Origin of the sequence: Streptomyces albicerus (genome assembly GCF_008905045.1) — a bacterium.
GTDB lineage: Bacteria > Actinomycetota > Actinomycetes > Streptomycetales > Streptomycetaceae > Streptomyces > Streptomyces albicerus.
The window spans coordinates 1-56,895 of the sequence record NZ_VWMY01000029.1 but is presented as its reverse complement, the minus strand read 5'-3'; the positions used below and the strand labels follow the sequence as shown (position 1 = coordinate 56,895).

Annotated in this window: 49 protein-coding genes and 6 pseudogenes (1 of these 55 only partly in view); 37 read left to right on the top strand and 18 right to left on the bottom strand. The window is 70.1% G+C overall.

The genetic code is table 11. The annotated features are described in order from the left end of the window. Window positions 1-216: the 5' portion of a winged helix-turn-helix transcriptional regulator gene (locus GAS53_RS26230; protein WP_151480166.1), read on the bottom strand. It extends 417 nt beyond the left edge of the window; the window shows 216 of its 633 coding nt (coding positions 1-216); its start codon is at window positions 214-216; its stop codon lies off the left edge, out of view. 86 nt (window positions 217-302) lie between these two features. Between GAS53_RS26230 and GAS53_RS26225 the strand changes: the two genes are divergently transcribed. The 3 genes from GAS53_RS26225 to GAS53_RS26215 all read left to right on the top strand — a co-directional run bounded on the left by GAS53_RS26225 (window position 303) and on the right by GAS53_RS26215 (window position 2,952). Further along, entirely contained in the window at window positions 303-1,511 is a 1,209-nt protein-coding gene (locus GAS53_RS26225) for a pyridoxal phosphate-dependent aminotransferase (protein ID WP_151480165.1), read from the top strand. Between the two features lie 229 nt (window positions 1,512-1,740). After that, window positions 1,741-2,409 (top strand): hypothetical protein, encoded by a 669-nt coding sequence (locus GAS53_RS26220; protein WP_151480164.1) that lies wholly within the window; start codon window positions 1,741-1,743, stop codon window positions 2,407-2,409. A gap of 120 nt (window positions 2,410-2,529) precedes the next feature. Then, a complete protein-coding gene (locus tag GAS53_RS26215; RefSeq protein ID WP_151480163.1) occupies window positions 2,530-2,952 on the top strand; it encodes an acyl-CoA thioesterase in 423 nt (140 codons plus the stop codon). Here the strand turns inward: GAS53_RS26215 and GAS53_RS56530 are convergent. Then, window positions 2,873-3,118: pseudogene (locus GAS53_RS56530) on the bottom strand (ATP-binding protein); the annotation flags it as partial. The gene GAS53_RS26215 and the pseudogene GAS53_RS56530 sit on opposite strands and share 80 nt — an antisense overlap. Before the next feature lie 158 nt (window positions 3,119-3,276). Then, a pseudogene (locus GAS53_RS26205) lies at window positions 3,277-4,498 on the bottom strand (RNA-guided endonuclease InsQ/TnpB family protein). Between the two features lie 25 nt (window positions 4,499-4,523). On the opposite strand from GAS53_RS26205, the pseudogene tnpA reads away from it, so the two are divergent. Both tnpA and GAS53_RS26195 read left to right on the top strand, forming a co-directional pair. Next, window positions 4,524-4,909, top strand: a pseudogene (tnpA, locus tag GAS53_RS26200) (IS200/IS605 family transposase). A 229-nt stretch (window positions 4,910-5,138) separates the two neighbouring features. Continuing rightward, window positions 5,139-6,059, top strand: coding sequence for an oxidoreductase (locus GAS53_RS26195; protein WP_151480162.1), 921 nt, complete (start codon window positions 5,139-5,141; stop codon window positions 6,057-6,059). 33 nt (window positions 6,060-6,092) lie between these two features. On the opposite strand, the gene GAS53_RS26190 is transcribed toward GAS53_RS26195, so the two are convergent. The 3 genes from GAS53_RS26190 to GAS53_RS26180 all read right to left on the bottom strand — a co-directional run bounded on the left by GAS53_RS26190 (window position 6,093) and on the right by GAS53_RS26180 (window position 9,817). Then, complete coding sequence (locus GAS53_RS26190; protein ID WP_151480234.1) at window positions 6,093-7,316, bottom strand: FAD-dependent monooxygenase; 1,224 nt, start codon at window positions 7,314-7,316, stop codon at window positions 6,093-6,095. An 8-nt stretch (window positions 7,317-7,324) separates the two neighbouring features. Further along, entirely contained in the window at window positions 7,325-8,728 is a 1,404-nt protein-coding gene (locus GAS53_RS26185) for an MFS transporter (RefSeq protein ID WP_151480161.1), read from the bottom strand. Window positions 8,729-8,944: 216 nt separating this feature from the next. After that, a complete protein-coding gene (locus tag GAS53_RS26180; RefSeq protein WP_404829288.1) occupies window positions 8,945-9,817 on the bottom strand; it encodes an SDR family NAD(P)-dependent oxidoreductase in 873 nt (290 codons plus the stop codon). 96 nt (window positions 9,818-9,913) lie between these two features. Between GAS53_RS26180 and GAS53_RS26175 the strand changes: the two genes are divergently transcribed. The 3 genes from GAS53_RS26175 (at window position 9,914) to GAS53_RS26165 (ending at window position 14,077) form a co-directional block, all read left to right on the top strand. Further along, a complete protein-coding gene (locus GAS53_RS26175) occupies window positions 9,914-10,711 on the top strand; it encodes an AraC family transcriptional regulator (RefSeq protein ID WP_151480159.1) in 798 nt (265 codons plus the stop codon). A gap of 149 nt (window positions 10,712-10,860) precedes the next feature. After that, the gene (locus GAS53_RS26170; protein WP_151480158.1) at window positions 10,861-13,074 is read left to right on the top strand and encodes an alpha-N-acetylglucosaminidase; all 2,214 of its coding nucleotides are present in this window, start codon (window positions 10,861-10,863) and stop codon (window positions 13,072-13,074) included. Between the two features lie 187 nt (window positions 13,075-13,261). Continuing rightward, a complete protein-coding gene (locus GAS53_RS26165) occupies window positions 13,262-14,077 on the top strand; it encodes a chitosanase (protein ID WP_151480157.1) in 816 nt (271 codons plus the stop codon). A 57-nt stretch (window positions 14,078-14,134) separates the two neighbouring features. On the opposite strand, the gene GAS53_RS26160 is transcribed toward GAS53_RS26165, so the two are convergent. The 7 genes from GAS53_RS26160 to GAS53_RS26130 form a co-directional block, all read right to left on the bottom strand. Beyond that, window positions 14,135-15,469, bottom strand: a complete 1,335-nt coding sequence (locus GAS53_RS26160; protein ID WP_263974163.1) for a nucleobase:cation symporter-2 family protein — start codon at window positions 15,467-15,469, stop codon at window positions 14,135-14,137. Window positions 15,470-15,785: 316 nt separating this feature from the next. Next, window positions 15,786-17,171, bottom strand: coding sequence for an 8-oxoguanine deaminase (locus GAS53_RS26155; RefSeq protein WP_151480155.1), 1,386 nt, complete (start codon window positions 17,169-17,171; stop codon window positions 15,786-15,788). A gap of 102 nt (window positions 17,172-17,273) precedes the next feature. Further along, complete coding sequence (gene pucL / locus GAS53_RS26150) at window positions 17,274-18,197, bottom strand: factor-independent urate hydroxylase (protein WP_151480154.1); 924 nt, start codon at window positions 18,195-18,197, stop codon at window positions 17,274-17,276. A gap of 5 nt (window positions 18,198-18,202) precedes the next feature. Beyond that, the gene (gene uraH / locus GAS53_RS26145; RefSeq protein WP_151480153.1) at window positions 18,203-18,592 is read right to left on the bottom strand and encodes a hydroxyisourate hydrolase; all 390 of its coding nucleotides are present in this window, start codon (window positions 18,590-18,592) and stop codon (window positions 18,203-18,205) included. Next, complete coding sequence (gene uraD, locus GAS53_RS26140; protein WP_151480152.1) at window positions 18,589-19,107, bottom strand: 2-oxo-4-hydroxy-4-carboxy-5-ureidoimidazoline decarboxylase; 519 nt, start codon at window positions 19,105-19,107, stop codon at window positions 18,589-18,591. The genes uraH and uraD overlap by 4 nt, the downstream gene beginning before the upstream one ends. Window positions 19,108-19,311: 204 nt before the next feature. Further along, complete coding sequence (locus GAS53_RS26135; protein WP_151480151.1) at window positions 19,312-19,680, bottom strand: helix-turn-helix domain-containing protein; 369 nt, start codon at window positions 19,678-19,680, stop codon at window positions 19,312-19,314. Further along, on the bottom strand, window positions 19,677-19,928 hold the full coding sequence (locus GAS53_RS26130) for a hypothetical protein (protein WP_151480150.1): 252 nt from the start codon (window positions 19,926-19,928) through the stop codon (window positions 19,677-19,679). Before GAS53_RS26130 ends, GAS53_RS26135 begins: the two co-directional genes overlap by 4 nt. Before the next feature lie 223 nt (window positions 19,929-20,151). Between GAS53_RS26130 and GAS53_RS26125 the strand changes: the two genes are divergently transcribed. The 18 genes from GAS53_RS26125 to GAS53_RS26040 all read left to right on the top strand — a co-directional run bounded on the left by GAS53_RS26125 (window position 20,152) and on the right by GAS53_RS26040 (window position 38,515). Further along, window positions 20,152-21,225 carry a lytic transglycosylase domain-containing protein gene (locus GAS53_RS26125; RefSeq protein ID WP_151480149.1) on the top strand — a complete coding sequence of 358 codons (1,074 nt, stop codon included), beginning with the start codon at window positions 20,152-20,154 and terminating at the stop codon, window positions 21,223-21,225. A gap of 52 nt (window positions 21,226-21,277) precedes the next feature. Further along, window positions 21,278-22,324 (top strand): sigma-70 family RNA polymerase sigma factor, encoded by a 1,047-nt coding sequence (locus GAS53_RS26120; protein WP_151480148.1) that lies wholly within the window; start codon window positions 21,278-21,280, stop codon window positions 22,322-22,324. A gap of 106 nt (window positions 22,325-22,430) precedes the next feature. Then, window positions 22,431-23,375 (top strand): ABC transporter ATP-binding protein, encoded by a 945-nt coding sequence (locus GAS53_RS26115; RefSeq protein ID WP_151480147.1) that lies wholly within the window; start codon window positions 22,431-22,433, stop codon window positions 23,373-23,375. Further along, on the top strand, window positions 23,372-24,142 hold the full coding sequence (locus GAS53_RS26110) for an MlaE family ABC transporter permease (protein ID WP_151480146.1): 771 nt from the start codon (window positions 23,372-23,374) through the stop codon (window positions 24,140-24,142). Before GAS53_RS26115 ends, GAS53_RS26110 begins: the two co-directional genes overlap by 4 nt. A gap of 3 nt (window positions 24,143-24,145) precedes the next feature. After that, window positions 24,146-24,961, top strand: coding sequence for an MlaE family ABC transporter permease (locus tag GAS53_RS26105; protein WP_151480145.1), 816 nt, complete (start codon window positions 24,146-24,148; stop codon window positions 24,959-24,961). A gap of 5 nt (window positions 24,962-24,966) precedes the next feature. Further along, on the top strand, window positions 24,967-26,202 hold the full coding sequence (locus tag GAS53_RS26100) for an MCE family protein (protein ID WP_151480233.1): 1,236 nt from the start codon (window positions 24,967-24,969) through the stop codon (window positions 26,200-26,202). Then, a complete protein-coding gene (locus GAS53_RS26095) occupies window positions 26,199-27,236 on the top strand; it encodes an MCE family protein (RefSeq protein ID WP_151480144.1) in 1,038 nt (345 codons plus the stop codon). Before GAS53_RS26100 ends, GAS53_RS26095 begins: the two co-directional genes overlap by 4 nt. Then, window positions 27,233-28,369 carry an MCE family protein gene (locus GAS53_RS26090; RefSeq protein WP_151480143.1) on the top strand — a complete coding sequence of 379 codons (1,137 nt, stop codon included), beginning with the start codon at window positions 27,233-27,235 and terminating at the stop codon, window positions 28,367-28,369. Before GAS53_RS26095 ends, GAS53_RS26090 begins: the two co-directional genes overlap by 4 nt. Further along, window positions 28,366-29,520 (top strand): MCE family protein, encoded by a 1,155-nt coding sequence (locus GAS53_RS26085; protein ID WP_192583283.1) that lies wholly within the window; start codon window positions 28,366-28,368, stop codon window positions 29,518-29,520. Before GAS53_RS26090 ends, GAS53_RS26085 begins: the two co-directional genes overlap by 4 nt. Next, window positions 29,517-30,800 (top strand): MCE family protein, encoded by a 1,284-nt coding sequence (locus GAS53_RS26080; RefSeq protein WP_151480142.1) that lies wholly within the window; start codon window positions 29,517-29,519, stop codon window positions 30,798-30,800. Before GAS53_RS26085 ends, GAS53_RS26080 begins: the two co-directional genes overlap by 4 nt. After that, window positions 30,797-32,074, top strand: a complete 1,278-nt coding sequence (locus GAS53_RS26075; RefSeq protein ID WP_151480141.1) for an MCE family protein — start codon at window positions 30,797-30,799, stop codon at window positions 32,072-32,074. The genes GAS53_RS26080 and GAS53_RS26075 overlap by 4 nt, the downstream gene beginning before the upstream one ends. Before the next feature lie 14 nt (window positions 32,075-32,088). Next, window positions 32,089-32,598, top strand: coding sequence for a hypothetical protein (locus tag GAS53_RS26070; RefSeq protein ID WP_151480140.1), 510 nt, complete (start codon window positions 32,089-32,091; stop codon window positions 32,596-32,598). Window positions 32,599-32,635: 37 nt separating this feature from the next. Beyond that, entirely contained in the window at window positions 32,636-33,463 is an 828-nt protein-coding gene (locus GAS53_RS26065) for a hypothetical protein (RefSeq protein WP_151480139.1), read from the top strand. 220 nt (window positions 33,464-33,683) lie between these two features. After that, complete coding sequence (locus tag GAS53_RS26060; RefSeq protein WP_192583282.1) at window positions 33,684-34,541, top strand: TIM barrel protein; 858 nt, start codon at window positions 33,684-33,686, stop codon at window positions 34,539-34,541. A 29-nt stretch (window positions 34,542-34,570) separates the two neighbouring features. Continuing rightward, window positions 34,571-35,461 carry a 2-hydroxy-3-oxopropionate reductase gene (locus tag GAS53_RS26055; RefSeq protein ID WP_151480138.1) on the top strand — a complete coding sequence of 297 codons (891 nt, stop codon included), beginning with the start codon at window positions 34,571-34,573 and terminating at the stop codon, window positions 35,459-35,461. A gap of 233 nt (window positions 35,462-35,694) precedes the next feature. Continuing rightward, entirely contained in the window at window positions 35,695-37,152 is a 1,458-nt protein-coding gene (locus tag GAS53_RS26050; protein ID WP_151480137.1) for a catalase, read from the top strand. Window positions 37,153-37,456: 304 nt separating this feature from the next. After that, on the top strand, window positions 37,457-37,684 hold the full coding sequence (locus GAS53_RS26045; protein WP_151480136.1) for a hypothetical protein: 228 nt from the start codon (window positions 37,457-37,459) through the stop codon (window positions 37,682-37,684). Window positions 37,685-37,873: 189 nt separating this feature from the next. After that, complete coding sequence (locus GAS53_RS26040; protein ID WP_151480135.1) at window positions 37,874-38,515, top strand: TIGR04222 domain-containing membrane protein; 642 nt, start codon at window positions 37,874-37,876, stop codon at window positions 38,513-38,515. 116 nt (window positions 38,516-38,631) lie between these two features. On the opposite strand, the gene gcl is transcribed toward GAS53_RS26040, so the two are convergent. Beyond that, window positions 38,632-40,416, bottom strand: coding sequence for a glyoxylate carboligase (gcl, locus tag GAS53_RS26035; RefSeq protein ID WP_151480134.1), 1,785 nt, complete (start codon window positions 40,414-40,416; stop codon window positions 38,632-38,634). 269 nt (window positions 40,417-40,685) lie between these two features. On the opposite strand from gcl, the pseudogene GAS53_RS58810 reads away from it, so the two are divergent. The 3 genes and pseudogenes from GAS53_RS58810 to GAS53_RS26020 all read left to right on the top strand — a co-directional run. After that, window positions 40,686-40,976, top strand: a pseudogene (locus tag GAS53_RS58810) (hypothetical protein); the annotation flags it as partial. A gap of 99 nt (window positions 40,977-41,075) precedes the next feature. Continuing rightward, window positions 41,076-41,906: an ICP22 family protein gene (locus tag GAS53_RS58420; RefSeq protein WP_404829293.1), complete on the top strand. Its 831-nt coding sequence runs from the start codon at window positions 41,076-41,078 to the stop codon at window positions 41,904-41,906. A 41-nt stretch (window positions 41,907-41,947) separates the two neighbouring features. Continuing rightward, on the top strand, window positions 41,948-42,457 hold the full coding sequence (locus GAS53_RS26020; protein ID WP_151480133.1) for a GNAT family N-acetyltransferase: 510 nt from the start codon (window positions 41,948-41,950) through the stop codon (window positions 42,455-42,457). 128 nt (window positions 42,458-42,585) lie between these two features. Here GAS53_RS26020 and GAS53_RS26015 read toward each other — a convergent pair whose 3' ends face one another. Next, window positions 42,586-44,181, bottom strand: coding sequence for an AMP-binding protein (locus tag GAS53_RS26015; RefSeq protein WP_151480230.1), 1,596 nt, complete (start codon window positions 44,179-44,181; stop codon window positions 42,586-42,588). A gap of 5 nt (window positions 44,182-44,186) precedes the next feature. Beyond that, on the bottom strand, window positions 44,187-45,872 hold the full coding sequence (locus GAS53_RS26010; protein ID WP_151480132.1) for an AMP-binding protein: 1,686 nt from the start codon (window positions 45,870-45,872) through the stop codon (window positions 44,187-44,189). Between the two features lie 235 nt (window positions 45,873-46,107). On the opposite strand from GAS53_RS26010, the gene GAS53_RS26005 reads away from it, so the two are divergent. The 4 genes from GAS53_RS26005 to GAS53_RS25990 all read left to right on the top strand — a co-directional run bounded on the left by GAS53_RS26005 (window position 46,108) and on the right by GAS53_RS25990 (window position 51,917). Next, a complete protein-coding gene (locus GAS53_RS26005; protein WP_151480131.1) occupies window positions 46,108-46,962 on the top strand; it encodes a helix-turn-helix transcriptional regulator in 855 nt (284 codons plus the stop codon). Between the two features lie 187 nt (window positions 46,963-47,149). After that, a complete protein-coding gene (locus tag GAS53_RS26000) occupies window positions 47,150-50,017 on the top strand; it encodes an ATP-binding protein (RefSeq protein ID WP_225859089.1) in 2,868 nt (955 codons plus the stop codon). 222 nt (window positions 50,018-50,239) lie between these two features. Beyond that, on the top strand, window positions 50,240-51,031 hold the full coding sequence (locus GAS53_RS25995) for a S1 family serine peptidase (protein ID WP_151480129.1): 792 nt from the start codon (window positions 50,240-50,242) through the stop codon (window positions 51,029-51,031). Between the two features lie 238 nt (window positions 51,032-51,269). After that, window positions 51,270-51,917, top strand: a complete 648-nt coding sequence (locus tag GAS53_RS25990) for a LysE family translocator (RefSeq protein ID WP_151480128.1) — start codon at window positions 51,270-51,272, stop codon at window positions 51,915-51,917. A gap of 112 nt (window positions 51,918-52,029) precedes the next feature. Here the strand turns inward: GAS53_RS25990 and GAS53_RS25985 are convergent, their stop codons facing one another. After that, window positions 52,030-53,145 (bottom strand): winged helix DNA-binding domain-containing protein, encoded by a 1,116-nt coding sequence (locus GAS53_RS25985; protein WP_151480127.1) that lies wholly within the window; start codon window positions 53,143-53,145, stop codon window positions 52,030-52,032. A 166-nt stretch (window positions 53,146-53,311) separates the two neighbouring features. On the opposite strand from GAS53_RS25985, the gene GAS53_RS25980 reads away from it, so the two are divergent. Next, the gene (locus GAS53_RS25980; RefSeq protein ID WP_192583280.1) at window positions 53,312-54,478 is read left to right on the top strand and encodes a magnesium and cobalt transport protein CorA; all 1,167 of its coding nucleotides are present in this window, start codon (window positions 53,312-53,314) and stop codon (window positions 54,476-54,478) included. Window positions 54,479-54,565: 87 nt separating this feature from the next. Here the strand turns inward: GAS53_RS25980 and GAS53_RS25975 are convergent. Continuing rightward, window positions 54,566-54,836: pseudogene (locus GAS53_RS25975) on the bottom strand (Asp23/Gls24 family envelope stress response protein); the annotation flags it as partial. A gap of 497 nt (window positions 54,837-55,333) precedes the next feature. On the opposite strand from GAS53_RS25975, the gene GAS53_RS25970 reads away from it, so the two are divergent. From GAS53_RS25970 to GAS53_RS25960, 3 genes and pseudogenes are all read left to right on the top strand, one after another. Then, the gene (locus tag GAS53_RS25970) at window positions 55,334-55,759 is read left to right on the top strand and encodes an STAS domain-containing protein (RefSeq protein WP_151480126.1); all 426 of its coding nucleotides are present in this window, start codon (window positions 55,334-55,336) and stop codon (window positions 55,757-55,759) included. 56 nt (window positions 55,760-55,815) lie between these two features. Next, the gene (locus tag GAS53_RS55315; RefSeq protein ID WP_225859088.1) at window positions 55,816-56,364 is read left to right on the top strand and encodes a hypothetical protein; all 549 of its coding nucleotides are present in this window, start codon (window positions 55,816-55,818) and stop codon (window positions 56,362-56,364) included. Between the two features lie 53 nt (window positions 56,365-56,417). Beyond that, window positions 56,418-56,895 (top strand): annotated as a pseudogene (locus GAS53_RS25960) (ANTAR domain-containing protein); the annotation flags it as partial.

Genomic DNA, 56,895 nt, shown 5'->3' with positions numbered 1-56,895 from the left:
CAGCCTGCGCCGGGTCGTCAGGCCGTCCCGTTCCATGTCCTTGAGCCGGGAGGCGAGGACGTCCGTGCTCACGCCGGGCAGGTCCGTGTGCAGGTCGGTGTAGCGGCGCGGACCGGCCAGCAGCTCGCGGACGATCAGGAGGGTCCAGCGGTCACCGAGGACATCGAGGGCCCGGGCAGCGGAACAGTACTGGTCGTAGCTTCGGCGAGGTGACATGCGACGCAGTCTAGACAACTTGTTGGACTTTCCAAGCGGCTACTTGGTAAAACCAAGCAACACCACAACCTGGAGGTGCGCACCGCATGGAGTTCCGGCAGTCGAGCAAGCTCAGCGAGGTCTGTTACGAGATCCGGGGCCCGGTGATCGAGCACGCGAACGCCCTGGAAGAGGCAGGCCACAGCGTGCTGCGTCTCAACACCGGCAACCCCGCGCTCTTCGGCTTCGAGGCACCGGAGGAGATCCTCCAGGACATGATCCGGATGCTGCCCCAGGCGCACGGCTACACGGACTCGCGTGGCATCCTCTCGGCCCGCCGGGCGGTGGCTCAGCGCTACCAGGACCGGGGGCTCGAAGTCGGCGTGGACGACGTCTTCCTGGGCAACGGCGTCTCCGAACTCGTATCGATGGCGGTGCAGGCGCTCGTCGAGGACGGCGACGAAGTCCTCATCCCCGCCCCGGACTTCCCGCTCTGGACGGCGGTGACGACGCTGGCCGGAGGCAAGGCGGTTCACTACCTCTGCGACGAACAGGCCGACTGGTACCCGGACCTGGACGACATGGCGTCGAAGATCACGGACCGTACGAAGGCCGTCGTCATCATCAACCCGAACAACCCCACCGGCGCGGTCTATCCGAAGGAGATCGTCGAGGGCATCCTCGATCTCGCCCGCCGGCACGGCCTGATGGTGTTCGCGGACGAGATCTACGACCAGATCCTGTACGACGACGCCGTGCACCACTCGGCCGCCGCGCTCGCCCCCGACCTGGTGGTCCTCACCTTCTGCGGCCTCTCGAAGACGTACCGCGTGGCGGGCTTCCGCTCCGGCTGGCTGGTCGTCACGGGCCCGCGCCAGCACGCGAAGAACTACCTTGAGGGCCTCACCATGCTGGCCTCCATGCGGCTGTGCGCCAACGCCCCGGCCCAGTACGCCATCCAGGCCGCGCTCGGCGGCCGCCAGTCCATCCACGAACTCACCGCGCCCGGCGGCCGGTTGCGCGAACAGCGCGACCGGGCCTGGGAGAAGCTGAACGAGATCCCCGGCGTCTCGTGCGTGAAGCCGAAGGGCGCGCTGTACGCGTTCCCGCGTATCGACCCCTCGGTGCACAAGATCCACGACGACGAGAAGTTCGTCCTGGACCTGCTGCTCCGCGAGAAGATCCAGGTCGTCCAGGGCACCGGCTTCAACTGGCCCCGCCCCGACCACTTCCGCATCCTCACCCTCCCCCACACCGACGACCTGGACGCGGCGATCAGCCGGATCGGGCGGTTCCTGAGCGGCTATCGGCAGTAGGTGCGGGGCCTGGTTCAACCACCACCGCGGTTACGCGACGTGAACTGGAGCGGTGGGCTCGTGACCTGTGACGGTCCACGGGCGTCGGGCGGAGCATGCGCGTCCGGTTGCGGCCGGGTGGGATGTCAGACCCGGGTCGTAGTCTTCGAATGGGCCCACTGATCGACCGGATCATCGACCGTCATCGCGTGTGGCCCGCCGACCGACCGATCTCGGGAAGGAGCGCGCCGTGACACGACCGCCGACCGCCGCACAGCGGCGCGTCATCGACGCCGCCGATCCCGTGACCGGGCGACTGAGGGGTACGGAGAGCCAGCTCGCGGCGCTGGTGAAGCGCGGGCTCGCGTTCCGGCATCCACGCCCGCCGCATGATCACTTCCTGACGCCGGCCGGGCATCGAATACGGGAAGAGGCGCCTGCTGAGGCATCCACGGAGGCGGGCCCTGCCGGTGTTTCCGCCGCCGCGGAGGCCACTGCCGCCCAGGCGTCCGCCGCCCCCGGCGTATTCGCCGCGCGCGTCGGCGGCGAGGAGGCCGCCGACGCCGGTCCGTCGCGCGTACGTGAAGTGCACAGCGCCTGGCAGGGGCTGCTGGAGCTGCGGCGGATGACCAATCCGCACGGTGTCATGGACCGTCCGTGCGCGTGGGAGCGTACGCATCTGGTGCAGGCCGCCGCGCTCGCCCTCGAAGCGGCGGGGCACCGGCCGGCGGGGGCGGACACGGACGGGTACCGGGTGCGTGCGACGCCCCAGCCGGAGGCCGTCGCCGTGCGCGAGCCGGACGCCGGGGCGCTGCGGGAGTGCGCGGCGACACTGGAGAAGGCGGGATGGCAGGTCAGCGAGCATGCGGAGCCGCGTACCGGGGCGCGCTATCTGCTGGCCTCGCCCCGACGGGTGTGACAACCCGGAATGCCACACGGAAATGCGGCACGGATTTCCTTACGACATTCAATAGTTGACTTCCGTGAGCAACCGCTCAGTACGCTTGCGCCCATCCTGATCGCCGTAGAAGGGGAAATCGTGGCTGAACCGTTTGCCGTCCCGGTGACCGTGCGCGGGTACGAGACCGATGTCCAGGGACACGTGAACCAGGCCGTGTACGTGAACTACGCGGAGCATGCCCGCTGGTCGTTACTGCAGGCCGCCGGGATCAGCCAGGCCGGTCTGGTGGCCAAGGGCGTGGGCCCGGTGGCGCTGGAGACGACCATCCGCTACAAGCGGGAGCTGCTGGCGGGTGACGAGGTCGAGGTGACCTGCGCCTTCGACTGGGGCGAGGGCAAGACGTTCCGGATCGAGCAGACGATCCGCAAGACCGACGGCACGGTCGCCGCCGAGATCACGGCGGTCGGCGGCCTGATGGACCTCAGGGAGCGGAAACTGGTCGGAGATCCGAAGGAGTACTTCCGCGCGCTGGCCTCCGATCCGGGGCTGTTCGGTCTCTGACCCGGCCGGCCGGAAGGGTGACGGTGACCGTGAGTCCGCCGCCCTCGCGGGGGTGGGCGGAGACCTCGCCGTCATGGGCGCCGGCGATGGAGCGGACGATGGACAGGCCGAGTCCGGCGCCCTTCGCGGTGACCAGCCGGTCGACGCCGAGTCGGCGGAACGGCTCCGCCGGAGGCGCTGGCCGCGCCCTAGCTGCCACGCTGACGGGAGACGCGGGAGACCGCCCGGGCGTGCGGGGCGACTTCAGCTCGGAGAGGGCGACGATTGACTTGCTCCTCGGGCTGAAGCCCGAGGATTCTGGCCTTCTCGTCCGTTGCTGCGCCGCTACGCGGCACAGGTTTCGGGCGGGGATCCGTGCCTTCCTGTTTCTGCGCGCTGTGCCGGGACGAGTCCTGGTCTTACCGGCGCTCCGCAGGCTGATGCCGCCAGTCCAGCGGCCGTCTTGACGTTGATCGCGGCGTTGTGGTCCCGGTCGTGGAGGGTGCCGCAGGCGGTGCAGGTCCATTGCCGGACGTGCAGGGGCTTGGGTCCGTCCTTGGTTCCGCAGGCCGAGCAGGTCTGGGATGTCGGCTCGAACCGGCCGATCTTGACCAGGGTCCGGCCGTACCGGGCGGCCTTGTACTCCAGCATGTGGACGAATGCCGACCATCCGGCGTCGTGGACACTCTTGGCCAGCCTGGTGCGCGCCAGTCCGTTGACCGCCAGTTCTTCCACGCCGATCGCTTGGTTGTCGCGGATCAGCTGGGTGGAGAGCTGGTGGTGGAATTCGTGGCGCGCGTCGGCCACCTTGGCGTGGGCGCGGGCGACCTTGAGGCGGGCCTTCTCGCGGTTCTTGGATCCCTTCTGCTTGCGGGACAGCTCCCGCTGTGCCTTCTTGAGTTTCTTCTCCGCGCGGCGCAGGAACCGCGGGGATTCGATCTTCGTGCCGTCGGACAGGACGGCGAAGTGGGCGACGCCCAGGTCGATGCCGACGGCTTGGCCGGTGTCGGGCATGCGGGTGGCGTCGGCGGCGGGGTCGGTGTCGAGGACGAAGGAGGCGAAATACCGCCCGGCCGCGTCCTTGATCACAGTGACCGAGGAGGGCTGTGCGGGCAGGGTGCGTGACCACCTCACCTTCACCGCGCCGGTCTTGGGAAGGTTCAGCCTCCCGGAATTGGTGATCGACCAGCGGGCATTGGCCGTGAAGCGGATCGACTGCCGTGTGTCCTTGCGGGACTTGAACCGGGGCGCACCGGTCTTGGCGCCCTTGCGCTCGCCCCGAGGGAGGCGAAGAAGTTCTTGTAGGCGGCCTCCGCGTCGCGCAGGGACTGCTGGAGCACCACCGAGGAGACCTCGCCCAGCCAGGCCCGTGCAGCGGTCTGCTTCGCGGCGGTGATCAGCGTTTTGGACAACTCTCCGGCCGTCGGGAATGCCGGCCCGCTGTGCGGGCGTCCTCGCGGGCGCGCACCGCGTCGTTGAATACGACGCGGGCGCACCCGAACGCCTTGGCCAGGGCGGTGCGTTGGCCGGAATCCGGGTACAGGCGGAAGCTGTACCGAAGTTGCATGACGGCCACGATACCTACGTGGGTGATGGGCGAGATGCACAAGATTAGAACCGGTCGGCAATGTGTTTCCGTGATGCATGTCCCTTTGGACTTCGTGACCGAGTTCAGGCACAGCGTGGTCACCGATGCTCATCTGACGCGCATGGAGCAGATCATGCGGTCGGTGTGTGCGGATTTCGAGTGCGAACCGGTTGAGTTCAACGGCGAGGACCACCACGTCCACCTCCTGGTGACCTTCTCGCCCAAGGTCGCCGTCACCAAGCTCGTCAACTCCCTGAATTCCCCGACCTGGTACGGCACTACTGGCGCGCCAACAAGCTCTGGTCCGGTTCCTATTTCTCCGGAGCCGTCGGCGGCGCCCCACTCTCCGTGGTCAAGCAGTTCATCGAACAGCAGAGCCGGCCCGTGTGAGCATCGTCCGGCTCCGCCGGGCCAGCCCTCGCGACGCTCCCCGTCACGGGTGGGCAACACACCATCCGGCTCCGCCGGACAAGAATCCGCGACGCTCCGCGTCACAGCCATCAGATTCGCTTCACTACCGGGCTGAAGTCCGATGCACTGCGAATGAATCCCGGTAGCGTCGGGTTCGCCCCGAGCCGCGAGGCGTGCGGGCGCCGGCGTACGGCGAAGGAGTCGCGACATGACCAGGTGGACGGCGGCAGACATCCCCGACCAGCGCGGGCGCACGGTGATCGTCACCGGCGCGAACAGCGGACTCGGCGCGGAGGCGACCCGCGTGCTGGCCGAGGCCGGCGCGAAGGTGATCATGGCGTGCCGCAACGTGGACGCAGCGCGGGCGGTGGCTGACGCGATCGACTCAGCCATCGCAGACACCGCAGGCAGCGCAGACACCGCAGGCACCGCAGGCACCGAGGTGCGCCAACTCGACCTGGCCGATCTGGCGTCGGTGCGGGCTTTCGCCGAGGGCCTCGACGGCGAGGTCGACGTGCTGATCAACAACGCGGGAGTCATGGGGATGCCGAAGGGCACGACGGCGGACGGTTTCGAGCGGCACATCGGTACCAACCACCTCGGGCCGTTCGCGCTGACCGGCCTGCTGATCAACCGCGTGCGCGACCGCGTCGTCACCGTCTCCAGCGGCCTGCACCGGCTCGGCCGCATCCGCGACGACCTGAACTGGGAGCGCCGCCGCTACCAACGGTGGCTGGCCTACGCGCAGTCCAAGCTGGCCAACCTGCTGTTCGCCTACGAGCTCCAGCGCCGGCTGTCCGGGGCGGGTCGGCACACCCTGTCGGTGGCGGCGCACCCCGGCGTCGCCGCCACCGAGGGGCAGCGCCGGGACACCTCACTGCAGGGCAAGTTCCTGGCCGGCGGGCCCGCTCAGAGCCCCGAGATGGGCGCGCTGTCACTGCTGTACGCGGCGACCGCGCCCGGCGTCCAGGGCGGCGCGTGCATCGGGCCGGACGGCTTCCTGCAGCGCAACGGCCACCCGACTCTGGTCCGCTCCAGCCGCACCTCCCGCGACACCACACTCGCCGCCCGGCTGTGGGAGCAGTCCGAACAACTCACCGGCATCCGCTACACCGTCGAACCGCTCTGAGAACCCATCGGTGACCCAGCCTGAGGGATCAGGTCACGGCATCGGGGCGAACTCGGGCAGCCTAAGGGCTGAATGCGCCGGTCGTGCTGTCGCGGAGGGCATGGTGACGAGGTCACGCAGCATGGAGTTGCGTTGCTCCAGGGCCCGCACCGTGGTGGGGAAGAGCGTGGCCGCACCGGTGTCGACCAGTGCCTGATTCATGGCTACGAACTCGCGAACCTCGCGTTCGTAGGCGGCGAAGGCCGCAGTGTGGTCCCGGTCCGTGGCCAGGGCGTTGGCAAGCATGTAGGCACCGACCAGCGCAAGGCTTGAGCCTTGTCCGGTAAGGAACGAGGGTGCGTACGCGGCGTCGCCGACGAGCGCGACGCGGCCGCTGGACCAGTGGGGCATGCGGATCTGACCGGCCGTGTCGAAGAACAGGTCATCCGCGTCGCGCATGGCGTCGACCATGCCAGGGACCTCCCATCCCGCGCCTGCGAAGGTCGTGGCGACCAGGTCCCGCTGGGCGTCGCGGTTCCGGAGGGCATCGAACGGCGGTTCAGGTTGGTAAAAGTTCAGGAAGGCGTGAAGCTCGTCGTTGTCCCCGACGGCGTAGAGGGCCGCGGCTTTCCCCGGGGTGTTCCACAACATGAGCTCGCGGGAGAGCCCGAAGGTGTTCGGCATGGTGAAAATGGCGAAGCAGTAGCCGAGGTAGCGGTGGAACTGTTCTTCGGGGCCGAACAGGGACTCCCGGGTTTGTGAGTGCATACCGTCGGCGCCGACTACCAGGTCGAACGTGCGCCGTTGCCCACTGTGAAAAGTAACGTCGACCCCTTGTTCGGATTGGTCGAGGGTGTCGATGGAGTCGTCGAAGACGAATTCCACGTCGTCGCGAACTATCGCGTAGAGGATCGTGGCCAGATCCCCACGACGCACCTCGAGATCCTGTCCCTCGACACTGCCGGCAACGGCGCTCGGGGTGACCGAGGCCAACTTGCTGCCATCGGCGTTGAGGAAAGTGCAGCGAAGCGAGTCGATGTGCGCGTCCCGCAGTTGTGACAGTATCCCCATCCGCCGGACCACCTCTATCGCGGTACCGCGGATGTCGATCGGGTAACCACCGGCGCGCAGTGCGCCTGCCTTCTCCACCACGGTGACCGCGAATCCGGACCGGTGCAGCCAGTACGCCAGCGCGGGGCCGGAGATACTGGCCCCGGAGATCAGAACATTGCGCTTCGCGGTAGTACTCACGTCCATCGACAGACCGATAGGTGTCATACCTGGTGTCATACCTGGACTCCTTTTTTCTTTGTGAGACGGACAACGAGCAGTGACAATGCGGCGACGAGGCCGGCGACGGCGAACCCTGTGACGAAGGCCGATTCGGTCGGCAGGCCCGTCATCGGGTCGGCCCCGGCGTCGAGGATCGCGGCGCCGATCTGGGCGCCCAGGGCGACGCCGACCACGCGTGTCACCACGAGCATGCTGGTGGCGATGCCGGTGTCCCCGGTCTCGACGGCGGTGGCGTTGTTGGCAAGCAACGCCGTGCTGGCGATGCCCGCGGCGAGCCCGGTCAGCACCTTCGCGAGGACGAGCTGCCATTCCGCGGTGTGCTGGGACGCCAGGGCGATCAGTGTGACCGCCGTGACGACGGAGCCCCCGATGACCAGGGCACGCGGATTGAAACGCCGCGCCGCGATCCCGCCGACCGAATCGCTTAACGACCCGGCGATGGCGCCGGGCAGCAGGAACAGTCCGATGTCGGTGGTGCTGGCTCCGAAGCCGTACCCGTCGCCCGGTATCCCGAACAGCTGCGGGAGCAGGAGGCTCACCATCCCGGAACTGATGGTGATGATGAAGGTGAGCACGCACGCATTCCACATGGCAGGCTTCGCCAGCATTCGCAGATCGACCATCGGCGAGGCTGCCCGGCGCTCGACGGCGACCCATCCGGTCGCGAGGGCAGCCACGAGCACCGTGACGGCAACGACCGCAAGTGGCGGCATGCCGGAACCCGTCACCTTCACGAGCCCGAGCATGAACGTGAGCAACGTGGCGCTCAGTAGAACCACGCCGGGCCAGTCGATCCTGTGGTCCGATGGGACTGGCGGATCCTGCGGCATCAGCCGAGCCACGACCAACGTCGTCACGATGATCGCGATCGTCGGTATCCCGAACATCCAATGCCAGGACAGGTTTTCCGAGATCGGCCCGGGAATCACCGTTCCCACCATGCCGCCGCCCGTGAACAGCCCCATGACCAGCCCGATCGCCAGATGTGACTCTCGTGGCGAGAGGTGTTTGCGCACCAGGATGAACGAGAGGGGCAGCGCACCCACCATGGCGCCCTGAAATACCTGACCGAGCAACAACACCGGCAGGTTCGGCGCCAGGCCGGCCAACAGACCACCGGCCGAGACCACGGCCATCAGCCACATCAGCACCCGCTTCCCGCCGTAGCGGTCGCCGAGTTTGCCTGCGACGGGTGCGACGACCGCGCCGGTGACGAGGAAAGCGTTGCCGATCAATGCCCCTTCGCCAGAACTGACCCCCAGCTCACGTTGCAGCTGCGGGAGCGCAGGGTCCACCACTGTCTGCAGGGTGCCGAGGGCCAGTGCCAAGATGCCGAGGGCACCGATCGACAGTCTCCCGATGCGCACCGGGGAAACCACAGCTTCGGATGTCGCCACCTGTTGATCACTCCAGACACCGCCAGGGAAGGGGAATGCGCGAGATTCACGCGCCTCCCACACTTCCCTCCGGCGCCCCGCGGGGCATCGTCCCCCGCTGCCGTCTTCCCCTGGTGCATCCGGACCAGCCACTCACGTGTCCTGCTGCCCACGCACCAGACCGACTTGGGCCTCAGCGGGGCTCGGCCTGCCCCGCCTCCGCCCCCGCCCCGCCCGTCAGACCTCGCCGAAGGCCGCCTTGTGGTCCTCGACCCACTCCCGGTAGGTACGCGGCGGTCGGCCCAGCACCTGCCGTACGCCCTCCGTGACGACGGCGTTGCCGCCCATGCGTACGTACGCGCTGCCGGCCATGACGCCCTCCACGTACGCCGCGTCCATGCCCCACTCGGTCATCCGGGTGCGGGACTCCTCCGGGGTGAGGTCCTGGGTGTCGACGGGGCGGCCGAGGACCTCGGCGAGGACGGCCGCCTGGTCGGGGACGCTGAGCACCTCGGGGCCGGTCAGCGTGTAGGTGTGGCTTGCGTGCCGCGCGGAGAGCAGGGCCTCCACGGCGACCTCGGAGACGTCACGCGGGTCGATGACGCCCTGGAGACCGTCGCCGGTCATGTTCGGTACGGGCTCGCCCGCGCGGATGGCTTCGGCCCAGCTCAGGGTGTTCGAGGCGAAGGACGAGGGGCGTAGGACCGTCCACTCCAACTCGCTTTCCCTGACGGCCTGTTCGCCCGGGAGATGCCAGGAGCCGACCCTGCCGACGGCGGGGTCGCCGGTGCCGATCGCGGACAGCTTCACGATGCGGCGCACGCCCGCCGCGCGGGCCTGCCCGACCAGGGCCCGGTCGCGGTCCGCGTCGTCCGGACCCAGGACGCCGACCAGGAAGACGGCGGCGGCGCCGGACATCGCGGCGTCCACGGAAGCGGGGTCGAGGTAGTCCCCTCGTGCCACCTCCACCTCCACCTCCGCCCCCGTCCCGTCAGGCACCCGGGCCCGCGACGGATCGCGGGTCAGAGCGCGGACCTTCTCGCCACGCCGCGCGAGCTGTCGTACGACTTCACTGCCGATGGTGCCCGTGGCACCGGTTACCAGGATCATGGGCACCACCGTGCCCAGCGGGGAGACGGGGTCTCTAGGAAATTCCGGCACGGTTCGGGCGGCCGTGCGGCTGTCCGGCGCGTTTACGGTGGACGGGTGACGAACGTCCTTGCCGAGCGCACTCTTCCCACCCCTGACGCGTTGCGACCCTGGATCGCCGGGATCGGCATCGGGTCGGTCGACGGTGAGTCGCGTGAGCCGTTCACCCATGTGCCGGACACCGCAACGAAGTTGGTCGTCCGGGTGGAGTCGGACGGTCGCCGCACCACGCTCGTCGTCGGGCCTCGCACCCGGGCCTCTTACCACGCGAGCAAGCGGGTCGTGTCCTGTGTGCAGGTGCGGCTCGGGCCGGGTACGGCGCGGCCGTTGCTCGGTGTCGCGGCGGTCGATCTGGTGGGCCGGGTCGTACGGCTGGGGGACCTTCCTGACGCCTCTGCCCGGCGACTCGCGGACGAGTTGCGGTGGTTGGAGGCCGAGGACGCGGTGAGTCATCTGGCGGAGGTGCTGCCGGACCGGTTGTCCGCCGCCACGGATCGGTCGCGGCGTGAGCTGTTGCGGGCCGCCGTGGAGGCGCTCTCGACGGGCGCGGACCATGTCCCCTCGCAGGTGCAGGACTTGGCGCGGCGGCTCGCCGTCAGCGAGCGGCAGTTGCGCAATCTCTTCGCCGAGGGGGTCGGTGTCTCGCCCAAGCACTACGCCCGCATCGGGCGTGTGCGCCATGTGCTCACCCATGCCGCCACCACGTCCTGGGCCCAGCTCGCGGCTGCCACCGGCTACTACGACCAGTCCCACATGACCTCTGACTTCCGCACCCTGATGGGCGTCCCGCCCACGTCCTTCTTCACCGGCCGCCTCCCGAACGCCCAGCCTTGCCAGTCCCTCAGCCGGGCCTGAGGCCGGGGGCGGAACCCCTTGAACCCACCCACCCGCCGCCCGTTCACGGCAGGTTCTCCCCCTTGTGGCTCTACGGCCGCACTCCGGTCCCCCCGCAGCGGGTATCCCTCCCCACGGCACCCCCACCCCGCGAAACCGGAGACCCACCCATGCCGCTCGCCCGTCGCGCGTTCCTCACCGCGGTCGCCGGTTCAGTCGGTACCGTCGCCTGTTCACACACACCCGCACCCGCGGACGACACCCCGGCCAAGGAGGCTCCCGTGAACCAGGCGGCAACGGCGGCGGCGACCCGGGCGGCCCGGCGGCTCCTCCCCCGCCACTGGCGGCAGGTGCGGTTCGAGACGACGGGCGCGGCGGATACGTTCCGGGTGTCCGGCGACACCGGACGCATCACCATCGCAGGCGGCACCCCGGCCACCCAACTCACCGGCCTCCGCTGGTACTTGAAGCACGTCACGCACGCCAACATCAGCTGGGCAGGTGAACAGCTCAACCTCCCAAAGGAGTTGCCCGGCCCGGACGGCACGGTCACCCGGCAGGCCACCGTCCCGCACCGCTTCGCCCTCAACGACACGAACGACGGCTACACGGGCGCGTACAACGACTGGACGTACTGGGAGCGCGAGCTCGACGTCCTGGCGCTGCACGGCTACAACGAGGTGCTGGTGTACACGGGCGCGGACGCGCTCTACCACCGGCTGTTCCGGGCGTTCGGATACTCGGACGAGGAACTGCGGCAGTGGATCGCGGGGCCCGCCCACCAGCCGTGGTGGCTGATGCAGAATCTCGCCGCCTTCCCGGACCCGGTGTCACGGCAACTCCTCGACGCACGGGCCGCACTGGGGCGCCGTATCACCGACCGGGTACGGGAGTTGGGCATGACGCCCGTGTTCCCGGGCTACTTCGGCACGGTCCCCCCGGGCTTCGCCGACCGGAACGAAGGCGCGCGCACCGTCCCGCAGGGCACCTGGATGGGACTCCCGCGCCCCGACTGGCTGGACCCGCGCACCGAGCACTTCGCACGCGTCGCGGCCGCTTTCTACCGCTTCCAGGACGAGCTGTTCGGCGGCCCTTCGACGCTCTACAAGATGGACCTGCTCCACGAGGGCGGCGACCCCGGCGACGTCCCGGTCGCCGAGGCGGCGAAGGGCGTCGAGAAGGCGCTGCTCACCGCGCACCCGGACGCGATCTGGGTCATCCTCGGCTGGCAGCGCAATCCGCCGAGGGCGATCGTCGACGCCGTCGACAAGTCCCACATGCTCGTCGTCGACGGCCTCTCCGACCGCTTCCCCAAGGTCACCGACCGCGAGGCCGACTGGGGCGACACCCCGTACGCCTTCGGCTCCATCTGGAACTTCGGCGGCCACACGACCCTGGGCGCCAACACACCCGACTGGGCAGCGCTGTTCAACCAGTGGCGCACCAAGCAGGGCAGCACCCTGCGCGGAGTCGCCCTGCTCCCCGAGGCGGCCGACAACAACCCCGCCGCCTTCGACCTCTTCTCCGAACTGGCTTGGGAAGAGGGTGAGTTGGACCTCTTTCAGTGGTTCAAGGACTGGGCGCACTCCCGCTACGGCGCCCGCGATCCGCATGCCGAGGCCGCCTGGGACATCCTGCGCCGCACCGCGTACGGCACGACGCGCGCCGACTCGTGGAGCGAGGGCGCGGACGGACTGTTCGGCGCGCGTCCCTCGCTCACGGTGAAGACGGCCGCCAAGTGGTCACCCAAGCAACTCCGTTACAGCGCAGAAGAGTTCGAGCCCGCGCTCGGCGAACTCCTGGAGGTGCGTACGAGCCTCCGGAACTCCTCCGCGTACCGTCGCGACCTCCTCGACGTGGCCCGCCAGGCCGTCTCGAACCGCAGCCGCGTCCTACTCCCCCGCATCAAGAAGGCGTACGACGCGGGGGACGCCGCCGACTTCGGCCGGCTGACCGGCGACTGGCTCGCCCTGATGGACGTACTGGAGACCCTGCTCGCCACCGACTCACAGCATCTGCTGGGGCGTTGGGTGGCGGATGCGCGGGCCTGGGGCGCGGACGAGGCGGAGCGGGACCGGCTGGCGTACGACAATCTGTCGCTGCTGACCGTGTGGGGCACCCGGCAGGGCGCGGACGCGGGACTGCGCGACTACGCCAACCGCGAGTGGGCGGGCCTGGTCGGCGGGCTCTACCGGCTCCGCTGGTCGACGTACTTCGACGAACTGCGGGCGGCGATGGAGGAAGGGCGAAAGCCAGGCGCCATCGACTGGTTCGCGATGGAGGACCGCTGGACGCGCCGGCCCGGGAAGCTCGCGACCCGGCCCACCGGTGACACGTACGAAGCCGCCGTGCGCGTACGAAAGCTGCTGACCGCGACCCGGTAACCGGTCCACCTGTCCAGCGGTCGACCTGTTCAGCGGTCCGCCGGTCCGCCGGTCCGCCGGTCCAGCAAGCCCCAACAGCCGCTGTTCTCACCTCACCCCTCCTTGGCGGGTATACGTCGCTCCCATTCTCTGGTAGGAAACTTTCCTAACAGTACGGAACGACGACTCCCACCCCACTGGAGGTCCCGTGCACACCCCCCACATACGCTCCTCGCGTCGAACACTTCTCGCCGCGATCGGAGCTTCACTGGTGGCAGGTCCCGTCATCGCCACCCGGTCCGCGAGCGCCGCGCCCGCCGGCCTCGACGACCCGGCGAAGAAGGAGATCGCCATGAAGCTGGTCTCCAGCGCGGAGAACTCCTCGCTGGACTGGAAGGCGCAGTACAAGTACATCGAGGACATCCGCGACGGCCGCGGCTACACCGCCGGGATCATCGGATTCTGCTCCGGCACGGGCGACATGCTCGACCTCGTCGAGCTGTACACGCGGCGCAGGCCCGGCAACGCACTGGCCGAGTACCTGCCCGCGCTGCGTCGCGTCGACGGCACCGACTCGCACGAAGGGCTCGATCCCGGCTATCCGGACGCCTGGCGCCGGGCGGCCCAGGACCAGGTCTTCCGACAGGCCCAGAACGACGAGCGGGACCGTGTCTACTTCGAACCCGCGGTACGGCGGGGCAAGGCCGACGGCATCGGCGTGCTCGGCCAGTTCGCGTACTACGACGCCATCGTCATGCACGGCGACGGCGGCGACCGCACGAGCTTCGGCAGCATCCGCGGGCGGGCCCTCGGCCGGGCCAGGCCCCCGGCGCACGGCGGCGACGAGGTCACGTATCTGCACGCCTTCCTCGACGCCCGGGTGTGGGCGATGAAGCAGGAGGAGGCCCACGAGGACACCAGCCGCGTGGACACCGCCCAGCGTGTCTTCCTCAACAACCGCAACCTGAACCTGAACCCGCCCCTGGACTGGAAGGTGTACGGGGACAGCTACCACATCGGCTGACGGAACTGCCAAGGGCGCGGCACACACCAAGTGCCGCGCCCTGCCCGTACGGGAGGCTCAGTGGGCCGAAGCCGCCTTGCGAGCCGCAGCCGGCTCCATCGGTGCCGTCACCTCGTCGTCGGCCTCGCGGGCCCCGCCCAGGTGATTGAAGACGAGGTTCAGGACGACGGCCGCCACGCACCCCGTCGAGATCCCCGAGTCCAGGATGATCTTCGCGGTCTCCGGGAACGCGTGGTAGAACTCCGGCGCCGTGATCGGGATGATGCCCACGGCCAGCGAGACCGCCACGATCAGGACGTTGTTGTCCTTCTCCAGGCCCGCCTTGACCAGGGTCTGGATGCCGCTCGCGGCGACCGAGCCGAACAGCACCACGCCCGCGCCGCCGAGCACGGGGCGGGGCACCACGGCGATCAGTGACGCCGCCATCGGGCACAGACCCATCAGGACCAGGAAGCCGCCGCCCGTGGCGACGACGTACCGGCTGCGGATCTTCGTCATGGCCACCAGGCCGATGTTCTGGGCGAAGGCGCTGCACATGAAGCCGTTGAAGAGCGGGCTGACGGCCGAGCCGAGGGTGTCGGCGCGCAGGCCCGCCGCGATGGTCTTCTCGTCGGCCGGGCGCTCGACGATCTCGCCCAACGCCAGCATGTCCGCGGTCGATTCGGTCATCGAGACCACCATCACCACGCACAGGGACAGGATCGCGGCGAGCTGGAACTGCGGCGCGCCGAAGTGGAACGGGGTGGGGAAACCGATGACGGCCGCATCGGCGACCGGGCCGAAGTCGGTGGCGCCGAAGGGGATGGCGACGAGCGTGCCGGCGACCAGGCCGAGCAGGACGGCGATCTGTTTGACGAAGCCGCGGGTGAAGCGGCGCAGGAGCAGGACGATGACGAGGGTCGCGCCCGCCAGGCCCAGGTTGGTCGTCGAACCGTAGTCGTCCGCCGTGGGGTTGGGGCCCTGTGCCCAGCCGAAGGCGACCGGCATCAGTGATATGCCGATGAGTGTGATGACGGTGCCGGTGACGACGGGCGGGAAGAAGCGGACCGCCTTGCTGAAGAACGGGGCGGCGAAGAAGCCGAGTACGCCCGCGACGATGACCGCGCCGAAGATGACGGGCAGCGCGTCGCTCTTGTCGTCGGTGGAGTTGACGACCGCGATCATCGGGGCGACACCGGCGAAGGTGACACCGTTGACGAACGGCAGCCGCGCGCCGATCTTCCAGAAACCGAGGGTCTGCAGGAAGGTGGCGAGGCCCGCGGTGAACAGGCAGGCGCCGGTGAGGAAGGTCAGTTCGGTCGCGGAGAGTCCCACGGCCGCGCCGACGATCAGAGGCGGGGCGACCACACCCGCGTACATGGCGGCCACGTGCTGCAGACCGCTGGTCGCCATCTTCAGGGCGGGGAGTCTCTCGTCAACTGGGTGCTTCTGAGCGCCAGTCGGACTGGCGTCCGTCTGGCTGGGCGTGGGCTGGGCGGCCACTGCGGCTCCTCCGGTCGGTTGCACGTCGGCGTTGACGTGGGTGTCAGGGAGGTGGGGCGCGGTCGTGCGGGACCGGGACGATGCCCGTCACAGGGGACGTGGCGGGAGACCGTTCCGGGGCGCGCGCACATCCATGCGCGCGCCCCGGAGACGGTCGCCGTGGACCCCGCTCGGGTCCATGGCCACCGGCCGAGGGCCGTCCCCCTCAGCCGGAGATCTTTACAGGTCAGGCCTGCGCGGCGATGCGCGCGAGGCGCTGGGCCTCGTCCCGCGTGGAGCGGGCGATGGCGTCCTCGTCGACGTGCAGCAGGCGGCCGTTCTCGACGATCTGCTCGCCGCCCACGAACGAGGCGGTGACCGGCGCCGCGGCGCCGAAGACGAGGGCGGTGACCGGATCGGCGATCGACGCGTGGGCCAGGGTGTCCAGCTTCCACAGCACCAGGTCGGCGAGCTTGCCCGGTTCGAGGGAGCCGATCTCGCCTGCGCGGCCCAGGACTTGGGCACCGCCGTACGTACCGAGCCGCAGCGCCTGACGGGCATTCAGGGCGGCCTCGCGGTGGGCGCCGAGGCGGTTGATGAGCAGGGCGTTGCGCAGTTCGGTGTGCAGTTCGCCGGACTCGTTCGACGCCGTGCCGTCGACACCGAGGCCGACCGGGACGCCGGCCGCCAGCATGTCGGGGACGCGCGCGATCCCGGCCGCCAGACGGGCGTTGGACGAAGGACAGTGGGCCACCCCCGTCTTCGTACGGGCGAAGGCGGCGATGTCGGAGTCGTTCATGTGGACGCAGTGCGCCATCCACACGTCCTCGCCGAGCCAGCCCGTCGACTCGAAGTAGTCGGTCGGGCCCATCCCGAACAGTTCCTTGCAGAACTGCTCCTCCTCGACCGTCTCCGACCCGTGCGTGTGGAGGCGGACGCCCTTCCGCCGTGCCAACTCCGCGCCCTGCTTGAGCAGTTCGGTCGACACGGAGAACGGCGAGCAGGGGGCCACGGCCACCTGTGTCATGGCGCCGAAGGACGCGTCGTGGTGCTCGTCGACGGTCGCCTCGGTGGCGGCCAGTGCTCCTTCGAGGGTCTCGACCGCGAAGTCCGGCGGCAGCCCGCCGTCCTTCTCGCTGCGGTCCATGGAACCGCGGGCGAGGGTGAAGCGGACGCCCATCTCGCGCGCGGCCCGGATGATCGAGCCCGACAGGTCGCCGGAGCCCTGCGGGAAGACGTAGTGGTGGTCCATCGCGGTGGTGACTCCGCCGCGGGCCATCATGCCGAGGGAGCCCTGGGCGGCCGCGTACGTCATCCGCTCGTCGATGCGCGCCCACGTCGGGTAGAGGGCGACGAGCCAGTTGAAGAGGTTGTGGTCCGTGGCGAGGCCGCGGGTGATCCACTGGTAGAAGTGGTGGTGGGTGTTGACCAGCCCCGGGGTCACGAGGTGGCCGGTCGCGTCGATACGGCGTACGACGTTCTCCAGGCCCTCCGGGGCCCTGCCCGCTCCGAGTGACTCGATGCGGTTGTCCGCCAGGACCAGGTGACCCGACGTGTACTCCGTGTCGCCCGCGTCCACCGTCGCGATCGCGCAGTTCTCGATGACGATGCGCCGGGCTGCCGATGCTGCCATGGTTCGTCCTTTGCGTTCTTCGGATCGGGCACGGCAGGACCCTGGGAGGTTTGAGTGCCGCGGCCCGCCCGGGCGGGCCGCGGGTGCCGAGAGAGGTGAGGGTCAGAGGTTGGTGAGGTCCACCGGTATGTGCGCCTCGCACCCGTCCCTGAGGATCGTGGCCTCGATCAGGCCGTACGGGCGGTCGGCGGCGAAGTACACCTCATTCTCGTTCTTGAGGCCGAACGGCTCCAGGTCGACGAGGAAGTGGTGCTTGTTCGGCAGCGAGAAGCGGACCTCGTCTATCTCGCTGCGGTTGTTGATGATCCGCGAGCCCATTTGGTACAGGGTCTGCTGGAGCGACAGCGAGTACGTCTCCGCGAAGGCCTGGAGCATGTGCTTCTTCACCTGCTCGTAGGACTTCTCCCAGTTGGGCATCTTCTGCTCGTCGTCGGTCCAGTTGAACCGCCAGCGGCCGGAGACCTGGGTGGCCAGGATGCGGTCGTACGCCTCGGGGAGCGTCGTGTACTTGTCCTTGACGTAGCCCCAGAACTCGGAGTTCGTCGAGTTCATCACGACGAGGTCCTTGAGGCCGGAAATGACCTCCCACCGCTCACCGTCGTAGGTGATCTGGGTGACCCGGGTCTCCTGGCCCTGCCGCACGAAGGAGTGCTTGACCTCGTCGGCGCCGATGAACTTGGAGTTCGCGTCGGAGGCCTCGATCCGCTCCCAGGCGTACTCCTCGATGCGGATGCGCGCCGTCTCGATCGGCTCCTGACTCGTCACGAAGTGCCGGGCGAGGTGGATGCCGAACTGCTCGGCGGACTCGATGCCGTGCTCCTTGGCGAAGGCGTACACCGTGTTCTTGGTGGTGTCCGTCGGCAGAACGTTCGCGTTCGAGCCGGAGTAGTGGACCTCGTCCATGTCGCCGCTCAGCGACACGGAGACGTTCAGGTCCTTGATGTGGTGGGTGGCGCCGTCCCGCGTGATCTTTACGACTCGGTTCTCGGCCTTGCCGTACTGGTTCTGTCCCAGAATCGTGGGCATGTCTGCTAGCTCCCTCGGTATACGGAGTAGCCGAACGGGTTGAGCAGCAGCGGTACGTGATAGTGCTCCCCGGGGCTGACGGCGAAGGTGATCGCCACCTCGGGGAAAAACGCGCCGCTGTCCCGATTCGCGGGGGCGTCCTGCTGCGCATCGGCTTGCTTCTTCTCGAAATACGGTTCGACGGCGAAGTCGAGCCGTACGTGTGTGGTTCCCTCCGGCAGGGCCGGAAGATCCTTGCACCGCCCGTCCGCGTCGGTCGCGGAGCCGCCGAGCGCCCGCCAGTCCGCTTCGCGGCCGGCGCGGGCGGCGAGGTGGACGGCGACACCGTCGGCGGGGCGGCCGACGCTGGTGTCCAGGATGTGCGTGGACACGGAAGCGGTGGTGCTGGTGCTCATTCTGGTGCGTCCTCTTCGACAAGTCGGGCGAGCCGGATGCGGTTGATCTTGCCCAGTTCGATGCGCACGATCTCGCGCTCCTGCTCGGGCGCGTTGCCGATCCGCTCCTTGACCGCGTCGCGCATCTGCTCGCCGGTGCGGCCGGTCGCGCAGATCAGAAAGACATGGCCGAACTTCTCCTGGTACGCCAGGTTCAGTTCGAGCATCTCCTCCTTGAGCTGCTCGGAGGCGCCGGCCATACCGCGCTGCTCGCGCGAGGAGGTCGGGTCCCCGGGCTTCGGGCGCCCGATCGGCGGGTGCCCTGCCATCGCCTCCGCCAGGTCCGCGGTGGTCAGATCGGCCATGGCGGCGTCGCTCTCGGCGAAGAGGTGGTCGGCGGTGGCGTACGGACGCCGGGCGAGCAGCCTGTGCGCCCATGTCGCCGAGGCACACACGTCATGGAGGGCGGCATAGGCCGCGTGCTCCTCCAGGGCGTTGAACCGGGCGAGGCCGCCAGGTGTCGTACTCGAAGTCACGGGAAGCCTCCGTGGCCTTGTGCTGGACGGGCTGCGGCCAGCTAACGCCCTTCGAAACACCACGTCAACACTTTGTTGAAAAATCGGGGTAACGAATCCGGGGAACGGAAACCGCCGCCCGGATGCCGGACGGCGGTGGGTGGCGGCGGTGCGGGTCAGTCGCCCTTCGCCGCGTTTTCCCTGGTCAGGGGCTTTTGCAGGCCTTCAGGAGTCCTTCTCGCGGTTCAGGTAGTTGTAGACGGTGAACCGGCTCACGCCGAGAGCGCTCGCCACGGTCTCCACGCCGTGCCGCACGGAGAAGGCTCCGCGGGCCTCGAGTATCCGTACGACCTCCTGCTTGGCCTTGCGGTCCAGCTCGGCCAGGGGCTTGCCGCGCTTGCGCTCCAGGGCGGCCAGGATGTGGTCCAGCGAGTCGGCGAGCTGGGGCAGGCGTACGGCGACGACGTCGGCGCCCTCCCAGGAGAGCACGACGTCATCGGGGCCGGCCGCGTCGGGCGGGAGCATCTCGCCGCCCATGGCGTCGACCAGGGGCTTGACGGCCGTGACGAAGGGGTCGTCCCCGGTACCGGTCACCGATCCCCCTCCCCGATCACGTTGACCTGCAGCGAGACCCGGGTGGCGCCCGCTTCCAGGGCCTTGCGCAGCAGCGCGTCGACGGCGGTGAGCACCGAGTCCGCGCCGCCTTCGGCGGTGTTGCCGAACGGGCCGACGTCCACGGCGTCCAGCTCGGCCGCCTCGATGACCTCGCGGGCCACCAGCGCGTGCGGCGGTGCCTCTTCGAGATCGAAGGGCTCGGTCGTGAACTCAACTCTCAATCGCACTGTGCCCCCAAAATACCGTCCTGACCTGCACTTACAGTTTCACGGCGACGGAGCCGGTCCGTCCGCCACAGGGTGACCCTAGCCAACACGAGGCGCTCCACCGTGCGCGAGGCCACAACGAGGACCTGCGTGGTGCAGGACGAAATCACCGCGCCGGGCGACGGACCGGCGGCCCCGCCGCGTAGAGCAGGCGACGGAGTCCGTACAGGGAGGGGACGGCAACATGGCGGGGCACAGACTCAGAGGCGCCAAGGGTACGGCGATCGCTGCGGCGGCCATGGCGGCGCTGACCGCGTCACAGGCACCGGGGGCGGTATCGGCACGGGCGGCCGCGCCCGCGGAGAAGGCACCCGTCACGCACGGGCCGAGCGTGTCGGGCGACACTCCGTACCGCACCCGGCTCCCGCCGCTGCGGACCCGGGAACGCGAGAGCGAGGCGCCGGTGGTGGCCGGCGCCCTGCCCGCGAGCGTCTTCGCCGCGTACCGGGAGGCGGAGTCCGAGCTCGCGCGCAGCGCCCCCGGCTGCCATCTGCGCTGGCAACTGCTCGCCGCCATCGGCCAGGTGGAGTCCGGGCAGGCGCGCGGCGGGCGGGTGTCCGCGGACGGTACGACCCCGGCGCCGATCCTCGGGCCGCGGCTGGACGGCAACGGCTTCGCCGTCATCCGGGACAGCGACGGCGGAGCGTACGACGGGGACTCGGTGTACGACCGCGCGGTCGGCCCGATGCAGTTCATCCCGTCGACCTGGGCGACCTGGGGCGCTGACGGGAACGGCGACGGGCGTGCCGACCCGAACAACGTCTTCGACGCGGCGCTCGCCGCCGGGCGTTATCTGTGCGCGGGGAGGGACCTCTCCGATCCCGGCGACCTGGATCGGGCGATCCTCGGCTACAACCGCTCGCGGGCCTATCTCCGGACGGTCAGGGCGTGGTTCGCGTACTTCCTGGAAGGGCACCGGGTGGTGCCGGACCACTCGGCGGAGTCCGCCCCGCCGCGCCCGAAGCGGTCGGAGCCTTCCCGGTCCGGGGCCACGCCCGAGCCCGCACCGACGTCACCGGGCCGCCCGGGCCGCCCGGGCCACGGTGGATCCCGCTCGTCCAGCCCCTCCCCCGCCCCCAGTGCCTCGCGTCCGGCGGGCGGGGCCGAGGAGTCGGAGGAGCCCGTGATCCCGCTGCCCGGCCCGGACGTCGACCTGCCCGGCGACGCGGTGCTGCCCGGCACCGGTCCGCTGACCGGCGGCAACGATGAGAACTCGATGAGCCCCAGCCCCTCCACAACCGCGACTACCGGGCGGTAATGTCGCCCCCCGCCGGGCGGCAGAGGCCCGGCGAGAGCGCGAAGGGGCCCACATGGCGACCGACATGCCTGCGGAGATACAGGCCGCCCACGACCGTTGGCAGCGCATGTGGGGCCACCGCGAGCAACTGCTCAAGGTGGCCCGCCGCCGGTCGATGAGCCCGGAGGACGCCGAGGACGCCGTGCACGAGGCGATGCTGCGCGCCGCGGAACGCCCGGATCTCGACGACGAGCGGCTCGGCGCCTGGCTGACGACGGTCACGATGCGGCTGTGCGTCGACCGGTACCGGCAGGTCAACCGCGAGGCCGAGGTGCGCAGCAGCCCGACGCTGATCGCGCCAGGACCGGTGCCGGTGGAGGAGGCGGTGTGCGACCGGGCCGAGGCGAAGTGGCTGGCCGTACGCAGCGGGGAGCTGCCGGCCCGCCAGGCGGAGGCGCTCCGGCTGAAGTCCGAGGACCTGGACGTCGGTCAGGTCGCCGTGCGGATGGGGCTGAGCTACCGGACGGTCGAGTCGCTGCTGGCCCGGGCCCGCAGGACGCTGCGCAATTCGCTGGCCGGGACGCTGGGGCTCGCCCTGTTCCTGGTCGGGCGGGGCCGGCCGCGTACAGGCGGCAACGCGCAGGCCGTGGTGGTGGCCTCGACGGCGGCGACCCTGGCAGTGGCGGGACTCGTCCTGCCGTACGCGCACGACTGGGGCGGACAGGGTGCGGCTCCCCGCCCCTCCGTGTCGCAGGTCCCGGAGGCTCTCGGGCCCGACGGCGGCGACCGGGCGGGGTCCCGGGAGGCACGCGAGCCCTCGGCCATGTCGGCGCCTGACGGCCGGGAGGCGACGCAGTCGGCCGGCGGTCTGCCGCTCGTGCCGCTGTCCCTGCCCTCCCTGCCGGAAGCCCCGCTGTCTCCGCTGCCGACGCTGGCGGCCCCGCAGGTGCCTCAGGTACCGCAGGTGCCGGACGTCCCTGAGGTCCCGGAGCTGCCGGACTCCCCGGAGCTGCCGGCCACCCCGCGCGTGCCGGTCAAGTCCGCCGTCCCGACGGGGCCGGACGCTCCCGACGTGTCGTCCGCCCCGGTCGGCGTACCCACCCTGAGCGCACTCCCGTAAGACGCCGGTACCCGTCCGAAAAAAATCCTCCTCCGCCGCGACGGACGCCCCGCCCCTCCCCGTAGAGCAGATGTCGGAGCTGTTCCGCGGCTGAAGGGTGAACCGGATGGGTGTCGAGATCTGCGTGGAAGGGCTGACCAAGTCCTTCGGCCACCAGGTCATCTGGCAGGACGTGTCGCTGACGCTGCCCGCCGGGGAGGTCTCGGTCATGCTCGGCCCCTCGGGCACGGGCAAGTCGGTGTTCCTCAAGACGCTCGTCGGGCTGCTGAAGCCGGACCGGGGCTCGGTCCGGATCGCGGGCCGGGACATCACCAAGCTCCGTGAGCACGATCTGTACGAGGTGCGGAAGCTGTTCGGTGTGCTGTTCCAGGACGGCGCGCTGTTCGGCTCGATGAGTCTGTACGACAACATCGCCTTCCCGCTGCGTGAGCACACCCGCAAGTCCGAGAGCGAGATCCGGCGGATCGTGCTCGAGAAGATGGACATGGTCGGGCTGATCGGCTCCGAGGAGAAACTGCCCGGCGAGATATCCGGCGGGATGCGCAAACGGGCGGGCCTGGCCCGGGCACTGGTGCTCGATCCGGAGATCATCCTCTTCGACGAGCCGGACTCGGGCCTCGACCCGGTGCGCGTCGCCTACCTCAACCAGCTCATCGTCGACCTCAACGCCCAGATCGACGCGACCTTCCTGATCGTCACGCACGACATCGCCTCGGCCCGGCAGGTGCCGGACAACATCGGGCTCCTCTTCCGGCGGGAGCTGGTCATGTTCGGCCCCCGCGAGAAGCTGCTGACCAGCGACGAACCCGTCGTACGGCAGTTCCTCAACGGCCGGATGCAGGGGCCGATCGGCATGGCGGAGGAGAAGGACGCCGCCCAGGTGGAGCAGGAGCTGGCGCGGCTCGGCGACGGCGCGGACCCGAAGACACCCGGCAGTCAGGATCTGACTCCCCGCCTGCTGCCGGGCCCAGGCATCATCCGCCCGCCCCGCTGGGAGGCGATCGCCCGGCGCGAGGCCGAGCTGCACCGCAAGGAGGTGGCCGACGCATGAGCCTGTCGCCGACCGGAGCGCTGAGGCATACGGGCAGCCTCTTCGCGATGGCCCTGGACGTCCTGCGGACCATGCCCCGACGGCCCTTCCAGGCAAGGGAGTTCATCCAGCAGGCCTGGTTCATCGCGAGCGTCACGATCCTGCCGACAGCCCTCGTCTCGATCCCCTTCGGGGCGGTCATCGCGCTGCAGATCGGGAGCCTGACACGGCAGTTGGGCGCCCAGTCCTTCTCGGGCGCCGCCTCGGTGCTCGCCGTGCTGCGCGAGGCCTCGCCGATCGTCACCGCGCTGCTGATCGCGGGCGCGGGCGGCACGGCGATCTGTGCGGACCTCGGAGCCCGCAAGATCCGCGAGGAGATCGACGCGATGCAGGTGCTCGGCATCGACCCGATCCACCGCCTCGTGGTGCCCCGGGTGCTGGCGTCGATGGTGGTCGCGGTGCTGCTCAACGGCCTGGTGTCGGTGGTCGGCGTCGCGGGCGGCTACTTCTTCAACGTCATCCTCCAAAACGGCACGCCCGGCGCGTACTTGGCGTCCTTCACCACCCTCGCGCAGCTCTCCGACCTGTGGGCGGCCGAGCTGAAGGCGCTGGTGTTCGGCGCGATCGCCGCGATTGTCGCCTCGTACAAGGGACTCACGGCGAAGGGCGGGCCGAAGGGCGTGGGCGACGCGGTGAACCAGTCGGTGGTGATCACCTTCATGTTGCTGTTCCTGACGAACTTCGTGATGACCGCGGTGTACTTCCAAGTCGTTCCGCAGAGGGGCTAGTCGATGCGACCTCTCGACCGCCCGCTTCGTTCACTCGAAGAGCTGGGCACCCAACTCGCCTTCTACGGACGCTCGTTGGCCTGGACCGGCCGTACCCTGCGCCGCTACAAGAAGGAGATCCTGCGGCTCCTCGCCGAGGTGAGCTTCGGCCGGGGCGCCCTCGCCGTCGTCGGCGGCACGGTCGGCGTCATCGCCTTCCTGTCGTTCTTCACCGGCACGGAGGTGGGACTTCAGGGGTACGCGGCCCTCAACCAGCTCGGCACGTCCAACTTCGTGGCGTTTCTGTCGGCGTACTTCAACACCCGGGAGATCGCCCCGCTGGTGGCGGGGCTCGCGCTGTCCGCGACGGTGGGGGCGGGGTTCACCGCCCAGCTGGGCGCGATGCGGATCAGCGAGGAGACCGACGCGCTGGAGGTGATGGGCGTCCCCTCGCTGCCGTTCCTGGTGACGACCCGGATGATCGCCGGTTTCGTCGCCGTGATCCCGCTGTACGTGATCGGGCTGCTGTCCTCGTACTTCGCCGCCCGGACCATCACCACCGGCTACTACGGGCAGTCGGCGGGCACCTACGACCACTACTTCCAGCAGTATCTGCCGCCGGTCGACGTGCTGTGGTCCTTCGGCAAGGTGATCGTCTTCGCCGTCGTGATCATCCTGGTGCACTGCTACTACGGCTATCACGCGAGCGGCGGACCGGCGGGCGTCGGGGTCGCGGTGGGCCGCGCCGTGCGGACCTCGATCGTCGCGATCAACGTCCTGGACTTCTTCCTCAGCCTGGCGATCTGGGGCGCCAGCACGACCGTACGGATCGCGGGGTGAGCGCCGTGGGAGTACTGCGACTGCGGCTTTACGGGGTCGTGTTCATCGCCGTGCTTGCGCTGCTGTTGTCGCTCGCCGTGGCCGTGTACCAGCAGGCGTTCACCTCCGTCGTACGCGTCACCCTGGAGGCCGACAGCCTCGGCAACCAGCTCGATCCACGCGCCGACGTCAAGCTGCGCGGGCTGCTGGTCGGGGAGGTGCGCTCGGTGCGGGCCGACGGCGAGAAGGCCACGCTCGACATCGCCCTCAAGCCGGAGCACGTCGCGCACATCCCCGCCGACGTGCACGCACGGCTGCTGCCCAAGACGCTGTTCGGCGAGAAGTACGTCGACCTGGTGGCGCCCGGCGGCTCCGTCGGCAGACACATCCGCGCCGGGGACGTCATCACCCAGGACCGCACCAGGGTCGGCATCGAGCTGCAGCAGCTGATGAACGATCTGCTGCCGCTGCTGCGCACGGTGAAGCCCGGCGAACTCAACGCCACGCTCTCGGCGTTCGCCACCGCGCTCGACGGCCGCGGTGACCGGATCGGTGACAACCTCACCCGCGTCGAGGACTACCTGCGCCGGCTCAACCCGCACATGCCGTCCCTCCAGGAGGACATCGCACGGTTCGCCGATGTCGCCGAGGTGTACGGCGACGCGGCACCCGACCTGATGAAGATCCTGCGCAACACGGTCACCACCAGCCGCACCCTCGTCGAGGAGCAGGACCGGCTGGCCGCCGCGCTCACCACGACCGCCACCGTCGCGGGCACCGCGGAGGACTTCCTGGACGAGAACGGAGACCGGCTGATCACCCTCGGCCGGGTCTCCCGCCCCACGCTGGACCTCTTCGCCCGCTACTCCCCCGAGTACCCATGCCTCCTCGAGGGCCTGGTCAGACAGGAGGAGGCGTCGGAAGAGGCGTTCAGGGGCGGCGAGATGCGCATCACCCTCGAGGTCGTCCGCCAGCGGCCCGCGTACGAACCCGGTGAGGAGCCCCGCTATGGCGAGCGGTCCGGGCCCGACTGCCGTGGGCTCCCGAACCCCCGGGTGCCCGCACCCGACACCAAACTCAACGACGGTACGGCGAAAGGGAGTTCGGGTGGCGAAGCCGGTGTGTCGGCGACCAGGGCCGAGCAGCGCGCGGTCGGTTCGCTGGTGGCGCCCGTCCTGGGCGTACCCGCCGACGAGGTGCCACCGGTCGCGACTCTGCTGTTCGGCCCGATGGCCCGTGGGACGGCGGTGAGTGTCGCATGAAGAGAACAACTGCGCGGCAGACCGCCGCTCCGCTGGTCAAGTTCAGCCTCTTCGCGGTGGTGACGGTCCTGGCGACGGCGCTGCTCGCCGCCACCATCGTCAACATCTCCCTCACCCCCGAGCACACGTACCGCGCGGTGTTCAGCGACGTCACGGGCCTGGAGGAGGGCGACGACATCCGGGTGGCCGGGGTGCGGGTCGGCGAGGTCGAGGGCATCCGGATCAAGGACCGGACGCTGGCAGAGGTGACCTTCACCGTCGGTGAGAACCGCCCCCTGCTCATCAGCACCCATGCCGTCGTCCGCTACCGGAACCTGGTGGGGCAGCGGTACATCGCGCTCACCGAGGGCGCGGGCGACGGCACCCGGCTGCGGCCCGGCGGCACGATTCCGCTGTCGCGGACCCAGCCCGCGCTGGACCTCAACGCGCTGCTTAACGGCTTCAAGCCGCTGTTCGCCGCGCTCAGCCCGAACGACGTCAACCAGCTCGCCACCGAGATCATCAAGACACTGCAGGGCGAGGGCGGAACCGTCAACAGCCTGCTCGCGCACACGGCTTCGCTCACCACGACGCTCGCCGGCCGCGACAAGCTGATCGGTTCCGTGATCGACAACCTCAACACCGTGCTGGAGACGCTAGACAAGCGCGGTGCCCGGTTCTCCGGGCTGCTCAAGCAACTGCGGCGGGTGATCTCCGGTCTGTCCGCCGACCGCAAGCCCATCGGGAACTCGCTGGTGAGCATCGGCGACCTGACGAAGGCCACCTCGGGGCTGCTCGAGGATGCCCGCCCGCCGCTGAAGGACGACATCGCCGAGCTGACCGATCTCACCGGCACGCTCAACAAGAACGAGAAGACCGTGGAGGGTGTGCTGAAGCGGCTGCCGAACAAGCTGAACGAGCTGACGGGGACGGCCTCCTACGGCTCGTGGTTCAACTTCTATCTCTGCGACTTCGACGGCCGCGTCGTGCTGCCGAAGACGGAGCAGGTGCTCACTCCCGAGCTGCATGTGGCGAGGGCGAGGTGCGGCGGATGACGAAGCGCTTCCCCTCCCGCAAGGCCCGCCCGGAACCGCTCGTGAAGGTACGCGTCGATCCGCCGAAGCTGCTGAGGTTCCTGCGGCCGAGGCTGCCGAGACTGCCGAGGATCTGGCCGCCGAGACTGCCCCGGATACGGCTCCTGCCTCGCCCGGTCCCCTTCCGGGACCGGAACCCCGTCGTCATCGGCGCCGTCGGTCTCACCACGTTCGCGCTGCTGGCCGTGGCCGCGTTCAACGCCGACAGCCTCCCGCTGATCGGCGACGGCGAGACGTACAGCGCGGCCTTCTCGGAGGCGGGCGGGCTCAAGCCGGGCGACGAGGTGCGGATCGCCGGCGTCAAGGTCGGCAAGGTCAAGGAAGTCGACCTGGACGGCGACCACGTCAAGGTCACCTTCAAGGTCAAGGGCGACCCGGAGTTCGGCACCGCGACCGGCGCGGCCATCCGCGTCAAGACGATCCTCGGTGCGAAGTACCTCGCGCTGCGGCCGAAGGGGCCCGGGCAGCTGAGGCCCGGCAGCGAGATCCCGCTGAGCCGCACGGTTCCGGCGTACGACGTCGTGCAGGCGTTCAGCGATCTGACCACCACGACGGAGGAGGTCGACACGGAACGGCTGGCGACGGCGCTGGACACGATCTCCACCACCTTCCAGGACTCGCCCGCCGAGGTACGGGCGTCCATCAAGGGCCTGTCGAAGATCTCCCGGACGGTGGCCTCGCGCGACAAGGCGCTGCGCGGGCTCCTCGACCACGCCAACGGGGTCACGGGAGTGCTCGCCGAGCGTTCCGACGACTTCTCCGCCCTGGTCAAGGACGGCGACAAGCTCTTCAAGGAGATCAACAAGCGGCGCACGGCGATCCACAACCTGCTCAAGAGCTCGGCCGCGCTCGGCATCCAGCTCTCCGGCCTGGTCGAGGACAACCGCAAGGAGATCGGACCCGCCCTCAAGGGTCTCAAGCGTGTGGTGGAGATGCTCGAACGCAATCAGTCCAGTCTCGACCGGAGCGTCAAGCTGCTCGCTCCCTATGTACGGGTCTTCACCAACACGCTCGGCAACGGCCGTTGGTTCGACAGCTACATCCAGAACCTGGTGGCCGCTCCTGTGGTGCCCCGGACGGAGGGCTCGCGATGAAGACACCCCTGATACACGGCAGTTCACCTCTCGCACGCCGCGTGGCCCTCCTCACCGCCCTCGCCGTCGTCGCCGCGCTCGCCGTCGTGTGGTGGCCTCGCTCGGAGACCGTGCGCGTCACGGCGTACTTCCCGCGCACGGTCGGCATCTACCCGGGCTCGGACGTACGTGTCCTCGGCGTCCGGATCGGTGAGGTCAAGAAGATCACGCCGGAGGGCGGACGGGTGCGGGTGGAGCTGGAGTACGACAAGGGGCGCCGGGTCCCGGCCGGTGCCGAAGCCGCGATCATCAACTCCTCGGTGGTCAGCGACCGTTACGTACAGCTGCTGCCGGTGTACCGGAAGGGCCCGGTGCTGCGGGACGGCGACGTCATCCCCGAGGCACGTACGGCCGTACCGGTCGAGCTGGACCGGATCTTCGACAGCCTGCACACGACGTCCGAGGCGCTCGGCCCGAAGGGCGCCAACAAGGAGGGCTCCCTGTCGCGGCTCCTCGGGGTGAGCGCGGACAACCTCGAAGGCCAGGGCGAGAACCTGAACCAGACGGTCGAGGATCTCTCGCTCGCGGTCACCACGCTGTCCGACGGCCGGGGGGACCTCTTCGGCACCGTACGGAATCTGCAGGTGTTCACCGCCGCTCTGGCGGCCGACGACAAGGATGTGCGGTCGTTCAACAGCAGCCTCGCCAAGGTGGCGAAGCAGCTCGCCGGGGAGCGCAAGGACCTCGCGGCGGCGCTGAGGCATCTGGGGACGGCGCTCGGCGACGTGTCCGACTTCGTGAAGAAGAACAAGAAGTCGCTGGCCTCGAACGTGCGGGGCCTCAGCAAGGTCACCAAGGTGCTCGTCACCCAACGGGCGGCGCTGGAGGAGCTGTTGGAGGTCGCCCCCACCGGACTGTCCAACCTACAGAACGCCTACAACGCGTCCGCGGGCACCCTCGACACCCGCAACAACCCCGACGGACCGCAGGATCCCGCCGCGCTGCTGTGTTCCCTGCTCAGGACAGCCGGGGACGAGGGCGGCGAGAACCCCGACTGCCGGGAGCTGGAGAAGCTGTTCGCGTCCCTGCCGGACCTGCCGAAGGCGTCGGCGGTGCCGAGCACGGGCACGGTCGACCGGACCCTCGGCGGAATCCTGGAGGCCGGCGCATGAGTGTCGCGCGCAAGAGCCGGGCGGCTGCCTGGACGGGGGTCGGTTCGCTGCTGCTGTCCGGCTGCGGATTCAACGGCTGGTACGACGTCCAGCTGCCCGGAGGCGCCGCCGCGGACGGCCACGCGTACCGGATCACCGTCGAGTTCCGCGACGTCCTCGATCTGGTCCCGCAGTCGGCCGTGAAGGTCAACAACGTGACCGTGGGCGCCGTCGAGAAGGTGGAGCTGGTGGGCTGGCACGCCCGGGTGCGGCTGCGTGTCGCCGACTCGGTGAAGCTGCCGGCCAACGCGGTCGCCGGGCTGCGGCAGACCAGCATGCTCGGCGAGAAGTACGTGGCGCTGTCCGCCCCGCCCGGAGCCGAACCGGTGGGCCGGCTCGGCGACGGCGACCGGATCCCGCTGTCCCGAAGCGGCCGGAACCCGGAGATCGAGGAGGTGCTGTCCGCCCTGTCCGCGCTGCTCGGCGGCGGCGGAGTGGCCCAGCTCAAGACGATCACCGTGGAGCTCAACAAGGCCCTGGAGGGCCGGGAGAACCGGGTCAAGTCCCTGCTCAAGGAGCTGAACACGTTCCTCGGCGGCCTCGACGAGCAGCGCGCGGACATCGTCCGCGCGCTCAAGGGCATCGACCGGCTGGCCAAGCGGCTCGGGAAGGAGAAGAAGACGATCGCCACGGCCGTCGACACGATGCCGCCCGCGCTGAAGGTCCTCGCCGGCCAGCGGCGCGATCTGACGAGAATGCTCACCGCCCTGTCGAAGCTGGGCAAGGCGGGCACCAAGGTGGTCAACGGCTCGCGGGACGACACGGTCGCCAACCTGAAGCTGCTGAGGCCGATCCTCCGGCAGCTGAACAAGGCGGGCGACGATCTGCCCAACTCCCTTGAGCTGCTGACCACTTACCCGTTCCCGCGCAACGTGGTGGACGCCATCAAGGGTGACTACGTCAACCTCAAGGTGACCGCCGACCTCGATCTGGCGGGCATCTACGGAAACCTCGGCGACGAGCCCGAGAAGCCCGGCGAGGGGGACCGGGACCGCGACGAGGGGCCCGGGACCCCGGACCTGCCCGATCTCCCGGACCTGCCCGGCGTGCCGACGCCCACGGCGCTGCCGAGCGCGCCGGGCCTGCCGTCCCCGTCGGCGCCGTCTGCTCCCTCCGGGGGCGGGCCCTTGTGCCCGCCGGTGTGTACGAGCAGCTACGCGGCCCACGGGGACTCCGGCGGCCTTCCTCCGGGGATCGACCTCGCGCTCGCGGAGCTCATGCTGAAGGGGATACAGCCGTGATCACACGTACGGTCAAGGCGCAGTTGCTCGCCTTCGCCACCGTCACCGCCGTCGGGGTGTCGTATGTCGGCGCCGAGTACACGGGTCTGGTGGACGGCCTCCTCGACCGCGGCTACACCGTGCGGGCGGACTTCGCCGGCTCCGGGGGCATCTTCACCGGCGCCGAGGTCACCTACCGCGGGGTGCCGGTGGGCCGCGTCGGCGAGCTGCGGCTCACCGGCTCCGACGGCGTCTCGGTGTCCCTGGACATCGAGGACGGCGGGCCGCGCATCCCGGCGGACACCCTGGCGGTGGTGGCGAACCGTTCGGCGGTGGGCGAGCAGTACGTCGACCTGCAGCCGCGCGGGTCCGGCGGCCCGTATCTGCTGGAGGGCAGCACGATCCCGCGCGGCAGCACGCGGGTGCCGCTGCCCGCCACCGATCTCGTGCTCAGTCTGGACCGGTTGGTCAACTCGGTCGGCAAGGACGATCTGCGGATCACCGTCGACGAGTTGGGCAAGGCCTTCTCCGGCACCGGCCCGCGGCTGAGCCGGCTGGTGGACTCGGGCAACGAGCTGGTCGAGTCGGCCTCCGGCTCGCTCCCCCAGACGATCTCGCTGATCGAGGACTCACGGAAGGTCCTCAAGACGCAGGCCGACAAGGGTTCGGCCATCAAGTCGTTCTCGCGCGATCTGGCCTCTCTCACCGCGGAGTTGAAGAAGAGCGACGGGGACCTGCGGAAGCTGATCGGCAACGCGGCGCCCGCCGCGCAGGAGGTCGACTCGCTGCTCAAGTCCGTCCGGCCGCATCTGCCGGTGCTGCTGGCCAATCTGATCAGCGGCGGACAGGTCACGCTGGCCCGGCTGCCCGGTGTGGAGCAGGCCCTGGTCACCCTCCCGGTGGTGGTCGCGGGCAGCGAAACCGTGATCCCGGGCGACGGCACCACCCACTTCGGGCTGGTCGTGAACGCCGATGATCCGCCGCCGTGCACCCAGGGATACGGGACCCGGCGGCGCGACCCCGCGGACACGACCACGCGCGAGGCGAACACCGACGCCCGGTGCACGGCCCCACGGGGCGGCGACACCTCGGTACGCGGCGCGCAGAACGCCCCTGGAGCGTCGGCCGGCGCCCGGGGCACGGATCAGGCGGCGTACGTCGCCCCGTACGACCCGGAGACCGGCGCCGTCGCCGGCCCGGACGGAACGCCCGTCGAGCTCGGCTCGACAGGCGGCCAGCAGACCGTCTTCGGAAAGGAGTCGTGGCAATGGCTGCTCGTCGGACCGATGGCATGAGCGGGGGCGATGGCATGAGCGTGGGCCATGGCATGAGCGGGGGCCAGCGCCGCAGGGCACTGTCGGCAGGGCTCGCCGCGGCGACGGTCCTGACCACCGTGCTGACGGTATGGCTGAGCGTCCAGCTGTACGGACAGCACGAGGCGGAGCAGCGCCGCCAGGACATCCTGGCGGCGGCCCGCCAGTCGGCGCTGAACTTCACCTCGCTGGACTACCGGCACTACGACCGGGACAGCGGGAACGTGCTGAAGGGCGCCACCGGCGATTTCAGGGATCAGTTCGCCGGGCAGACCAAGGAGCTGACCGAACTGGTCGCCCAGAACAAGTCGGTGTCCGAGGGCCAGGTCCTCGAAGCCGGCATCACCCGGTCCGACGAGCGCTCCGCCCGCGTCCTGGTGGTCGCCGACAGCAAGGTGACCAACACCGCCGTGCCCAAGGGGGAGGCGCGCACCTACCGGCTGCAGCTCGACCTCGTCCTGGTCGACGGCCGCTGGCTGACCTCGGACGTCGAGTTCGTCGGCTGACCGCATCCCCGTCGTACGACCAGTGAGGAGTAAGACCGTGGCGAAGCCCACCACCCGAGGCCGCGGATCCGGTACCCCCACCCGCCACACCGTGACCGCGGCCGCCCGCGCGGCTGCCAAGCGCGCGGAGCGCACCGCCCCCGATCCGGGCCCGGGCCCGGCGGCCGCCGACGAGGAGGCGCCACCGCGGCCCGTGAGCCCGCTCTCCGGGCGCACCGTGCTCATCGAGGTCCCGGACGGCTGGGACGATCCGCCCGAGCCGTCGCCGGATTCCTTCAAGGAGACCTCGCCCGACGAGGCATCGCCGGAGGAGACATCGCCACAGGAGGACGATCCCGACTCCGGTACGACGGCACGGCGGTCCCGGAAGAGGCTGCTCACCGCGGTCCTGTGCGTCCTGCTCGCGGCGGGTCTGGTCGCCGTCGCCGTGCTCGGGTGGCAGTACCGGCAGGAGCGACGGGCCGAGGAGGCGCGAGGGCAGGCGCTCGCGGCTGCGCGGAAGGCGGCGCCCGTCGTGCTGTCGTACGACTACCGGCACCTGGACCGCGACTTCTCCGCGGCGCGCGGCCTTCTCACCGGGAACTTCCGTGACGAGTACCGGAAGACCACCAAGGCGGTGGTCGGGCCGACGGCCAGGAAGTACGAGGGGGTCGTGAAGGCCACGGTCGTGAAGCCCGCCGGCGGCGGCGCCCCCGCGGCCTCCGTCGTGTCGGCCTCACCCGACAAGGCGGTCGTGCTGCTCTTCGTCAACCAGGTCACCAAGAGCACCCAGGTCACCGGATCCCGCATGGACCTGAACCGGGTACGGATGACGCTCACCCGTACGCCCGAGGGCTGGAAGGTGAGCGCCGTCGACGCTCTGTGACCAGCCCTTCCGACCAATCCCTCCGGCCAGCCCCTCCGAGTGCCCCCGCGCGACCTGCGCGGGGGCACTTTTTTGCGAGCGCCCTTGACACTGCTCCCGAACCACAGGCAATCTTCCATTAAGCAGAAACAAGTTTCCACAATACGGAAACGACACGGCGCGCCGAAGTCGCACCGGATCTCGGATACGGATCTCGATACGGAAGGGAGCGCAGACCCAGATGCCAGGTTTTGAATTGGGCACGGCCGCAGAGCAGCGCTTCAACGTCAACCTGTCGATCCTCTTCACGGAGCTCCCGCTCCTGGAGCGCCCCGCGGCCGCCGCCGCGGCGGGCTTCACCGCGGTCGAGCTGTGGTGGCCCTGGGTCGACTCCCCCACCCCCGATCGCGCCGAGCTCGACGCCCTGAAGAAGGCGATCGAGGACGCGGGCGTCCAGCTGACGGGCCTCAACTTCTACGCCGGGCAGCTGCCGGGTCCCGACCGGGGCGCGCTGTCGATTCCCGGCGAGGAGTCCGAGCGGTTCCGCGCGAACATCGACGTGGCCGCCGACTTCGCGCAGTCGCTGGGCTGCAGGGCCCTCAACGCCCTGTACGGCAACCGCGTCGAGGGCGTGGACCCGGCCGAGCAGGACGCGCTCGCGCTGGAGAACCTCGCGCTCGCGGCCCGGGCCGCCGACCGTGTCGGCGCGACCCTCCTGATCGAGACCCTCAACAAGCCGGAGTCTCCGCTCTACCCGCTGGTGACCGCCCCGGCCGGCGTCGGCATCGTCGACAAGGTCAACGCGGCGACCGGCCTCGGCAACGCCAAGTTCCTGATGGACCTGTACCACCTGTCCATGAACGGCGAGGACCTGCCGTCGGTGATCGAGCAGTACGCGGCCAAGACGGGTCACGTGCAGATCGCCGACAACCCGGGCCGCGGCGCTCCGGGCACGGGCTCGCTCCCGCTGCAGGAGCTCCTCGACCAGCTGAAGAAGGCCGGTTACGAGGGCTGGGTCGGCCTGGAGTACAAGCCGGGCGACCGCCCGAGCGCCGAGGCCTTCGACTGGCTGCCCCGCGAAGCCCGCGCCGCCCGCTGAACACCCCCGCATTTGAGAGGCACCCCATCATGAGCAACCTTCCCAAGATCGCCTGGATAGGCCTCGGCATCATGGGCTCCCCCATGTCCGAGAACCTCATCAAGGCGGGTTACGACGTCACCGGCTTCACCCTGGAGCAGGACAAGCTGGACCGGCTGACCGCCGCCGGCGGCACGGCCGCCGGTTCGATCGCCGAGGCAGTGAAGGACGCCGACGTGGTCATCACGATGGTGCCGGCCTCCCCGCAGGTCGAGGCCATCTCCTACGGCCCCGGCGGCATCCTCGAGAACGCGAAGTCCGGCGCACTGCTGATCGACATGTCCTCCATCACCCCGCAGACCTCCGTGGACCTGGCGAAGGCGGCGAAGGACAAGGGCATCCGCGTCCTGGACGCCCCGGTGTCCGGTGGTGAGGCCGGGGCCGTCGAGGCCGTGCTGTCCATCATGATCGGCGGCGAGCAGTCCGACTTCGAGCAGGCGAAGCCGATCTTCGAGGCGCTCGGCAAGACCATCGTGCTGTGCGGCCCGCACGGCTCCGGCCAGACCGTGAAGGCCGCGAACCAGTTGATCGTCGCTGTGAACATCCAGGCGTGCGCCGAGGCCGTGGTCTTCCTGGAGAAGTCGGGCGTCGACCTCAAGGCGGCCCTCGACGTCCTGAACGGCGGCCTGGCCGGTTCGACCGTGCTGACGCGCAAGAAGGACAACTTCCTGAACCGCGACTTCAAGCCGGGCTTCCGTATCGACCTGCACCACAAGGACATGGGCATCGTCACGGACGCCGCCCGCAACGTCGGTGCCGCGCTGCCCGTCGGCGCCGTGGTCGCCCAGCTCGTCGCCTCGCTGCGCACGCAGGGCGACGGCGGCCTGGACCACTCCGCCCTGCTGCGCGCGGTCGAGCGCCTCTCCGGCGCGCAGGTCTGACGCCCGCGCCACCAAAGACCCCGGGCGGCGCCGCCGCTGACACCTGTCCTGTCGCGCCCAAGCGGCGGCGCCGCCCGGAACCAACGCCGAACCATCACCTGGTCAGTACCGACCAGTACCCGACCAGCACCCGACCAGCAGATTTCAACAAACTGTTGACGTCCGGATCGCCCCAAACCTAGGCTCCACGAAGCGGAAACAGTTTTCCGCTGCCTCACGTACGGAAGGTCACCATGTCGAAGCGCGTACTCACCACCGAGTCCGGCGCCCCGGTCGCCGACAACCAGAATTCCGCCTCCGCCGGCATCGGCGGCCCGCTCCTCCTCCAGGACCAGCACCTGCTGGAGAAGCTCGCCCGCTTCAACCGGGAGCGCATTCCGGAGCGCGTGGTGCACGCCCGCGGCTCGGGCGCGTACGGCTACTTCGAGGTGACCGACGACGTCACCGGCTTCACCTACGCGGACTTCCTGAGCACGGTCGGCAAGCGCACCGAGGTCTTCCTGCGCTTCTCGACGGTGGCGGACAACCTGGGCGGCGCGGACGCGGTGCGCGACCCGCGCGGCTTCGCGGTCAAGTTCTATACGGAGGACGGGAATTACGACCTCGTCGGGAACAACACCCCGGTCTTCTTCATCAAGGACCCGATCAAGTTCCCCGACTTCATCCACTCCCAGAAGCGCGACCCGTTCACGGGCAAGCAGGAGCAGGACAACGTCTGGGACTTCTGGGCGCACGCCCCCGAGGCCACGCACCAGGTGACCTGGCTGATGGGCGACCGCGGCATCCCGGCCTCGTACCGCCACATGAACGGCTACGGCTCGCACACCTACCAGTGGACGAACGCCGAGGGCGAGGCCTTCTTCGTCAAGTACCACTTCAAGACGAACCAGGGCATCCGCTCCCTCTCCACCGAACAGGCCCAGGAGATCGCGGGCAAGGACCCGAACTCCCACCAGACGGATCTGCTCCAGGCCATCGAGCGCGGGGTGAACCCGTCCTGGACCCTGTACGTCCAGGTCATGCCCGCGGCGGAGGCGGCCGACTACCGCTTCAACCCCTTCGACCTCACGAAGGTCTGGCCGCACCGGGACTACCCGCTGCGGCGCGTGGGCCGCCTCGTCCTGGACCGCAACCCGGACAACGTCTTCGCGGAGGTCGAGCAGGCCGCGTTCTCCCCGAACAACTTCGTCCCGGGCATCGGTCCTTCGCCGGACAAGATGCTCCAGGGCCGCCTGTTCGCGTACGCGGACGCGCACCGCTACCGGCTGGGCGTCAACCACACGCAGCTGGCCGTCAACGCGCCGAGGGCGACGACCGCGTACAACTACGGCCGGGACGGCTTCATGGCCGCCAACTCCCAGGGCCGCGCCGCGAAGAACTACGAGCCGAACTCGTACGACGGTCCGGTGGAGACCGGCCGCCCCCTGTCGGCCCCGCTCGCGGTGAACGGCCATACGGGCACCCACGAGGCCCCGCCGCACACCAAGGACGACGACTTCTTCCAGGCGGGCGAGCTGTACCGACTGATGTCGGAGGAGGAGAAGTCCCGCCTGGTCGCCAACATCGCGGGCGGCCTCTCCCAGGTCTCCCGCGACGACGTCATCGAGAAGAACCTCGCCCACTTCCATGCCGCCGACCCCGACTACGGCAAGCGCGTGGAGGAGGCCGTCCGCGCCCTGCGCGAGGACTGAGCCTCCGCCCTGGACGCCCGCGACAGGCCTGGACCCGGATGAGGGGTGGTCCACCGGCCGGTCCGGGCAGGACAGGGACCGCGGCGGTGTGCGAGCCAGTGCGGTGGTGAAGGGCCCGTGGCCTTCTTCTCGACCTGAGAGAAGGGGAGTCCGGTCTGTCGCATCCGCCGCGGTCCCGGCCCTTTCGTGAGAGCGCCGAGTACGGACGGTCCCGTACTCGGCGCTCTCCGCCGTTTGCGAGAACCTCGGCGAATCCCGCCGTCTTCGGGGTGCGGATTCCGCGCCCGCGCAGCAGCCTGGGTACATGGACTCTCCCAGCATCGTCGTGCACGCCCCGGCGCTGGACGGATCGCGCCGCGTCACCGCCGGCAGCGAGACCCTCGGCATCGCCTACCACCTCGACGACGTCGTCGAGATTCTGCGGCTGGCGGACCTGGACGAGATCGAGGTGGAGGAGAGCGACCTCATCGACTGGCAGGGCGGCGGTCCCGACGACTGGCCGGGGCTTTCGGAGCACCACTCGGCCGAGTGAGGTCCGTACGTACGTCTCCGGGCGTACGCGGGCTACGGAACCCTCAAATCAACCTCTGAACATGGCTCCGGGGGCTTCAACTCACTGTGCTCCAGGGCACATTCTCAGCACGTGGGGCCCGCCGGCACGGGGGCGGCGGGCCTCATACGGGGGACACCGCGGGCATGGCCCGAAACGGGGGTGGGACTCATGGGCGCTGTGACAACGACGCTTCGGCGGGAGCCGTACGCGATCGCGTTGCTGCGGGGCGGGCCCCGCGCCGCCGTGACGGTCGCCGTGCTCACCCTGCATCTGCGGGGCGCGGTCGAGGCCGGCCGGTCGGGCAGGGTGCGGCGGACGTCGGGGGCGTCCGCCGGCCCGGGGCGTCCCACCCACCACCTGGAGAAGGCGGTGTGGGCGTCCCTCCGCCGCCGCACGGGACTGCGGAAGCTGCTGGCCAAGCGGCGCGTGCGGAAGTCGCTGACGGAGTTGCGTGCAGAGCTGGTCGCGGCAGGGCTGCTGCACGCGCCGCCGCGGGGACGCAGCCCTGAGGGGCGGCGCACTCTCGATGATCTTCGTACGCAACTGCCGTTGCCCGTGAGGGACTTGGGCACCGAGGTGGTACTGGACGCGGGCTGGTCCACGGACGACCGGCTCTTTGCGGCGGCGCTGTACGGCGGCGAGGTGCTCGTCGCCGTGGCGCCGGAGTTCGTCCGTGACGCCGGGCTGGTCGGCCATGAGAGCCAGGTCCGGGACGACGGACTGCTGCCTCATTCGTGGGGCGGCTGGAGCCCGTGGAGCCACGGGGACGGCGGGTTCGGTTCGGGCGGCGGCGGGGGCGGCTCGGACTGAACACGGCGTGAGGCGCCCGTCCTGGATCCTCAGGACGGGCGCCTCGCTTTCCCCCGTGAGCCCGACGAGATGACGTCGGACGACTGGTCAGACCTTCAGGGTCAGGGTCTTGCTGATCAGACCTTCAGGGTCTTGATGGACGTGGGCGCGTGGCCCGGCTCGGTCGCGATCTCCTCGAACTCCACGATGTTGCTGATGTCATTGGTCGTGGACATCGAGATGTTGGTGACGCGCTCCAGGATCGCCTCGACGACGACCGGCACCTGGAACTCGGCGGCGAGCTTCTTCGCCTGCTCGAAGGCGGCGCCCAGCTCGCCGGGGTCGGTGACGCGGATCGCCTTGCAGCCCAGACCCTCGACGACCTTGACGTGGTCCACCCCGTAGACGCCCAGCTCGGGCGAGTTGAGGTTCTCGAACTCCAGGTTGACCTGGAAGTCGATGTCGAACGCCCGCTGCGCCTGGCGGATCAGGCCCAGGTAGGCGTTGTTCACCAGGACGTGGACGTACGGGATCCGGTGCTGGGCCCCGACGGCCAGCTCCTCGATCATGAACTGGAAGTCGTAGTCGCCGGACAGGGCGACCACCTGCGCTTCCGGGTCGGCCTTGGCGACGCCGAGCGCGGCCGGGACCGTCCAGCCGAGGGGGCCGGCCTGGCCGCAGTTGATCCAGTGGCGCGGCCGGTAGACGTGCAGCATCTGGGCGCCGGCGATCTGCGAGAGGCCGATGGTGGTGACGTACCGGGTCTCCGGGCCGAAGGCCTTGTTCATCTCCTCGTAGACGCGCTGCGGCTTGATGGGGATGTCGTCGAAGTGCGTACGGCGCTGGAGTGTCGCCTTCTTCTCCTGGGCGGCCCCGGCCCACGCGGAACGGTCCGGCAGCCTGCCCGCGGCCTTCAGCTCCCGTGCCACCTCGACGAACAGCTCGAGCGCGGCCTTCGCGTCGGACGTGATGCCGTAGTCCGGGGCGAAGATCTTGCCGATCTGGGTGGGCTCGATGTCGACGTGCACGAACTTCCGGCCGGCCGTGTAGACGTCCAGCTTGCCGGTGTGGCGGTTGGCCCAGCGGTTGCCGATGCCGAGGACGAAGTCGGACTCCAGGAACGTCGCGTTGCCGTAGCGGTGCGAGGTCTGCAGGCCGACCATGCCGGCGTTCAGCTCGTGGTCGTCGGGGAGGATGCCCCAGCCCATGAGGGTCGGAACGACCGGGATGCCGGTCAACTCGGCGAATTCCACGAGGAGTTCGGAGGCGTCGGCGTTGATGATGCCGCCGCCCGCGACGATCAGCGGGCGCTCCGACTCGTTCAGGAGCGTGATCGCCTTCTCGACCTGGGCGCGGGTCGCGGCCGGCTTGTAGACCGGCAGCGGCTCGTACGTCTCCGGGTCGAACTCGATCTCCGTCAGCTGGACGTCGATGGGCAGGTCGATGAGGACGGGGCCGGGGCGGGCCGAGCGCATCAGGTGGAAGGCCTGCTGGAAGACACCGGGAACCTGGGCGGCTTCGAGGACGGTCACGGCCATCTTGGCGACCGGTTTGGCGATCGAGGCGATGTCGACGGCCTGGAAGTCCTCTTTGTGGATCACGGCGGTCGGAGCCTGTCCCGTGATGCACAGGATCGGGATGGAGTCACCGGTCGCGGAGTACAGACCGGTGATCATGTCGGTGCCGGCCGGTCCTGACGTACCGATGCACACGCCGATGTTGCCGGGGCTGGTGCGGGTGTAGCCCTCCGCCATGTGGGAGGCGCCCTCGACATGGCGGGCCAGGGTGTGGCTGATTCCGCCGGAGGCCCTGAGCGCCGCGTAGAAGGGGTTGATCGCCGCGCCCGGGACACCGAACGCGCTGGTGACGCCCTCACGCTTGAGGATCTCAACTGCCGCGCGGGCAGCGGTCATACGAGCCATTGCGTACTCCTGCTTCGGCCGTCGGATTCGGGCTCCCGTCGCGCCCCGCGGAGAGCTTCAAATTCCGTATTACGGAAACTAACTTCTACTATCTGGAAGCAATGTAGGCGGGGGGCCGGGAGGCGTCAAGGGCGAGGGGTGCGCCGCCGGGCGGAGGAATCCCGGAGGAATCCCGGGGGCGTCCGATCGTTCGGCTGCCGGAGGGCGGGGTTCCGGAGGACGATGGAGGGACTGTCCCGATGTGGTGTCGCGGTGTTCTGGAGAGGGTCATGTCCGAGAGCGTGCCGGTGCGGTGTCCGGCCTGTCGGCGCGAGCATGTCTATGCGGCGCCGTCGTATCCCTGCGAGTGCGGTGCGCCTGTCGCACCCGTCCTCGACCGGGGTGCGCGCCCGGAGCCCGTCACCCACCACACCTGGGACGAGGACTGGGTGACGGTCCGCTGCGGGGCCTGCGGACGCGCGGACCAGTGGCCCCGGCCCGAGCTGGGGTGCCCCTGCGGGACGGTGCTGCGGCTGCCGGTGGTGGAGGCGGGCACCGGCGAGGAGGCCGCGGCCTTACCGGGCGCGGGCCCCGACGACGGCGGTCCGGAGGCCCGGGGCACGAGGACTGACGACGAGCCGGGCACCGGCCTCCCCAAGGAGACAGCGCAAGCTGCGAACGTGGTCGACGGACCGGAGACCTCAGGAGCGGGCACGGACGCCGGACCGGAGACCTCCGCCGAACCGGAGACCCCGGGCGCCGGTGCCGACGAGGGATCGGAATCCCTTGTCGCGAGCGCCGACGCCGGACCGCAGGCTCCCGGCGCGAGCACGGAATCCGCCGAGGGCGCCGCTACCGACGAACCACACTCCGCCGCGGCGAGCGCCGACGAGGGCCCGGGAACCTCACGCCCGGGAACCGATGGCCCCGGTGCGGGCACCACCGATGAACCGCACTCCTCGGGCGCGGGTGCCACCGACGCCCCCCGTCCCCCGGACAGCGGGGAGGACACCCGCGAGGACTGCGGCAAGGACACCGGCGAGGGCGCCGGACGCCCCTCCCCCAAGCCCCGGCCCAACCATCTCCCCGCCGCCATCCCCCTCCCCCGTACGGCCCCGGCCCCGGCCCCCCGTCCCGCGTTCCAGCCGGTGACGATACGTACTGCTCGGGACGCCGTGACCGCTGCCGCGCTGTATCTGCGCTGGCTGGGGTACCGGGACATCCGGCGGGCCGACCAGCGGCCGCCGTCCGGGATAGGCCTGGCGGCGCGCGGGATAGTCGCCCAGGTCGACCCGACCGTGCGCCCCGCCTCCCTGCGGGACGTGGAGTGTCTGTGGCTGACGGCGATGACGGAGTCGGCGGGCTGCGTCTACTTCTCGCTGGCCGGCTACGAGGACGACGCCCGCACCTGCGCCGACTCCCTCGGCATCCCCCTCTTCGTACTGGACCTCACCGGCACCCCGCAGCCGGTGAACAGCATCGCCGACGAACTCATCGCCACCGGAGCCTGAGGACCACCCCAACTCTCCGGAGCGACCGCATACTTGGTCCCATGCGCATCAGACCGGCAACTCCCGCCGACCTCCCGCTGCTCCAGGACATCGAACGCGCGGCGGGCGAACCCTTCCGCGCCCTCGGCATGCCGGAGATCGCCGACGACGAGCCGCCCGCGATCAACCTGCTGGAGCGCTTCCGCGCGGCGGGCCACGCCTGGGTCACCGAGGACGCCGACGGGCGCATCGTCGCGTACCTGATCGGCGAGCCCGTGGACGGCGCCTTCCACATCGAGCAGGTCTCCGTCCACCCGGGCGCCGCGCACCGGGGCGTGGGCCGGACCCTGATCGCGTACGCCGCCGACCGCGCACGCGACCAGGGCCTGCCCGGTCTCACGCTGACCACCTTCACGGAGGTCCCCTGGAACGCGCCCTACTACGAGCGCATCGGCTTCCGCGTCCTGGCCGAACCCGACCTCACCCCGGGCCTACGGAAGATCCGCGCCACAGAGGCCGAACACGGCTTGGACCGCTGGCCCCGGGTATGCATGTACCGAGCCACACCCTGAGCGGGCCGCGCCCGTAAGGGGCGCGGGGCTGTGTCAATTTGCGGCTCCGCCGCGCGGGCGCGACCAGCCCCCACCCAGCCGCACTTCCCCACCGAGCCGCACTCCCCCACGGCGCCCCCAGCGGAGCGTCACCCGTACTTCTCCCTCAGCTCGATCTTCCGCACCTTCCCGGACACCGTCATCGGGAAGGACTCCATGATCCGCAGCCGGCTCGGCACCTTGTAGTGCGCCAACCGCCCCTCGCAGAAGGCCCGCAGCTCCTCAAGAGTCAGCAGATCACCGGAGTCGCGCGGGATGACGCAGGCGAGCACCTCCTCGCCGTACTTCTCGTGCGGCACGCCCACCACCTGCACGTCGGCGATCTTCGGGTGCGCGTACAGGAACTCCTCGATCTCGCGCGGATAGATGTTCTCGCCGCCCCGGATGATCATGTCCTTGATCCGGCCGACGATCTGTACGTACCCGTCGTCGAGCATCACGGCCAGGTCCCCGGTGTGCATCCACCGCCCGGAGTCCACGGCCTCGGCGGTCTTCTCGGGTTCGTCCCAGTAGCCGAGCATCACGCTGTAGCCGCGGGTGCACAGCTCGCCCGCCGAGCCGCGCGGCAGCGTCACCCCGCTGACCGGGTCGACGATCTTCACCTCGATGTGCGGCAGGACGCGTCCGACCGTGCCGGTGCGGTGCTCGAGGTCGTCGTCGCGGCGGGTCTGGAGGGACACGGGCGAGGTCTCGGTCATGCCGTAGCAGATGGAGACCTCCTCCATGTGCATCTCGGCGACCACCCGTTTCATCACCTCGACCGGGCAGGGCGAGCCCGCCATGATGCCGGTCCGCAGGGAGGAGAGGTCGTACGTCGCGAAGTCGGGGAGGTTCAGCTCCGCGATGAACATGGTCGGTACGCCGTACAGCGACGTGCAGCGCTCCCGCTCGACCGCCTTCAGGGTCGCCGCCGGGTCGAAGGACGGGGCGGGGATGACGATGCACGCGCCGTGCGAGGTCGCGGCGAGATTGCCCATCACCATGCCGAAGCAGTGGTAGAAGGGCACGGGGACGCAGATCCGGTCCTGCTCGCTGTAGGCGATCAACTCACCCACGAAATAGCCGTTGTTGAGGATGTTGTGGTGCGAGAGGGTCGCGCCCTTGGGGAATCCCGTCGTGCCCGAGGTGTACTGGATGTTGATCGGGTCGTCGCAGGACAGCTCGCTGCCGCGCACCCTGAAGTCCTCGTGCAGGTCAGGGATCCCGCGCCCGATCAGCGCGTCCCAGCTCGGGTCGCCGATGTACACGGTCTCCCGCAACTGCGGGCAGTTGCCCCGCACTTGCCCGACCATCGCCCGGTAGTCGCTCGTCTTGTGACTGAGCGAGGCGAACAGCAGGGAGATCCCTGCCTGCTTGAGGACGTACTCGACCTCGTGGGTGCGGTAGGCCGGGTTGATGTTCACCATGATCGCGCCGATCCGGGCGGTGGCGTACTGGACGAGCACCCACTCGGGGCAGTTGACCGCCCAGATGCCCACCCGGTCGCCCTTGGCGACTCCGCTCGCGAGCAGCGCGTACGCCAACCGGTCGACGTCCGCGGCGAATCGGGCGTACGTCCAGCGCCTCCCGGACGGTACGTCGACGAGCGCCTCCCGGTCCGGCCAGGCCGCGACGGCCCGGTCCAGGCTGGCTCCGATCGTGTCTCCGAGCAGGGCCGTCCCGCTCGTCCCGTGCGCGTACGACAGCTCGGTCACCGGAAGTCCTCCTCGCGGTACTCGGCGTCCGACCCCGCGGCCGTGGCCTCGCGCAGCTCGATCCGGCGGATCTTGCCCGACACGGTCTTGGGCAGCTCGCCGAACTCCAGACGGCGGATGCGCTTGTACGGGGCGAGGGCCGTACGCGAGTGCTCGAAGAGGACCTTCGCGGTGTCGGGCCCCGGCTCCCACCCCTCCGACAGCACGACGTACGCCTTCGGGACCGCGAGCCGCAGCTCGTCCGGCGCGGGCACGACGGCCGCCTCCGCGACGGCCTCGTGCTCCAGGAGCGCGCTCTCCAGCTCGAACGGGGAGATCTTGTAGTCGGAGGCCTTGAAGACGTCGTCGGCCCGGCCCACGTATGTGATGTAGCCGTCGGCGTCGCGGGAACCGATGTCCCCCGTCCGGTAGTAGCCGTCGGCCATCGCCTCGGCCGTGCGGTCGGTGTCGCCGTGGTAGCCGGTCATCAGGCCCACGGGCCGCGCGGACAAGTCGAGCGCGATCTCGCCCTCCGTCGCGCCCGGCGCGCCCGTCACCGGGTCGAGCAGTTCGACGCGGAAGCCCGGGCTCGGCCGCCCCATGGAGCCCGTCTTCAGCGGCTGGCCCGGGCTGTTGGACACCTGCACGGCCGTCTCGGTCTGCCCGAAGCCGTCGCGGATGGTGACGCCCCAGGCCCGCCGCACCTGCTCGATGACCTCGGGATTCAGCGGCTCACCGGCGGCGACGGCCTCGCGCGGGGGCGTACGCAGCTGGGTCAGGTCGGCCTGGATGAGCATGCGCCACACGGTCGGCGGCGCGCAGAAGGTCGTCACTCCCGCGCGGTCCATCTCGGCCAGCAGACGGTTCGCGTCGAAGCGCGTGTAGTTGTGGATGAAGACGGTCGCCTCGGCGTTCCAGGGCGCGAAGAGGTTGGACCAGGCGTGCTTGGCCCAGCCGGGCGAGGAGATGTTCAGGTGCACGTCGCCGGGTTTGAGGCCGATCCAGTACATGGTCGCCAGGTGGCCGATCGGGTACGAGGTGTGGGTGTGCTCGACCAGCTTGGGGCGGGCGGTGGTGCCCGAGGTGAAGTAGAGCATCAGCGGGTCGTCGGCCCGCGTCGGGCCGTCGGGCGAGAAGAGGTCGGCGGAGTGGCCGTACACGTCCTCGTACGACCGCCAGCCCGGGCGCTCGTCGCCGACGGCGATGCGCGTGTAGTCGCCGGGCACCTCGTCGAACTTGCCGGTGTCCTCGGTGCGCACGATCACGTGCCGGACCCGGCCCCGTTCGACGCGGTCACGCAGGTCGGCGGGCCCCAGCAGCGGTGTGGCCGGGATGACCACGGCGCGCAGCTTCATCGCGGCGAGCGCCGTCATCCACAGCTCGGCCTGGTTGCCGAGCATGACCAGGATCCGGTCACCGGCGCGGACCCCCTGCTCGCGCAGCCACCCCGCGACCTGGTCGGAGCGCACGGACAGCTCGCCGAAGGACAGCTTGGTCTCGCGGCCGTCCTCCTCGACGATGTGCAGTGCGGTCCTGGCGTTGCCGTGGGCGATGACGTCGAACCAGTCGAGCGCCCAGTTGAAGTTCTCCGGGCGGGGCCAGCTGAAGCCCTCGTAGGCCGTGGCGTAGTCCTCGCGGTACTCCAGCAGGAAGTCCCGCGCGCTGCGGAAGCTCTCCGTCGGCGGCGTCGGCGGCGTCGTCATCTGTCCTCCGTGTCTTTTCGTCGTTCGCCTCCGGGCGCCTCAGCCGGTGTCGAGAGGCCGACCGTGCTCAGCCCTTCGGGCCTCCGCGCGCTCCCCCTCTCGACACCGGCGCGCCCTCCGGTTCACTTCCGCTGGTCCCGGACCATTGCCGGGCGGCTCGAATACATCGTGTAATCCGTGATGCGGGTCTCACTACCCCCGGACGGGGGGTGCGCTGCGGTGAAGGGACGAGCACGTGGCAACGGACGCGGCCGAAGCGGTGGAGATGCGCGGCGCGCTGATGCGGCTGCGGCGGGCGACGGGGCTGCCCGTCGCCTTCGGCGGTCTGGTCGAGCCGGGCCGGCGGCAGGTGCGTATCAGCGAGCTGAACGGCACGGCGACGGCGGCGCTCAGCGCGCTCGCGGTGTCGTCGGGCCACGGCCTGGGCGGCAAGGCGGTGGCCCTCGCCCGGCCGTGCGCCGTCGCGGACTACTCCTCCTCGCGGCAGATCAGCCACGAGTACGACGCCGCGGTCGCCGCGGAGGGGCTGCGGTCGGTGCTCGCCGTGCCGGTCGTCGTACGCCGCCGGGTGCGCGGTGTCCTGTACGGCGCCCTGCGCACGGCGCAACCGCTCGGCGACCGGACACTGGCCGCGGCGGTGGAGGCGGCCCGGGACGTGGAGCAGTCGCTGGTCGTACGGGACGAGGCACAGGGCCTGCTGGCGGCCGCACGCGAGCCGCGGACGGCGGAGGACTTGGCGGGTTCGGCCGACTCGGTGTGGGAGCGGGTCCGGGAGGCGCACGGGGCGCTGCGGGCGCTGGCCCCGCGCGTAGTGGACCCGGCGCTGCGCGCGGAGCTCCTCGCGGTCTGCGACACGCTGACCGCCGCGCCCAACCCGCCGGCCGCGGCCCGGCGGGTCCGGCTCACCCCGCGTGAGCTGGACGTCCTGGCCTGTGTCGCGGCCGGTACGACCAACGCGGCCGCCGCCGACCGGCTCGGGCTGCGGCCCGAGACCGTGAAGGCCTATCTGCGCTCGGCGATGCGCAAGCTCGGCGCGCACACGCGGCTGGAGGCGGTGGTGGCGGCGCGGCGGGCGGGGCTGCTGCCCTGAGGTCCGGACCTCCACACTGCCCTTGGGGTACTCCTCGCCGCTGCCCCGAAGGTCCGTCCCTCCCCTCGCGGGTTCTATACATGCACGGGCGCCCTGAAATCCCGTATACCGAATCTCTGTTATTTCCCTCACTGTGCAACCCTCCGAAATTCAGAGGCTCTTTGCTTAATATTGAGCCGAACACGACATGAGGGGAGCGGTGCGCGTGCGACGGGATTTCGAGGAGCCTGTCAGACCCCGTTCCGAGCAGGTCGTCGGGCGGGAGGAGCTGCTCGGACGAGCCCGTGAGCAGCTCTCCCGAGGGGGCAGCCTCCTCTTGCACGGTCCGCCCGGAATAGGAAAGTCGACCGTCCTGCGGGCAATGGCTACGGAATACGCCGAATCGGCCCGGACTGTGCTGCGCTGCTCGGCCACCGAATCCGAATCCCATCTCCCGTTCCTCGCCCTGGTCGATCTGCTCGGTCTCGTCGCCGACGAGGTCGCGGACGCGCTGCCCGCGCCACAGCAGGCGGCGCTCGAAGCGGCGCTCACCGGCCGTGCCGAATCGTCCCTGCACCAGGATGGGCTGGCTTTGCGCCTCGCGGTCCTTTCGGTGCTGCGCGCCCTGGCCGCCAAGGGCCCTGTCCTTCTCGTCGCCGACGACCTGCAGTGGCTGGACGCTCCCAGCGCCGAGCTGCTCGGCTTCGCGGCCCGCCGCCTCGGCGGGATGCCGGTGCGGATGCTCGGCGCGGTGCGCACCGGCACCGAACCGAAGGAACAGGAGCACGATCCGCATCTACGCGCGTATCCGCCCGAGACACTCGCCCTGCGGCTGACCCCGATGTCCCGGCCTCAGGTCTCCGAGCTGCTCGCCGCCCGCGGCTACACCGGCCTGCGCCGCTCGACCCTGCGGGACATCCACCACACGAGCGGCGGCAACCCCTTGTTCGCGCTGGAGCTCGCCCGCGCCCTGGCCGAGAGCCCGACGCCGCCCCGCCCCGGCGAGCCGCTTCCGGTGCCGACCTCGCTGCGCGCCCTCGTCCTCAGCCGCCTGGAGCTGCTCTCCGCCGACGCCCGGCAGACGCTGCTGGTCGCGAGCGCGGGAGCCCGCCCAAGTCAGACGCTGCTGCAGGCCGCGGGGCGCCCGAACGCGGAGGCGGAGATCGCGCTCGCGGCCTCGCTGGGACTGGTCACGGCCCTGGGACCGGACGGCCAAGGGCCGGACGGGCAGGAGGGCGCCGTGCGCTTCGCGCATCCCCTCGTCTCGGCCGCGCTGTACGCGCAGGCGAAACCCCAGGACCGGCGGGCCGCCCATGCCGCGCTGTCCACGGCGGCCTCCGACCCGATCGAGCGGGCCCGCCATCTCGCGCTGGCCACCTGCGGCACCGACGAGCAGGTCGCCGCACGGCTCTCCGAGGCCGCGGCGCTGGCCCGGGACCGCGGCGCGCCCTCGGTCGCGGCCCAGCTCGGACTGCTCGCCGCCCGGCACACCCCGCCGGACGCCCAACCGGGCGCCGACGAACGGCGGTTGCGGTCCGCCGAGGACGCACTGGTCTCCGGCGAGATCGACCTGGCCCGCGAGGTGGCCCGCGACGTCCTGGACCGGGCGACCGACGCGGCGGTCCGGGTACGGGCCTGGATGGTCGTGATCGACTCGGCCGGGCAGGCGATGGCGGACGTCGAGGCCGTGTTCCCGCAGGCCCTCGCGGACGCGGGCGAGGATCCGCGGCTGCTCGCCCTGGTCCGCTACCAGCTGGCCTGGCGGGCGCTGCTCGTGGAGGGCGAGATGGAGAAGGGCCGCGAGGAGGCGGCCCACGCGGCGCGGCTCGCCGCCACCGCCGGCGACCGGAGCACCGAGCTGCTCGCCCTGTCCTTCCAGGCCCAGATGGAGACCCTGATGGGGCACCCCGGCGCCCCCGCGACGCTCGAACGGGCGCTCTCGGAACCGCAGGACCTGCGGGTGGCCTGCGACCACAACGGTGCGGGCGCCACCCGGTTCCGCTGGCAGATCATGAGCGACCAGCTCACCGACGCGCGTGCCACGATCACCCGGCTCCTCGGCGAGGTGCGCCGGCGCGGCATGGTCGAGAGCGAGGTGCACTTCCTGCGCGGGCTCGCCGAGACCGAACTGCGCTCAGGGCACTGCGCCCGCGCCCTCGACCTCGCCCATGAGAGCCTGCGGCTCGCCCGGGACACCGGCATCGGCGAGGCCGCCGGCAACATGTTCACCTCGCTCGCCGAGGCCGCGGGCGGCGATGTGCACCGGGCGCTCGTACTGGCGGGCGACGCGGTGCGCCGCGCCGAGGACGACGGCGACCTGATCTACCTCTCGCGTGCGCTCGGCGCGCTCGGGCACGCCCAGCTGGTAGCGGGGGACGCCGCCGGTACGGTCCAGTCGCTGCGCCGGGCACGGGAGTTGGAGCAGGGGCTCGGCATCTTCGACCCCGCGCGGGGCCGCTGGCACGGCGACCTCGCCGAGGCGCTGGTACGGATCGGCGAACCGGCGGAGGCGCAGGACGTCATCACCGCCACGCGCGAGCACGCGGTACGGCTCCGGCGGGCGAGCGTCCTCGCCGTACTGGACCGGGCCGAGGCCCTGGTGAAGGCGGCGGGCGGCCAACATGAGGCGGCCGCACAGCAGTTGACCTCGGCGCAGGACCGGCTGGCGCAGCTCGGGTACGGACTCGAAGAGGCACGGGCGGCCCTCGCACTGGCACAGCTGCGGGCGGAACAGCCGGGGCGTGGCTCGTACGACGAGGCGGCGCGGCTGTTCCGGCGCTGCAAGGCGGTGCCCTGGCTGAGGCAGCTGGACACGGCCTCCGTAGCCGTCCCCGTCCCCACTGCCGCTCCGGTGGTGGCCGAATCCGCGCTGCCGCACCTCGACCGGCTGGCCTCGACGGAGCGTCAGGTCGCGGCGCTCGTCCTGGAGGGCGCCACGAACCGCGAGATCGCCGCGCGCCTGTTCATCAGCGTGAAGACCGTCGAGGCGACGCTCACCCGGGTGTACCGGAAGCTGGGGATCCGGTCGCGGGTCGACATCGTACGGCTGGCGGCGGGGCAGCAGCGCGGGGAGTGACTCTCTCCCCGCGCTCGCAGGGGGAGATGCGCAGGGGGAGATGCGTAGGAGGGCTACAGACGGGGCGAGCCGCAAGGGGCGACCGAGGGTTTTCCCTCGTCAACTCCCGCAGGGGGTTCCCTCATTGAGGAGAGTGCGGGTCCGCTTCTAGCGTGGGACCCGCCCCGCAGGCTGTCGCTTCACCCCCACAGTGCACCCCCACCGGCACTCCTGAGGAGATCCATGTTCGGGCTCACCCTTGCCAAAAAGGCCGCCGCCCTCACCGTCGCGGTCGCCGCCGCCGCGACGACCTGTCTGCTCGGCGCGACCACCGCGAGCGCCGCTCCCCAGCCCATCGTCGGTGGCTCGACGACCACGGCGTCCGCGTACCCGTACGTCATGCAGATCACGAACGCCTCGCAGAGCCAGTTCTGCGGCGGCACGCTGGTGTCGGCCACCAAGGTCGTCACGGCCGCCCACTGCATGGTCGGGAGAACCACCGGCAACACCCGCGTGGTCGGCGGCCGTACCTACCGCAACGGCACCAACGGCACCGTCAGCGGGCTCAGCAGGATATGGATCCACCCCGACTACACGGACGCCGAAGAGGGCAACGACATCGCCGTCCTGACCCTGTCGACGTCGATGCCGTACACGCCCATCAGCTATGTCTCCCCCTCCGAGACCAGCGTGTACGCGGCCGGCACCACCGCCCGCATCCTCGGCTGGGGCACCACCAGCTCGGGCGGCTCCTCCTCCAACCAGCTGCGCACTGCCACGGTCCCGACCGTGTCCAACACCACCTGCTCCTCGGCGTACGGCTCGTCGTACATCTCCTCCGACATGGTCTGCGCGGGCCGCACCGCCGGCGGCGTGGACACCTGCCAGGGCGACAGCGGCGGCCCGTTCGTCATCGGCGGCAAGCTCGCCGGGATCACCTCGTGGGGCTACGGCTGCGCGGACGCCGCCTATCCCGGTGTCTACACCCGCCTGACCACCTTCTCGAGCCTGGTGACGGCGCAGGTCAACTCCTAGTCCTAGTACGTCGCCGGGTACTTCTCTCAGTACTTCTCCCGGCACCTCCGTCCGTCCCGAGTACTTCCTGAGCACGACTCAGGTAGAGCCAGGGGGCGTTGCGGGCCTCCACGAGCGGCCCGCAGCGCCCCCTTTCCACTTGTCCGGGTGCCTTGACTTCACTTGTCCGGGGTGCGTTGTCAGTGCCGCCTGTTTCAATGGAGTCCAGTGCGAGAGATGGGCGATGGGGGTGGCGGGCATGGTGTCGACGGACCGTTTCCTGGCCTTCGCGGCGATGTCGCTGCTGGTGGTCATGATTCCGGGGCCGAGCGTGCTGTTCGTGATCGGCAGGGCGCTCGCCCACGGCCGACGCACGGCGGTGGCGACGGCGCTCGGGAACGTCTTCGGCTCGTATCTGCTGGTCGTCGCGGTCGCCGTCGGCGTCGGCTCGATAGTGGAGCGCTCGGTCGTCGTCTACATGGCGGTGAAGCTGGCGGGGGCCGCGTATCTGGTCTTCCTCGGTGTGCAGGCATTCCGGCACCGCAAGGAGATGAAGGCGTCTGACATCAATCAGCATGCTGACAGGCCCGCCCGCGGCGATCTGCGCACGGTCCTGGACGGCGTCCTCGTGGGCGTCACGAACCCGAAGGGCATCGTCTTCTTCGCCGCCGTCCTCCCCCAGTTCGTCGACCACTCGGCCGGTCAAGTGCCCCTGCAGATGCTGGTGTTGGGTCTGATCCCGATATCCATCGGCCTGGTCACGGACACCCTGTGGGGCCTGACGGCGGCCACGGCCCGCAGCTGGTTCGCCCGCTCGGACCGCCGGCTGTCGCTGATCGGCGGCGCGGGCGGCTTCACGATGATCGGGCTCGGGGTGACGGTGGCGACGACGGGCCGGGCGGACTGACCTCTCCGCTCCCCAACAGCTGTCCCGAACTCCTACGGCTGTCACGAACGCCCACGGCTGTCACGATTCTTGCAACGTATCGCTTGTGAAGTCTCGTACGACGTCTCTGCCGTCAGCCTCGTACGACGGTCCCGAACCGGATGTCGTACGAGGACGCGTCGCTGAGGACCGACACCATCCGTGTCGCTTCCTCGACCACCTCGTCGCGCTGCCGCTTGGTGAGCGTGCCGAAGGGCTCGATGGTGACCACGGCCTGGTCGCGGGACTCCTCCAGCCGCCACACGCCGGCCAGGAAGCCGTCGACGAGCAGCGTGCAGTAGGCCTGGTTGCCCTGCCAGGCGCGGCCCCAGTACTCGGCGGGGACGACCCGGGAGCGGTCGGCATGCGAGAGGAGCAGATTGTCGAACTCGGGGAGCAGGCGCGGCGGGGCGGGGGTGTCCGCGTCCGGGCGGGGCGCGTCCGGCAGGTCGAAGAGCTCGACGCCTTGCTCGTCACGAAAGGTGAGCAGCTGGGGCCGCAGCCGTTCGAAGGCCTCGCGCAGCCGGGTCAGGCCGGCCCAGGCCTGCATGTCCTTGACGGAGGCGGGGCCGAACGCGGCGAGGTAGCGCAGGACGGTGGCGTCGGGAGCGGGTACCGGCTCGGCAGGGCGGCCGAGCCAGTGCTCGGCGGTGGTGAGCGCGACCTGCCCGCTCCGGCCCCACAGGCCGCGCGGGGTGACCTGGACGAGGGGCAGCCGGCAGCGTGCCGCGATGGAGAGGGCGAGCGGATCGGCGTCCGGCCACTCGGCGAGCAGCGCCTCGCGCAGCTGCTTCATGGTGCGCGGTTCGGCCTCGACCAGTTCCCGGCTGATCTCCGTGAGCCGGTCCAGGTCCACGCCGACGAGTCCCTTGCGGAAGCCGTACAACTCGCGCTCGCGCGCGGCCTGCACGAGCGGCCGCAGCGTGAGGCAGTCGTCGGCGGTGTGCGTGTGGATGGTGGAGCGCATGGTGACGATGCGTACGACCTCGCGCGAGGCCATCGCAGCCGACAGTTCCTTTGGCGCGAAGCCGTCCAGGCGGGCGGCGAGGGCGTAGTAAGGGGGCTTCACGTTCTGCGCCTGGAGGCCGACGAGGTGTTCGACGGCGTCCGTCGCGGAGAGGGCGGTCCGGCGCAGGAGCATCTGCCGGTCGAGGGTCGCACGGTTCAGCACGCGGATGCTCAGCACGGGGGCGGTCGAGGTCTTCGTCATGCTCCGCACGCTAGCGCGGCTTGCGGACACCTTCTGTCCGCAAGCCTTGGCGCTCGCCTACCCCGCCCCGCAGCTCACGCCATTTGACCCGTATATCCTGCTCGGTGATCGCAAAGACAGACGTTCGACAGGTTCGACCGACTCGTTCGACACGGAGGCAGCCGCGATGCCGGAGCGCCGAGCCCGCCCCGTCCCCGCTTCGAAAGGCAACCGGAAGTCGGTGTGGCGACGCGCCATGGCTCCGACGGCGCCACCGCCGGCGGATCCCCCGGCGCCCCGTCCGGCTCCGGCCGACGCGACTCCCGCGGAGCCCGGCAGCGTCGTACAGGCCGCGCTCTACCGCGACGGCATGCGCGTCGCGACCCCCGCCTCCCTCGCGGACACCTTCCGTGAGCTGCGCAACCAGCCGGACGGCATGGCATGGATCGGCCTGGCCCGCCCGACGGAGGACGAAATCCTGTCCCTGGCAGCCGAGTTCGATCTCCACCCGCTCGCCGTCGAGGATGCGATGGAGGCCCATCAGCGTCCGAAGCTGGAGCGTTACGGGGACACGCTCTTCGTCGTCCTGCGTGCCGCCCGCTACCTCGACGCCCCCGAGGAGGTCGACTTCGGCGAACTGCACGTCTTCACCGGCCCCGACTTCCTGATCACGGTCCGGCACGGCGCCGCGCCCGACCTCTCCGCCGTGCGCCGCCGCATGGAGGAGACCCCGGAGCTGCTGAAACTCGGCCCCGAGGCGGTTCTCTACGCCATCCTCGACGCGGTCGTGGACGGCTACGCACCCGTCGTCGCCGGTGTCCAGAACGACATCGACGAGATCGAGACCGAGGTCTTCAGCGGGGATCCCTGGGTCTCCCGCCGAATCTACGAACTCTCCCGCGAAATGGTCGAGTTCCAGCGCGCCACCCGCCCGCTCGTCGGCATGCTGCACGGCCTGATGGCCGGCTTCGCCAAGTACGGCACGGACGAGGAACTGCAGCGGTATCTGCGGGACGTGGCCGACCACGTCACCCACACCAGCGAGCGTGTCGACGGCTTCCGCCAGGCCCTCACGGACATCCTCACGGTGAACGCGACCCTGGTCACCCAGCAACAGAACGCGGAGATGCGGGCGCTGGCGGAGGCGGGGTTCGAGCAGAACGAGGAGATCAAGAAGATCTCGAGCTGGGCGGCCATCCTCTTTGCTCCCACGCTCGTGGGGACCATCTACGGCATGAACTTTGAGGACATGCCCGAGCTGGGTTGGAGCTTCGGGTACCCCTTTGCGATCGGCCTGATGGGGGTGGTTTGCGTCAGTCTGTACTTTATTTTCAAGCGGCGGGACTGGCTCTAGGGTCGACCAATCCACCAGTGCTCCCACACCACTGCCGAAGCCGTGACCGGCGAGATCACCGAATCCCTCAAGGCCCCGATCACGTGGAACGACCTGCAGGTCGATGGCGGTCTGTTTCTCGCCGACGTCGGCTTTGACGCCGCGCCCCGCGCTCGCGTGCCCGCCCGGGACCCGATCGCGCACCGCGACCCATGGTGCGAGTGAAGCCGCCGCCCAGTGCGTTGATTCCGGGCACCTCCCGTGCGGTGATCCCGGCGATCTTCTCCACCACCCCGTCCGTGAAGGTCGTCCGGCCGCGGGTCTCCGGCGGTTCCTGAGGTCCGGGCCGTGCGGCTTGCAGCACTTGTTTCCAGTTCAGTGCTCGGCTTGTCGGGATCGGACTTCTACGGGGTTGAACTGTTCGGCTCCGTCATGCGAAGCCACCTCCTCGGGCGGTCGACGAACTGCCGTTCCCGAGCGGCTGTTGGCCGCCGCTTTCGCGCCGCCTGCCCAAGTACCGTGCAGGGCACCGGATATGTGCGCGCCACCGCGTTGCGGCACTGTCCACATCCTGGGAATGGGCGGCTTCCGGCCGTCTGCCGGACTGGGTAAAGGACTATGCTGCTGTACGGACGTCCCAGACCCCGGCGGCTTGTCGTTGCTCGACACAGATGGCTACGGGGAGCGGATTTTTCGTCCGTCACCCGGCGCATCCCTGGAGGGAATTGGGCGGGTCCTCTGTCCTGTCGGACAGGCTGTCGGACCGGCCTTGCTCCGCCTCCGCCGAACGTACGCCCCTGCCGGGAGCGCGCCAAGGGGGCCGGGAATCCGGCGTCACCGCGTGCGCTGCCGGATGGTCTTCTGAACCGAGGCGTCATGCCCCTTCCACAGCTCACCGTCTACCGTCATGACCGTAGGAAACGGGCGCTGGTCACCCTGACCGGTGAGATCGACCTGGAGTCGGCGCCGCTGGTGCGCGCAGCACTGGCGCGGTGTCTGCGCGACGGCATGCGCACCATCGACGTCGACCTCGCCCCCGTCACCTTCTGCGACTGCAGCGGACTCAACGCCTTCCTGTACGCCGCGCAGCAGACCACGGAGGCTGGTGGAGCCCTACTACTGCACCACCCGCCGCCGATGCTGGGCCTCATCCTCGATCTCACCGGTTCCAGGTTCCTGCTCCTTGGCGTTCCGTTCGGGCATCTGTCACCTCCTCTTGGAGGTGTCCCCGCCCCCGCCGCCCAAGCCCCGCCGCACTGGGCTGATCCACTCGCCTCCATCCTCTCGGGCGATGTGCGATGACGGCCCGGCCAGGGGAGGGACAACCGCACAAGCCCCGCGGCAGCGAGCCGTCCACCATGGAAGCAGTGCGGTTGCGTCGGGTGAACTGCTCGCTGGCGCAGGACCTGGGCGGGAAGCTGGCGGATCTGTACGTGGACGCCCGCGAGACATCTCCCAGTGAGACCTACCGTGCTCCCGGCCGCCAGGACTTTCTGAACCGCCTCACGGGTGACATCCGCAGGCCGGGGTTCGCCATGGCGATCGCGGAGACGGACTGCCTGGTGGGATGTACCTACGGATTCCCGGTACGCAGCGACGGCTTCTGGTGGCTCGGGTTCGACGGTGCACTACCGCGCAGCATCGAGCAACTCACCGAGTCCGGCAACGTCTTCGCGATCACCGACATCCTGGTCCGTCCGCACCCGCAGGACCAGGACATGGCCCGCCGGCTGCAGGAACGGCTGCTGAGCGACCACCAGGCGACGCTCGGCGCCACCCTGGTGGATCAGGCGGATCACCCCGCCCTCACGGCGCTCCGGTCCTGGGGATGGCTGGACGTGGGAGAGATCTGGAGGCCGGTCAGCGCGACGCTGCTCCGGGTGCTGGTCCTTCCTCTCGGGGAATGAACCGCCATGAGGCTGGAGGGCCTTGCGCACGACGCCTGGACCCGGTGGCCCGGATGAGGTCCGACAGCCGATCCGCCCGGATCCAGGTGCTGGTCGCCGAGCAGGCCGCCCGGCGTGGTGCCCGGGTCGGTGTGGTGGATGTGTGCACGGCGGCGGTGGCCGCGCTGCCGGTCGGCGGGGCCGGGCTGTCGGCGATGTCCCGGACCGCGACTAGCCATCCGCTGTGCAGCACCGACACCGTCAGCGAGCAGTTGGAGGAGCTGCAGCTCACGCTGGGCGAGGGGCCGTGCGTGGATGCCTTCACGCACGGCTCGGCCGTGTTGACGCCCGATCTACTGACCGGTGCACTGCAGGACCGCTGGACCGTGTTCGCGGATGCGGCGCTGGACGCCGGGGCACGCGCGGTCTTCGCGCTCCCCCTGCAGATCGGGGCGATCAGCCCGGGAGTTCTGGATCTGTACGCCGACGTGCCGACCGTGCTGGACGCGGAGGAGCTGGCCGACGCGCTGGCGTTCGCCGATCTCGCGACGC

What these genes read in the sequence shown, in the direction of transcription:
- GAS53_RS26060 (WP_192583282.1), top strand. Translation starts at nt 33,684, where the DNA reads ATGCCAGGTTTTGAATTGGGCACGGCCGCAGAGCAGCGCTTCAACGTC.
- GAS53_RS26155 (WP_151480155.1), bottom strand. Translation starts at nt 17,171, where the DNA reads ATGGCAGCATCGGCAGCCCGGCGCATCGTCATCGAGAACTGCGCGATC.
- GAS53_RS26110 (WP_151480146.1), top strand. Translation starts at nt 23,372, where the DNA reads ATGAGCCTGTCGCCGACCGGAGCGCTGAGGCATACGGGCAGCCTCTTC.
- GAS53_RS26090 (WP_151480143.1), top strand. Translation starts at nt 27,233, where the DNA reads ATGACGAAGCGCTTCCCCTCCCGCAAGGCCCGCCCGGAACCGCTCGTG.
- GAS53_RS26010 (WP_151480132.1), bottom strand. Translation starts at nt 45,872, where the DNA reads ATGACGACGCCGCCGACGCCGCCGACGGAGAGCTTCCGCAGCGCGCGG.
- GAS53_RS26050 (WP_151480137.1), top strand. Translation starts at nt 35,695, where the DNA reads ATGTCGAAGCGCGTACTCACCACCGAGTCCGGCGCCCCGGTCGCCGAC.
- GAS53_RS26225 (WP_151480165.1), top strand. Translation starts at nt 303, where the DNA reads ATGGAGTTCCGGCAGTCGAGCAAGCTCAGCGAGGTCTGTTACGAGATC.
- GAS53_RS26045 (WP_151480136.1), top strand. Translation starts at nt 37,457, where the DNA reads ATGGACTCTCCCAGCATCGTCGTGCACGCCCCGGCGCTGGACGGATCG.
- GAS53_RS26115 (WP_151480147.1), top strand. Translation starts at nt 22,431, where the DNA reads ATGGGTGTCGAGATCTGCGTGGAAGGGCTGACCAAGTCCTTCGGCCAC.
- GAS53_RS26095 (WP_151480144.1), top strand. Translation starts at nt 26,199, where the DNA reads ATGAAGAGAACAACTGCGCGGCAGACCGCCGCTCCGCTGGTCAAGTTC.
- GAS53_RS25995 (WP_151480129.1), top strand. Translation starts at nt 50,240, where the DNA reads ATGTTCGGGCTCACCCTTGCCAAAAAGGCCGCCGCCCTCACCGTCGCG.
- GAS53_RS25990 (WP_151480128.1), top strand. Translation starts at nt 51,270, where the DNA reads ATGGTGTCGACGGACCGTTTCCTGGCCTTCGCGGCGATGTCGCTGCTG.
- GAS53_RS26195 (WP_151480162.1), top strand. Translation starts at nt 5,139, where the DNA reads ATGACCAGGTGGACGGCGGCAGACATCCCCGACCAGCGCGGGCGCACG.
- GAS53_RS26180 (WP_404829288.1), bottom strand. Translation starts at nt 9,817, where the DNA reads ATGATCCTGGTAACCGGTGCCACGGGCACCATCGGCAGTGAAGTCGTA.
- GAS53_RS25985 (WP_151480127.1), bottom strand. Translation starts at nt 53,145, where the DNA reads ATGACGAAGACCTCGACCGCCCCCGTGCTGAGCATCCGCGTGCTGAAC.
- GAS53_RS26000 (WP_225859089.1), top strand. Translation starts at nt 47,150, where the DNA reads ATGAGGGGAGCGGTGCGCGTGCGACGGGATTTCGAGGAGCCTGTCAGA.
- GAS53_RS26055 (WP_151480138.1), top strand. Translation starts at nt 34,571, where the DNA reads ATGAGCAACCTTCCCAAGATCGCCTGGATAGGCCTCGGCATCATGGGC.
- GAS53_RS26020 (WP_151480133.1), top strand. Translation starts at nt 41,948, where the DNA reads ATGCGCATCAGACCGGCAACTCCCGCCGACCTCCCGCTGCTCCAGGAC.
- GAS53_RS26120 (WP_151480148.1), top strand. Translation starts at nt 21,278, where the DNA reads ATGGCGACCGACATGCCTGCGGAGATACAGGCCGCCCACGACCGTTGG.
- GAS53_RS55315 (WP_225859088.1), top strand. Translation starts at nt 55,816, where the DNA reads ATGGAAGCAGTGCGGTTGCGTCGGGTGAACTGCTCGCTGGCGCAGGAC.
- gcl (WP_151480134.1), bottom strand. Translation starts at nt 40,416, where the DNA reads ATGGCTCGTATGACCGCTGCCCGCGCGGCAGTTGAGATCCTCAAGCGT.
- GAS53_RS26170 (WP_151480158.1), top strand. Translation starts at nt 10,861, where the DNA reads ATGCCGCTCGCCCGTCGCGCGTTCCTCACCGCGGTCGCCGGTTCAGTC.
- uraH (WP_151480153.1), bottom strand. Translation starts at nt 18,592, where the DNA reads ATGAGCACCAGCACCACCGCTTCCGTGTCCACGCACATCCTGGACACC.
- GAS53_RS26070 (WP_151480140.1), top strand. Translation starts at nt 32,089, where the DNA reads ATGAGCGTGGGCCATGGCATGAGCGGGGGCCAGCGCCGCAGGGCACTG.
- GAS53_RS26040 (WP_151480135.1), top strand. Translation starts at nt 37,874, where the DNA reads ATGGGCGCTGTGACAACGACGCTTCGGCGGGAGCCGTACGCGATCGCG.
- GAS53_RS26080 (WP_151480142.1), top strand. Translation starts at nt 29,517, where the DNA reads ATGAGTGTCGCGCGCAAGAGCCGGGCGGCTGCCTGGACGGGGGTCGGT.
- pucL (WP_151480154.1), bottom strand. Translation starts at nt 18,197, where the DNA reads ATGCCCACGATTCTGGGACAGAACCAGTACGGCAAGGCCGAGAACCGA.
- GAS53_RS26125 (WP_151480149.1), top strand. Translation starts at nt 20,152, where the DNA reads ATGGCGGGGCACAGACTCAGAGGCGCCAAGGGTACGGCGATCGCTGCG.
- GAS53_RS26085 (WP_192583283.1), top strand. Translation starts at nt 28,366, where the DNA reads ATGAAGACACCCCTGATACACGGCAGTTCACCTCTCGCACGCCGCGTG.
- GAS53_RS26160 (WP_263974163.1), bottom strand. Translation starts at nt 15,469, where the DNA reads ATGGCGACCAGCGGTCTGCAGCACGTGGCCGCCATGTACGCGGGTGTG.
- GAS53_RS25980 (WP_192583280.1), top strand. Translation starts at nt 53,312, where the DNA reads ATGCCGGAGCGCCGAGCCCGCCCCGTCCCCGCTTCGAAAGGCAACCGG.
- GAS53_RS25970 (WP_151480126.1), top strand. Translation starts at nt 55,334, where the DNA reads ATGCCCCTTCCACAGCTCACCGTCTACCGTCATGACCGTAGGAAACGG.
- GAS53_RS26190 (WP_151480234.1), bottom strand. Translation starts at nt 7,316, where the DNA reads ATGACACCTATCGGTCTGTCGATGGACGTGAGTACTACCGCGAAGCGC.
- GAS53_RS26105 (WP_151480145.1), top strand. Translation starts at nt 24,146, where the DNA reads ATGCGACCTCTCGACCGCCCGCTTCGTTCACTCGAAGAGCTGGGCACC.